Source organism: Providencia sp. PROV202, assembly GCF_028479565.1.
In the GTDB taxonomy this organism is placed as follows: domain Bacteria; phylum Pseudomonadota; class Gammaproteobacteria; order Enterobacterales; family Enterobacteriaceae; genus Providencia; species Providencia zhijiangensis.
The window spans coordinates 1-57,671 of sequence record NZ_JAMPNV010000019.1 but is presented as its reverse complement, the minus strand read 5'-3'; the positions used below and the strand labels follow the sequence as shown (position 1 = coordinate 57,671).

At 44.3% G+C, this 57,671-nt stretch carries 55 protein-coding genes, 2 tRNA genes and 1 pseudogene; 36 read left to right on the top strand and 22 right to left on the bottom strand.

The window, feature by feature from the left end; genetic code table 11:
• Window positions 1-73: 73 nt before the first annotated feature.
• Complete coding sequence (msrA, locus tag PR799_RS14470) at window positions 74-703, bottom strand: peptide-methionine (S)-S-oxide reductase MsrA (protein WP_154628837.1); 630 nt, start codon at window positions 701-703, stop codon at window positions 74-76.
• A 133-nt stretch (window positions 704-836) separates the two neighbouring features.
• On the opposite strand from msrA, the gene tamA reads away from it, so the two are divergent.
• From tamA to PR799_RS14455, 3 genes are read left to right on the top strand one after another with little or no spacing between them, the layout of a single operon-like run.
• Window positions 837-2,579, top strand: coding sequence for an autotransporter assembly complex protein TamA (gene tamA / locus PR799_RS14465; RefSeq protein ID WP_272522530.1), 1,743 nt, complete (start codon window positions 837-839; stop codon window positions 2,577-2,579).
• Window positions 2,576-6,346 (top strand): autotransporter assembly complex protein TamB, encoded by a 3,771-nt coding sequence (gene tamB, locus PR799_RS14460; protein WP_272522529.1) that lies wholly within the window; start codon window positions 2,576-2,578, stop codon window positions 6,344-6,346. Before tamA ends, tamB begins: the two co-directional genes overlap by 4 nt.
• Window positions 6,347-6,349: 3 nt before the next feature.
• Window positions 6,350-6,697, top strand: coding sequence for a gamma-glutamylcyclotransferase family protein (locus tag PR799_RS14455; protein WP_154603036.1), 348 nt, complete (start codon window positions 6,350-6,352; stop codon window positions 6,695-6,697).
• Between the two features lie 642 nt (window positions 6,698-7,339).
• On the opposite strand, the gene ppa is transcribed toward PR799_RS14455, so the two are convergent.
• Window positions 7,340-7,870 (bottom strand): inorganic diphosphatase, encoded by a 531-nt coding sequence (gene ppa / locus PR799_RS14450; protein WP_006658000.1) that lies wholly within the window; start codon window positions 7,868-7,870, stop codon window positions 7,340-7,342.
• Window positions 7,871-8,008: 138 nt separating this feature from the next.
• Window positions 8,009-9,016 carry a class 1 fructose-bisphosphatase gene (fbp, locus tag PR799_RS14445; RefSeq protein ID WP_036949007.1) on the bottom strand — a complete coding sequence of 336 codons (1,008 nt, stop codon included), beginning with the start codon at window positions 9,014-9,016 and terminating at the stop codon, window positions 8,009-8,011.
• Between the two features lie 163 nt (window positions 9,017-9,179).
• Between fbp and mpl the strand changes: the two genes are divergently transcribed.
• Window positions 9,180-10,559: a UDP-N-acetylmuramate:L-alanyl-gamma-D-glutamyl-meso-diaminopimelate ligase gene (gene mpl / locus PR799_RS14440; RefSeq protein ID WP_272522528.1), complete on the top strand. Its 1,380-nt coding sequence runs from the start codon at window positions 9,180-9,182 to the stop codon at window positions 10,557-10,559.
• Between the two features lie 76 nt (window positions 10,560-10,635).
• On the opposite strand, the gene PR799_RS14435 is transcribed toward mpl, so the two are convergent.
• The gene (locus PR799_RS14435) at window positions 10,636-11,046 is read right to left on the bottom strand and encodes a DUF6122 family protein (RefSeq protein WP_181477670.1); all 411 of its coding nucleotides are present in this window, start codon (window positions 11,044-11,046) and stop codon (window positions 10,636-10,638) included.
• 107 nt (window positions 11,047-11,153) lie between these two features.
• On the bottom strand, window positions 11,154-11,624 hold the full coding sequence (argR, locus tag PR799_RS14430) for a transcriptional regulator ArgR (protein ID WP_036949013.1): 471 nt from the start codon (window positions 11,622-11,624) through the stop codon (window positions 11,154-11,156).
• A 472-nt stretch (window positions 11,625-12,096) separates the two neighbouring features.
• On the opposite strand from argR, the gene mdh reads away from it, so the two are divergent.
• Window positions 12,097-13,035: a malate dehydrogenase gene (gene mdh, locus PR799_RS14425; protein ID WP_272522527.1), complete on the top strand. Its 939-nt coding sequence runs from the start codon at window positions 12,097-12,099 to the stop codon at window positions 13,033-13,035.
• A gap of 263 nt (window positions 13,036-13,298) precedes the next feature.
• Here mdh and PR799_RS14420 read toward each other — a convergent pair.
• A pseudogene (locus PR799_RS14420) lies at window positions 13,299-13,553 on the bottom strand (helix-turn-helix domain-containing protein); the annotation flags it as partial.
• Window positions 13,554-14,109: 556 nt separating this feature from the next.
• Between PR799_RS14420 and PR799_RS14415 the strand changes: the two are divergent.
• Both PR799_RS14415 and PR799_RS14410 read left to right on the top strand, forming a co-directional pair.
• The gene (locus tag PR799_RS14415) at window positions 14,110-14,466 is read left to right on the top strand and encodes a DNA-binding protein (RefSeq protein WP_154628833.1); all 357 of its coding nucleotides are present in this window, start codon (window positions 14,110-14,112) and stop codon (window positions 14,464-14,466) included.
• Between the two features lie 100 nt (window positions 14,467-14,566).
• Window positions 14,567-14,926: a DNA-binding protein gene (locus PR799_RS14410; protein ID WP_154603030.1), complete on the top strand. Its 360-nt coding sequence runs from the start codon at window positions 14,567-14,569 to the stop codon at window positions 14,924-14,926.
• Window positions 14,927-14,988: 62 nt separating this feature from the next.
• Here PR799_RS14410 and ispB read toward each other — a convergent pair whose 3' ends face one another.
• Window positions 14,989-15,960 carry an octaprenyl diphosphate synthase gene (gene ispB, locus PR799_RS14405; protein WP_154628832.1) on the bottom strand — a complete coding sequence of 324 codons (972 nt, stop codon included), beginning with the start codon at window positions 15,958-15,960 and terminating at the stop codon, window positions 14,989-14,991.
• Window positions 15,961-16,294: 334 nt separating this feature from the next.
• Here ispB and rplU point away from each other — a divergent pair, with 334 nt between their 5' ends.
• From rplU to cgtA, 3 genes are all read left to right on the top strand, one after another.
• A complete protein-coding gene (rplU, locus tag PR799_RS14400; RefSeq protein WP_006658010.1) occupies window positions 16,295-16,603 on the top strand; it encodes a 50S ribosomal protein L21 in 309 nt (102 codons plus the stop codon).
• Window positions 16,604-16,622: 19 nt separating this feature from the next.
• A complete protein-coding gene (gene rpmA, locus PR799_RS14395) occupies window positions 16,623-16,880 on the top strand; it encodes a 50S ribosomal protein L27 (RefSeq protein WP_004905922.1) in 258 nt (85 codons plus the stop codon).
• Between the two features lie 132 nt (window positions 16,881-17,012).
• The gene (cgtA, locus tag PR799_RS14390) at window positions 17,013-18,188 is read left to right on the top strand and encodes an Obg family GTPase CgtA (protein WP_272522526.1); all 1,176 of its coding nucleotides are present in this window, start codon (window positions 17,013-17,015) and stop codon (window positions 18,186-18,188) included.
• Window positions 18,189-18,273: 85 nt separating this feature from the next.
• Here the strand turns inward: cgtA and dacB are convergent, their stop codons facing one another.
• Entirely contained in the window at window positions 18,274-19,722 is a 1,449-nt protein-coding gene (gene dacB / locus PR799_RS14385; protein WP_272522525.1) for a serine-type D-Ala-D-Ala carboxypeptidase, read from the bottom strand.
• A gap of 255 nt (window positions 19,723-19,977) precedes the next feature.
• On the opposite strand from dacB, the gene greA reads away from it, so the two are divergent.
• Window positions 19,978-20,454, top strand: coding sequence for a transcription elongation factor GreA (greA, locus tag PR799_RS14380; RefSeq protein WP_154628829.1), 477 nt, complete (start codon window positions 19,978-19,980; stop codon window positions 20,452-20,454).
• A gap of 118 nt (window positions 20,455-20,572) precedes the next feature.
• Here greA and yhbY read toward each other — a convergent pair whose 3' ends face one another.
• Window positions 20,573-20,866 carry a ribosome assembly RNA-binding protein YhbY gene (yhbY, locus tag PR799_RS14375; protein ID WP_154603026.1) on the bottom strand — a complete coding sequence of 98 codons (294 nt, stop codon included), beginning with the start codon at window positions 20,864-20,866 and terminating at the stop codon, window positions 20,573-20,575.
• Between the two features lie 259 nt (window positions 20,867-21,125).
• Here yhbY and rlmE point away from each other — a divergent pair, with 259 nt between their 5' ends.
• The 16 genes from rlmE to PR799_RS14295 all read left to right on the top strand — a co-directional run bounded on the left by rlmE (window position 21,126) and on the right by PR799_RS14295 (window position 39,281).
• A complete protein-coding gene (gene rlmE, locus PR799_RS14370; RefSeq protein WP_036949039.1) occupies window positions 21,126-21,755 on the top strand; it encodes a 23S rRNA (uridine(2552)-2'-O)-methyltransferase RlmE in 630 nt (209 codons plus the stop codon).
• Window positions 21,756-21,812: 57 nt separating this feature from the next.
• Window positions 21,813-23,780, top strand: coding sequence for an ATP-dependent zinc metalloprotease FtsH (gene ftsH / locus PR799_RS14365; RefSeq protein WP_154628828.1), 1,968 nt, complete (start codon window positions 21,813-21,815; stop codon window positions 23,778-23,780).
• A gap of 70 nt (window positions 23,781-23,850) precedes the next feature.
• Window positions 23,851-24,699: a dihydropteroate synthase gene (folP, locus tag PR799_RS14360; RefSeq protein WP_154628827.1), complete on the top strand. Its 849-nt coding sequence runs from the start codon at window positions 23,851-23,853 to the stop codon at window positions 24,697-24,699.
• Window positions 24,692-26,029: a phosphoglucosamine mutase gene (gene glmM / locus PR799_RS14355; protein WP_154628826.1), complete on the top strand. Its 1,338-nt coding sequence runs from the start codon at window positions 24,692-24,694 to the stop codon at window positions 26,027-26,029. Before folP ends, glmM begins: the two co-directional genes overlap by 8 nt.
• Window positions 26,030-26,275: 246 nt before the next feature.
• Window positions 26,276-26,620: a preprotein translocase subunit SecG gene (secG, locus tag PR799_RS14350; RefSeq protein ID WP_036949048.1), complete on the top strand. Its 345-nt coding sequence runs from the start codon at window positions 26,276-26,278 to the stop codon at window positions 26,618-26,620.
• A 106-nt stretch (window positions 26,621-26,726) separates the two neighbouring features.
• A tRNA-Leu gene (locus PR799_RS14345) sits at window positions 26,727-26,816 on the top strand.
• Between the two features lie 57 nt (window positions 26,817-26,873).
• Window positions 26,874-26,950: transfer RNA gene (locus PR799_RS14340), tRNA-Met, on the top strand.
• Between the two features lie 213 nt (window positions 26,951-27,163).
• On the top strand, window positions 27,164-27,616 hold the full coding sequence (gene rimP / locus PR799_RS14335; RefSeq protein ID WP_006662411.1) for a ribosome maturation factor RimP: 453 nt from the start codon (window positions 27,164-27,166) through the stop codon (window positions 27,614-27,616).
• Between the two features lie 23 nt (window positions 27,617-27,639).
• Window positions 27,640-29,148: a transcription termination factor NusA gene (gene nusA / locus PR799_RS14330; RefSeq protein WP_006662412.1), complete on the top strand. Its 1,509-nt coding sequence runs from the start codon at window positions 27,640-27,642 to the stop codon at window positions 29,146-29,148.
• Window positions 29,149-29,171: 23 nt separating this feature from the next.
• Entirely contained in the window at window positions 29,172-31,910 is a 2,739-nt protein-coding gene (infB, locus tag PR799_RS14325; protein WP_132496363.1) for a translation initiation factor IF-2, read from the top strand.
• A gap of 85 nt (window positions 31,911-31,995) precedes the next feature.
• Window positions 31,996-32,406: a 30S ribosome-binding factor RbfA gene (gene rbfA, locus PR799_RS14320; protein WP_036949056.1), complete on the top strand. Its 411-nt coding sequence runs from the start codon at window positions 31,996-31,998 to the stop codon at window positions 32,404-32,406.
• Window positions 32,406-33,359: a tRNA pseudouridine(55) synthase TruB gene (gene truB, locus PR799_RS14315; protein ID WP_154628825.1), complete on the top strand. Its 954-nt coding sequence runs from the start codon at window positions 32,406-32,408 to the stop codon at window positions 33,357-33,359. Before rbfA ends, truB begins: the two co-directional genes overlap by 1 nt.
• A 114-nt stretch (window positions 33,360-33,473) precedes the next feature.
• Complete coding sequence (rpsO, locus tag PR799_RS14310) at window positions 33,474-33,743, top strand: 30S ribosomal protein S15 (RefSeq protein ID WP_006814502.1); 270 nt, start codon at window positions 33,474-33,476, stop codon at window positions 33,741-33,743.
• A gap of 280 nt (window positions 33,744-34,023) precedes the next feature.
• Window positions 34,024-36,144 carry a polyribonucleotide nucleotidyltransferase gene (gene pnp / locus PR799_RS14305; RefSeq protein WP_154628824.1) on the top strand — a complete coding sequence of 707 codons (2,121 nt, stop codon included), beginning with the start codon at window positions 34,024-34,026 and terminating at the stop codon, window positions 36,142-36,144.
• 82 nt (window positions 36,145-36,226) lie between these two features.
• Window positions 36,227-37,144: a lipoprotein NlpI gene (nlpI, locus tag PR799_RS14300; RefSeq protein ID WP_154599704.1), complete on the top strand. Its 918-nt coding sequence runs from the start codon at window positions 36,227-36,229 to the stop codon at window positions 37,142-37,144.
• A 169-nt stretch (window positions 37,145-37,313) separates the two neighbouring features.
• A complete protein-coding gene (locus PR799_RS14295) occupies window positions 37,314-39,281 on the top strand; it encodes a DEAD/DEAH family ATP-dependent RNA helicase (protein WP_272522519.1) in 1,968 nt (655 codons plus the stop codon).
• 71 nt (window positions 39,282-39,352) lie between these two features.
• Here the strand turns inward: PR799_RS14295 and PR799_RS14290 are convergent, their stop codons facing one another.
• The 3 genes from PR799_RS14290 to PR799_RS14280 are packed head-to-tail and all read right to left on the bottom strand — an operon-like array spanning window position 39,353 to window position 42,179.
• Window positions 39,353-39,724: a YjaA family stress response protein gene (locus PR799_RS14290; RefSeq protein ID WP_272522517.1), complete on the bottom strand. Its 372-nt coding sequence runs from the start codon at window positions 39,722-39,724 to the stop codon at window positions 39,353-39,355.
• 23 nt (window positions 39,725-39,747) lie between these two features.
• Window positions 39,748-40,464, bottom strand: coding sequence for a two-component system response regulator BtsR (gene btsR / locus PR799_RS14285; RefSeq protein ID WP_154628821.1), 717 nt, complete (start codon window positions 40,462-40,464; stop codon window positions 39,748-39,750).
• 32 nt (window positions 40,465-40,496) lie between these two features.
• Window positions 40,497-42,179: a sensor histidine kinase gene (locus tag PR799_RS14280; protein ID WP_154603114.1), complete on the bottom strand. Its 1,683-nt coding sequence runs from the start codon at window positions 42,177-42,179 to the stop codon at window positions 40,497-40,499.
• A gap of 480 nt (window positions 42,180-42,659) precedes the next feature.
• Here PR799_RS14280 and PR799_RS14275 point away from each other — a divergent pair, with 480 nt between their 5' ends.
• The 3 genes from PR799_RS14275 to PR799_RS14265 are packed head-to-tail and all read left to right on the top strand — an operon-like array spanning window position 42,660 to window position 45,945.
• Complete coding sequence (locus PR799_RS14275; RefSeq protein ID WP_272522515.1) at window positions 42,660-43,631, top strand: HlyD family secretion protein; 972 nt, start codon at window positions 42,660-42,662, stop codon at window positions 43,629-43,631.
• An 11-nt stretch (window positions 43,632-43,642) separates the two neighbouring features.
• Window positions 43,643-44,788 (top strand): ABC transporter permease, encoded by a 1,146-nt coding sequence (locus PR799_RS14270; protein WP_272522513.1) that lies wholly within the window; start codon window positions 43,643-43,645, stop codon window positions 44,786-44,788.
• Entirely contained in the window at window positions 44,788-45,945 is a 1,158-nt protein-coding gene (locus PR799_RS14265; protein ID WP_154628892.1) for an ABC transporter permease, read from the top strand. The genes PR799_RS14270 and PR799_RS14265 overlap by 1 nt, the downstream gene beginning before the upstream one ends.
• Window positions 45,946-46,186: 241 nt before the next feature.
• Here the strand turns inward: PR799_RS14265 and PR799_RS14260 are convergent, their stop codons facing one another.
• Window positions 46,187-46,666: a hypothetical protein gene (locus PR799_RS14260; protein ID WP_272522511.1), complete on the bottom strand. Its 480-nt coding sequence runs from the start codon at window positions 46,664-46,666 to the stop codon at window positions 46,187-46,189.
• A gap of 205 nt (window positions 46,667-46,871) precedes the next feature.
• On the opposite strand from PR799_RS14260, the gene PR799_RS14255 reads away from it, so the two are divergent.
• Complete coding sequence (locus PR799_RS14255; RefSeq protein ID WP_154603017.1) at window positions 46,872-47,162, top strand: type II toxin-antitoxin system RelB/DinJ family antitoxin; 291 nt, start codon at window positions 46,872-46,874, stop codon at window positions 47,160-47,162.
• A gap of 55 nt (window positions 47,163-47,217) precedes the next feature.
• Window positions 47,218-47,364, top strand: coding sequence for a type II toxin-antitoxin system mRNA interferase toxin, RelE/StbE family (locus PR799_RS17640; RefSeq protein WP_336298636.1), 147 nt, complete (start codon window positions 47,218-47,220; stop codon window positions 47,362-47,364).
• A 48-nt stretch (window positions 47,365-47,412) separates the two neighbouring features.
• On the opposite strand, the gene PR799_RS14245 is transcribed toward PR799_RS17640, so the two are convergent.
• Window positions 47,413-48,288, bottom strand: coding sequence for a U32 family peptidase (locus PR799_RS14245; protein ID WP_272522508.1), 876 nt, complete (start codon window positions 48,286-48,288; stop codon window positions 47,413-47,415).
• Window positions 48,289-48,330: 42 nt separating this feature from the next.
• Window positions 48,331-49,326, bottom strand: coding sequence for a ubiquinone anaerobic biosynthesis protein UbiU (gene ubiU, locus PR799_RS14240; RefSeq protein ID WP_272522507.1), 996 nt, complete (start codon window positions 49,324-49,326; stop codon window positions 48,331-48,333).
• Between the two features lie 380 nt (window positions 49,327-49,706).
• Between ubiU and ubiT the strand changes: the two genes are divergently transcribed.
• A complete protein-coding gene (gene ubiT / locus PR799_RS14235) occupies window positions 49,707-50,231 on the top strand; it encodes a ubiquinone anaerobic biosynthesis accessory factor UbiT (RefSeq protein ID WP_036949089.1) in 525 nt (174 codons plus the stop codon).
• The gene (locus tag PR799_RS14230) at window positions 50,225-50,728 is read left to right on the top strand and encodes a GNAT family N-acetyltransferase (protein WP_036949091.1); all 504 of its coding nucleotides are present in this window, start codon (window positions 50,225-50,227) and stop codon (window positions 50,726-50,728) included. The genes ubiT and PR799_RS14230 overlap by 7 nt, the downstream gene beginning before the upstream one ends.
• Here the strand turns inward: PR799_RS14230 and PR799_RS14225 are convergent.
• Entirely contained in the window at window positions 50,701-51,009 is a 309-nt protein-coding gene (locus PR799_RS14225) for a GIY-YIG nuclease family protein (RefSeq protein WP_272522505.1), read from the bottom strand. The genes PR799_RS14230 and PR799_RS14225 overlap by 28 nt on opposite strands.
• 299 nt (window positions 51,010-51,308) lie before the next feature.
• Between PR799_RS14225 and bhsA the strand changes: the two genes are divergently transcribed.
• Both bhsA and PR799_RS14215 read left to right on the top strand, forming a co-directional pair.
• Window positions 51,309-51,560 (top strand): multiple stress resistance protein BhsA, encoded by a 252-nt coding sequence (gene bhsA / locus PR799_RS14220; RefSeq protein ID WP_154603012.1) that lies wholly within the window; start codon window positions 51,309-51,311, stop codon window positions 51,558-51,560.
• 358 nt (window positions 51,561-51,918) lie between these two features.
• The gene (locus PR799_RS14215) at window positions 51,919-52,356 is read left to right on the top strand and encodes a YhbP family protein (protein WP_272522503.1); all 438 of its coding nucleotides are present in this window, start codon (window positions 51,919-51,921) and stop codon (window positions 52,354-52,356) included.
• On the opposite strand, the gene nrdG is transcribed toward PR799_RS14215, so the two are convergent.
• The 6 genes from nrdG to PR799_RS14185 form a co-directional block, all read right to left on the bottom strand.
• Window positions 52,353-52,817, bottom strand: coding sequence for an anaerobic ribonucleoside-triphosphate reductase-activating protein (gene nrdG / locus PR799_RS14210; RefSeq protein WP_154628807.1), 465 nt, complete (start codon window positions 52,815-52,817; stop codon window positions 52,353-52,355). The two genes, PR799_RS14215 and nrdG, sit on opposite strands and share 4 nt — an antisense overlap.
• Window positions 52,818-52,848: 31 nt before the next feature.
• Window positions 52,849-54,987, bottom strand: a complete 2,139-nt coding sequence (gene nrdD, locus PR799_RS14205) for an anaerobic ribonucleoside-triphosphate reductase (RefSeq protein WP_272522501.1) — start codon at window positions 54,985-54,987, stop codon at window positions 52,849-52,851.
• 444 nt (window positions 54,988-55,431) lie between these two features.
• Complete coding sequence (gene ridA, locus PR799_RS14200) at window positions 55,432-55,818, bottom strand: 2-iminobutanoate/2-iminopropanoate deaminase (RefSeq protein WP_006662427.1); 387 nt, start codon at window positions 55,816-55,818, stop codon at window positions 55,432-55,434.
• A gap of 92 nt (window positions 55,819-55,910) precedes the next feature.
• Entirely contained in the window at window positions 55,911-56,375 is a 465-nt protein-coding gene (pyrI, locus tag PR799_RS14195) for an aspartate carbamoyltransferase regulatory subunit (protein ID WP_036949112.1), read from the bottom strand.
• A gap of 10 nt (window positions 56,376-56,385) precedes the next feature.
• Window positions 56,386-57,321, bottom strand: a complete 936-nt coding sequence (gene pyrB, locus PR799_RS14190; RefSeq protein WP_154603006.1) for an aspartate carbamoyltransferase — start codon at window positions 57,319-57,321, stop codon at window positions 56,386-56,388.
• A 15-nt stretch (window positions 57,322-57,336) separates the two neighbouring features.
• Window positions 57,337-57,486 (bottom strand): hypothetical protein, encoded by a 150-nt coding sequence (locus tag PR799_RS14185; protein WP_165906943.1) that lies wholly within the window; start codon window positions 57,484-57,486, stop codon window positions 57,337-57,339.
• Window positions 57,487-57,671: the final 185 nt, after the last annotated feature.

The following is a 57,671-nucleotide window of genomic DNA, read 5'->3' as shown; positions in this document are numbered from 1 at the left end:
CGCGGTGGGGTATCGCGCTAAGTATAGCACTAGCCTATTTTATCTGGCTATATATTCGTCATTATAAAATCATTCAAGAAGGAAGGCAGACCCCAATGCCACCAAGCCCACAATAGCCGTTGGGGTTTTTATACAGATATTGCTGGTGATAATCCTCTGCAAAATAGAAGGTTTCGAGTGGTCGAATTTCGGTGGTGATCGGGCGGTTATCTTGTTTTTCAGCCATCGCCAGTTGGTAAGCTTCGCGGGTTTGCATCGCCAGTTGATATTGTTCATCTGACACGGTGTAAATTGCTGAGCGATATTGGGTACCAATATCATTACCTTGGCGCATACCTTGGGCTGGGTCGTGGTTTTCCCAAAATAGTGTTAACAGCTGAGCAAATGAAATGATTTCAGGGTCAAAAACCACGCGAACGACTTCAGTATGTCCGGTTAATCCGGTACACACTTCTTCATAGGTTGGGTTAGGCGTGAGTCCACCGCTGTAACCTGCGGATGTCGTATAAATTCCTGTTTGTTGCCAAAATAATCGTTCCACACCCCAGAAGCAACCCATTGCAAAATAAGCAATTTCCATATTCTTAGGAATAATCTCAATCGAATGATGGGTCACTGCATGATAAGGTGACAACGCCATTGATGTGTGGCGGCCCGGAAGTGCTTGAAATTCATTATCGGACTGAAATTGATTAAAAGTCATAACGATTCCTAAATACAATCAGTATAGAAATAAAGTAAAAATTGGGATAAAAACTTGTGTCAGTGGTCTATTTTACTCAAAATAAGTCGTTGTTGAATAATAAGTCAAATTGTCTATCACCCTAGGAGCAGGCGTGTCGAAATATCTTACCCTTTGTGTAGTATGCCTAACAACGGCGGTACCAGCGGTATTTGCTGCGAATCTACGCCTTAATATTGAAGGGCTTGAAGGGCAACTCAACCAGAATGTCCGTATTCAGCTTTCTAATATTTCACAAGATGAAGTCGTTGCAAATGGACGTTTTCGTGCTCGAGTAGAAAAAGCGATTCGTGAAGGGTTAAAACCACTGGGATATTATGAGCCTACGGTAGAATTTAGCTATGAAGAGAAAACCCCTCCTGCCCGTTCCATTTTGACGGCCAAAGTTTCTCCGGGGGAGCCTATTCTTCTACAAGGTGTCAATGTGGTGTTAGAAGGGGGAGCGAAAACAGACCCTGATTACGCCAAGATGCTGAAAACGAGCACGCCGAAATATGGCACCATCCAAAATGATGGTGACTATGAAGACTTCAAAGGTAAATTTAGCAGCCTAGCTATCCGTAAAGGGTATTTCGATGCCATGATGGAAAAAAGCCAGCTAGGCATTTCTGTTGATCATCATGCTGCCTATTGGGATTTTGATTTTAACAGTGGTGAGCGCTACCGCTTTGGTAAATTAACCTTTGAAGGCTCACAAATTCGTAAGGACTACCTCGAAAACCTCTCTCCTTTTAAAGAAGGGGAATATTACACGTCAGAACAGCTCGCAGAATATAACCAACGTTTGGCATCAACAGGGTGGTTCAACTCTGCGCTAGTCACGCCGAATATTCAAAAAGCCCGTGAAGAGCATACAGATTTATTACCCATGGAAGGGGTTATGATCCCTAGAGCGCAAAACTTCCTTGAGCTGGGTGGTGGTTACGCGACCGATGTGGGGCCCCGCGTAAAAGCGATATGGAATAAGCCGTGGATTAACTCACGGGGACAAAGTTTAACCTCCAGCATTAGCCTCTCTCAGCCGGAACAGCTGATTGATGCCAGCTATAAAATTCCACTCAAAGCGAACCCTCTAGAGCAATATTATGCGATTCAAGGTGGGTTTAAACGTACGGATTTGAACGATACTCAATCGAATACCACCACGCTAAACGTGTCTCGTAATTGGGACTATTCAAGCGGTTGGCAGTATGGCGTGAATATGCGCTGGATGTTGAGTAACTTTACCCAGGCGGATGTGACCAACACGACGATGTTGCTGTATCCGGGGGCAAACGTTAGCCGAATTCGCCAAAAAGGTGGCGTAATGCCAACCTGGGGTGATAGCCAGCGTTATTCTATCGATTACTCGAATAAAATATGGGGCTCGGATATCGATTTCTTAGTATTGCAAGCCAAGAATGTGTGGATCCGCACGCCATGGGAAGGGCACCGGTTTGTTGTGCGTGGAAACCTTGGTTGGATTGAAACCAATAATTTTGACAAAGTCCCGCCAGACTTACGTTTCTTTGCTGGGGGTGACGGTAGCGTTCGTGGTTACGGTTATCAAAAAATTTCCCCAGAAGATAGTAGCGGTAAGCTCACTGGGGCATCCAAGCTGGCGGTTGGATCCGTCGAATATCAATATAATTTCACGGGTAACTGGTGGGGTGCCACTTTTATTGATAGTGGTGAAGCGGTAGACGATTTCAAAAATAGTGATTTTAAAACGGGTGCTGGTGTGGGGATCCGCTGGGTTTCTCCGGTTGGACCGATTAAATTTGATTTAGCCAAACCTATTGGTGACCCAGATAATAACAAAATTCAGTTTTACATCGGATTGGGGACAGAACTATGAAATGGATGAAATGGCTAAAGTGGATTGCAATCACCATTTTACTATTGTTAGTTCTGGTCGTTGGTGCGCTGTATTGGGTGTTAGGTACCAAATCGGGTCTGCATTTTGCGTTGAACTCGGCCACACGTTTTGTACCTGAACTGACCATTGCCTCCATTGATGGTGACATTAATGATTTGACGCTCTCTGGCGTGAAGTACCAAATGCCGGGTGTGGATGTGGATGCGAAGAAAATCCACCTTGCGTTACGTTTAAAGTGCCTGACCAGCCGTGAAGTCTGTATTGATGATTTATCAACAGAAAGCGTGATGGTGAATGTGGATACTAGCCAATTCCCACCGTCTGAAGAGACACCGCCTTCTGAGCCGCTAACAGAACTTAATGCCCCGCTAACCATTCGTTTAGCTCAATTAGCATTAGTCGATACTCACGTTAATGTTGATGGCACCGTGATTGATCTCGACAAGTTTGCTACGGGGATCACATGGCAAAAAAGAGCTATCGAAATCACGCCAACTGATATTATTAACCTTGCCATAAACTTACCGCCTAGCGAGCCGACTGAGGCGCCAAAATCGGTTGAACCCGCCGTACCTGAAGGTGAGCAACCTTCCCTTGGTGAACAGCTTAAAACGTTATTTTCTAAGCCGCTATTAGCGGATCTTCCTGAAATTATTCTACCGGTTGACCTGAATATTGAGGGGATCAATGCCTCTAATTTCCAATTAAAAGGCGACACGGAAATGACGATTAATAGCCTGAATTTGAAGTTAGAAAATGCAGGGCAGGATGTTTTATTGAAGCAGCTAAAAGTCGATGCACCTCAAGGAAATGTTGCGGTTTCTGGATCGATTTCCCTGCAAGAAAAATGGCCAGTCGCACTATCCGTTATTGGTGAAAGCCGCCTTGAAGATTTAAATGGGCAGAAAGTCGATTTAACACTTAAGGGTGGGTTAATGGATGAGCTGATGCTGGCATTGAATCTGAATGGCCCAATTACGGCGACATTAGAAGCTCAGACTGATTTAGCGCAGGCAGATTTTCCGATTGAGTTGACTTTAGAAAGCAAAAAATTAACTTGGCCGCTGGTGGGTGAAAGCCAATATAAGCTTGATGACACTCGCTTACGCTTAAATGGCCGTCCTTCTAGCTATGACCTTTCATTGCGTTCGGCCATCACGGGGCAAGACCTACCGCCATCTAAGTTATTATTAGATGCAAAAGGGAACGAGGAAAAAATTGATTTAACCCGTTTACGCTTATCTGCATTACAAGGTAATGCAGACCTATCAGGGGTGGCGGATTGGAGTAAAGCCATTAGCTGGAATATGGTGCTGACGTTATCGGGTATTAATACGGCGAAGCAATACCCAGAATGGCCCGCGAAAGTTGAAGGGAAAATTGCCACGCGAGGTAGCCTATATGGTGGAAGCTGGCAGTTAGAAATCCCTGAAATCACCTTAGATGGTAATGTTAAACAGCACATATTAAAGGCGCGTGGACAAGCCAAAGGGAATGCCGCAGGGCAATGGAATATCCCAGATTTTAACCTCTTGCTGGGTAAAAACAGCGTGAATGTGAAGGGCTCTTTAGCGGATAAATGGAACCTTGATGCCAAAATTAATGCCCCAGCGTTGAATGGGTTAGTGCCTGGACTAGGCGGCGTGATCATCGGGGATTTAAAACTTCGCGGTGATTTACAAGCCCCACAAGCACTGGCGGATTTAACGGCGCGTGGCGTGAGATGGCAAGATTTGACGGTTGAGACCACCACCGTTAAAGGTAACGTGGCAACAGGTGACCAAATCAAAGGTGACTTATCTGTGGTGGTGCGTGGACTGCGCCAAGCGGATTTAGCCATTAGTAACCTAACGCTAGATGCCAAAGGGACTGAAAAACAGCATACGTTAAAACTGAATGTGACAGGGAAACCCGTTTCAGGACAGCTCGCGCTGGCAGGGGGCTTTGATCGCCAGACGGAAGTGTGGAAAGGGAATTTAAGCAATACCTTATTTGATACTGAGGTTGGAGAATGGCGCCTGAATCAAGCCATGTCCTTGAACTACAATAACACCACGCAAGAAGTGGTCATTGGTCGCCATTGCTGGGTAAACCCGAATGCTCGCGTGTGTGTGCCGAAGCCAGTTAAAGCGGGTAAAAGTGGTAGCGCTGATATTGTATTAGAACGTTTTGATCTTGCGATGATCAAACCATTTATGCCAAGTGATACTCGCGTAAATGGGGTGTTTACAGGGCGTGCAAATGCCATCTGGAAAGCGGATGGTAGCCTGCCACAAGTGAAAGTGGATTTGAGCGGTGATGGGGTCAAGGTCGTGCAGTTTGTTGATGGTGCGCGTTTGCCTATCGCGTTTGATACGTTGACATTAAATGCGGGTATTAAGAACGGTCGCGCGGATCTGAATTGGTTGTTGAAGATTGCAGACAATGGTCAATTTAAAGGTAATGTGCAAATTTCTGACCTCGAAAGAAAGCGTTTACTCTCCGGCAATATTGAAATTAACGCCATTACATTAGGTTTAATTAAACCGTTACTTGGCGAAAAAGACATTGCGAATGGAAACCTGAATGCAAATCTACGTGTCGGTGGCTCGGCGCATAACCCGCTAATGAATGGTAATGTCACGTTATCTGGGCTAGAAGTGAAGTCGGGGCTGATTCCGTTTGATATTCAAAATAGCCAATTAGCGATTAACTTCAATGGTACCAGTTCAGTCATGACTGGGCAGATCAAAACCCCAGAGGGTTACCTAAATATTGATGGTGATGCGGATTGGCGCAACATTGATGCATGGCGAGCGAAAGTGCTGGCGAGAGGGAGTAACTTACGAGTTTCTCTGCCGCCAATGATCAAAATTGATGTGCAGCCTGATTTGATTCTGGAAGCGTCACCGAAATTGCTGACCTTAAATGGTAGCGTCACTATTCCATGGGCGCGTATTACGGTGCAAGAATTACCTGAGTCTGCGGTGAGTGCGTCTTCGGATGTGGTCATGCTGGATGCACAGCTTAAACCGATCAGTCCGAAACAGCCGTCGATTCCAATTCAAACCAATTTGAATATTAATATTGGTAATGATGTGCGTCTGGATGCGTTTGGATTAAAAGCGCGACTCACTGGTTTATTGAAAGTCGCTCAAAATAAACAAGGGTTAAGCTTAAATGGTCAGGTGGATATTCCATCAGGACGTTTCCGCGCTTATGGGCAAGATTTGATTGTGCGTAAAGGGCTGATTCAATTCTCGGGGCCTGCTGATCAGCCGTTCTTAAACTTAGAAGCGATTCGTAACCCTGAAAACACGGCCGACGATGTGATTGCCGGTGTGAAGGTAACAGGACTTGCCGATAAACCAAAGGTTGAGATATTCTCTGAGCCCGCAAAAACCCAGCAAGAGGCACTTTCCTATCTGTTAAGAGGGGAAGGGCTCGATAGCGGGGACGCGAATGGGTCACAAATGACCTCGATGTTGATCGGGTTGGGGGTTGCTCAAAGTGGTCAATTGGTAGGTAAAATTGGTGAAACATTTGGAGTGTCAGATTTAGCCGTCGATACGCAGGGTGTGGGTGACAGTTCGAAAGTGGTTGTGAGTGGGAAAATTACGAACGACTTGCAAGTTAAGTATGGAGTTGGCATATTTGATTCTTTAGCGACGCTCACTTTACGCTATAGGGTCATGCCGAAACTGTTTTTAGAAGCCGTTTCTGGCGTTAATCAGGCTTTGGACCTGCTTTATCAATTCGAGTTTTAATATATGCGTATCATTGTTTATGGCAGTTTAAGGCGCAAGCAAGGGAATCATCACTGGATGACTTATGCTCAGCTGCTAGGTGAGCATAAGCTAGAAGGTTATGAACTGTATGACCTTGGATATTATCCAGCGGTTATCAGAGGGAATGGCACGATTGAATGCGAAGTTTATCGTATCAATCCGTCTATTCTGACTGAGTTAGACGAACTAAAGAAAAATTCACAAGATTATGAGCGTGAGTTAATTCCAACACCTTATGGTAATGCGTGGATTTATCTCTATAAACACTCAGTTGAAGGCCTGCCTCACATTAAAAGTGGTGATTGGCTGAAGCGCCATGAAGAAGAGTAATCAGTAGTTTATCTGTAATGAGTCATCAAGAAAAACGCCGAGCATTGAAAATTCAGTGGTCGGCGTTTTTTATAGATGTTAAGCGCGGCTCATTGCTTTGAGCATTTTCACAAACTCATCAATATGATGGCGTTCTATTGTTGGGTTCATAAAGACCACTTTTTCTCCTGATGTACACAAAACGGTTATGTTCGGCATAAGTTGAGCAGGCGATGGAATCAGCATATTGAAGTTGTTTGAATTTTTCGATGGTGTGGCGTAATCCAAGCTGTGTAGCTTCGTTGATAGCGAGCGGGTTGGTATTAACATCATAATTAATGAAGAAATTAAAAGTTACTCTGGCTTTTTTTTACTAAGGAAATATATTCCTATATTGATAGGCTAATCACAGATTTATAATCTAATAGATATTTATTTTTAATTGTTATTATTTCGTTTTTTTTATTAAAAGCGGATTAATTAATTCAACTAAATTTAAATATTCCGGCGTTTAATTCTGGTTGTTGTTTTGGGTTGTATGGCTGTCGATATATATCACTGAATAATATGAAATTGTGAAAAAAATTAATATTGTGAGGGGAAGATATAGGTAAAAAAAGCACTGGCAAAAACCAGCGCTTTTCTATCTACAGAAGGGATTAATTATTTTTTTGCAGCGCGTTCGAAAGAAGCGATGATTTCAGCTTTAGCTGCTTCTGCATTCTCCCAACCGTCAACTTTAACCCACTTGCCTTTTTCTAAATCTTTGTAATGCTCAAAGAAGTGAGTGATTTGCGCACGCAGCAGTTCAGGAATGTCGTTCACATCTTTGATGTGATCGTATTCTTTGCTCAGTTTAGTGTGCGGTACTGCAACTAATTTCGCATCTTCACCAGATTCGTCAGTCATTTTCAGTACGCCAACTGGACGGCAACGGATAACTGAACCTGGTTGTAATGGGTATGGAGTTGGTACTAAAACGTCAACTGGGTCACCATCTAAAGATAGGGTGTTGTTGATGTAACCGTAGTTGCACGGATAGAACATCGCAGTAGACATGAAACGGTCTACAAACAGTGCGCCAGATTCTTTATCAACTTCATATTTGATTGGATCAGCGTTAGCTGGGATTTCGATGATTACGTAGATATCTTCAGGCAGTTCTTTACCTGCCGGTACATTGTTCAGGCCCATTAAAATGTATCCTTATGAGTGCTTAAAATAACGTGGGGGACATTATAGCCGTAAAGAGAGGTAAAACTCACTAGTTGGAGAGAAATTCAGTCAAAAAAGGCGAGAGAGTCTCGCCTTCAGGTCAAACGGAATGTTTGATTATTCTGCGTCAGGGTACTCACGCATAAAGGATTCCGCCTTCTCCACCATGGCTTTCGTTCCCACAAAGAACGGCACACGTTGATGCAGCTTGGTTGGGATGATGTCTAACACGCGGTTAGTACCATCACTTGCTTTACCGCCCGCTTGTTCTGCTAAGAATGAAATTGGGTTGCATTCGTACAGAAGGCGCAGTTTACCTGTTGGGTGGCTAGCTGTGCTTGGGTAAATGTAAATACCGCCTTTGAGTAAGTTACGGTGGAAGTCTGCTACTAAAGAGCCGATATAACGCGTGGTATATGGGCGGTTTGTTGCTTTGTCTTCTTCCTGACAGTATTTAATATATTTCTTAACGCCCATAGGGAACTTGATGTAGTTACCTTCGTTAATGGAATACATTTTACCTTCTGCTGGGAACATGACTTTTTCATGAGACAGACAGAATACACCTAATGATGGGTCGTAGGTGAAGGCATGAACGCCGAAACCAGTGGTGTATACCAGCATGGTTGATGAACCGTAAACCACATAGCCCGCAGCAACTTGGCGGTTACCTGGTTGTAAGAAGTCAGCTTCTGTAACCGGTTGACCAATTGGAGTAATACGGTGGTAGATAGAGAAGATTGTTCCAACGGAAACGTTTACATCGATATTCGAAGAACCATCCAGAGGGTCCATTAAAACGACATATTTCGCGTTTTCTGCACGGTCACCTTCGAAAATGACGATTTCATCTTCTTCTTCTGAGGCGATACCGGCGACTTCTCCGCGCGCTTTCAAAGCCGCTTTCAGTTTTTCGTTTGCATACAGGTCAAGCTTCATCTGAACTTCACCTTGAACATTCGAAACACCGCTTGTGCCGAGAATGTCAACGAGTCCAGCTTTGTTAATATCACGATGGATAATTTTAGCGCCCAGTTTGATTGCTGACAGTAATGCAGTCAGCTCACCTGTTGCATGAGGAAAATCTTGTTGCTTTTCGACGATGAATTCGCCTAATGTTTTCATGACGAAGGTCCTGAATAAAATTGACAGAAATTTGCGGGTCTTTATTGTACCCTCGGGCGGAGAGTTTATCTAAATAAAGAAAAGATTAATAGGCTAATACATTTATAAACCTGTGATTGATGAGTAGAATAGTGACAAACCTCATGCTATTGGATGGAAAAGAATGCACATACATATTTTAGGCATATGCGGAACCTTCATGGGCAGCTTAGCTATTTTAGCTCGTTCGTTAGGGCACAAAGTGACTGGGTCCGACGCAAACGTCTACCCACCGATGAGTACGTTGCTTGAAAAGCAAGGCATTGAACTCATTCAAGGATTCGACCCTGCGCAGTTAGATCCAACCCCTGATATGGTGGTGATTGGGAATGCGATGACCCGTGGAAATCCATGTGTTGAAGCCGTATTAGAGCGTGGTTTACCTTATACCTCTGGTCCACAGTGGCTTCATGATCATGTTCTTCCTGAGCGCTGGGTATTGGCAGTTGCAGGGACTCACGGTAAAACAACAACTGCGGGAATGCTGGCGTGGATCCTGCAAGATTGTGGCTATGAGCCTGGTTTTCTGATTGGCGGTGTGCCAGGAAACTTTGATGTTTCGTCTCAGATTGGTAAAAGTCCTTTCTTTGTTATTGAAGCGGATGAGTATGATTGCGCATTCTTTGATAAGCGATCCAAATTCGTACATTACAGCCCTAAAACGCTGATTTTGAATAACCTCGAATTCGATCACGCGGATATTTTTGAAAATCTCGAAGCGATTCAAAAGCAATTCCATCACTTGGTGCGTATTGTGCCAAGTAGCGGCAAAATCTTTATGCCGAGTAACGACAATAACCTCAAGCAAGTGATGAATATGGGGTGTTGGAGCGAACAAGAGTTGGTGGGAGAAAACGGTGAGTGGCATGCCGTAAAACTTAATCATGATGGCAGCCAGTTTGAGGTGTATTACCAACAAGAAAAAGTGGGCGAAGTGAATTGGTCCCAAGTCGGTAATCACAATATCCAAAATGGCTTGATGGCGATTGCTGCTGCACACCATGTTGGTGTACCTGCGAAAGAAGCTTGTTTAGCATTGGATAAATTTATTAATGCCCGTCGCCGTCTTGAGTTACGTGGTGTTGAAAATGAGGTCAGTGTTTATGATGACTTCGCTCATCATCCAACGGCAATTTTAGCGACGTTAGAAGCATTACGTAGCAAAGTTGGCGGTACTTCTCGTATTATTGCTGTACTGGAACCTCGTTCAAATACCATGAAAATGGGGATCAGTAAAAATGATATCGCACCCGCTTTAGGTCGTGCGGATGAAGTCTTCTTATTCCAACCTAGCAATATTCCGTGGATGGTCACAGAAATTGCAGAGCATTGTGTACAGCCTGCGCGCTGGCACGCAGATATTGATACTCTCGCTAATATGGTGGTGGAGACGGCTCAGCCCGGTGACCATATTCTGGTGATGAGTAATGGCGGTTTTGGTGGTATTCATGAAAAACTGCTGGCAGGGCTAAAGCATAAAGCTGAAGCAAAATCTGACGAGTAATATGACGAATAGTATATAAGCACTATCGTGAATCAGAGCCCTAATCTAAGCCCTAACCTAAGTTAGGGCTTTTTCGTCATAGCTGCTGAGGAAGTTCGATGTTTGCGCGTTCTGGCAATCCGGAGCAGCTTAACACAGTGCCTTGCATCTCTTTTTTAACGCTTCCAAGATAACAATCCACTGAGTCTGTAAATAAGTGGAACAGGCAGCCGACGGCGATGGCTTTGAATTTCCATGAAGGGAAGAAAAATAAGACGACATAAGCGATGGCAGCCCAAATGGTGTGCATAGGATGGAAACCTACGCCGCAACGATCAGGATCGAAAATAGGATCGGCGAGAAGGTGATCGAGGTCGATAACCATGGTGGAAACCATTAAGAGCCCGGCTAGCTTCCAGTTTTTTCGCCAAAATAAATAGCCAAATAAAAAGGGCACTAAAAAATGGAAACCGTAGTGAACGATGTTCCGTAAGATCTCAAATAACACGGGCTTATCTCGATATGAATCAGTGGAAGACGCGTCACTATAGAGCTAAAAATACAAAGAGGGAACTGGGTTCCCTCTTTTTCGATATCTAAAATTTTTCGAAAGGACTAAAGTTCTTGTTCGAAAAGCACCAAAATGGCTTCGTACAGCTCACGCGTTGTGAAATCGTTGGTTGGCGTTGAGAAAATTGTATCATCGCCAGCAATGCTGCCTAAGATGCCTTCAGCTTTGCCTAAGGAGTCTAGCAGGCGAGCAATTAACTGTGCAGCTCCTGGGCTGGTACGGATCACAACAACAGAGTGGTTGTAGTCAACATCCAGAACTAAGTTCTTCAGTGGGCTGGTGGCAGTAGGGACACCAGGCTCAGTTGGTAAGCAATACACCATTTCCATTTTTGCGTTGCGGGTACGTACAGCACCAAACTTCGTCAACATTCTGGAAATTTTAGATTGATTAATGTTTTCGAAGCCTTGTTCTTGAAGAGCGATCACAATTTCGGCTTGTGAACTGAATTTTTCTTCTTTAAGGAGTGCCTTAAAGGCTTTTACCAAGTCTTCTTGTTTCGACATAGTGCGCATAATTAACCCATCTTTTGGTATTAAACTGAGTTGTATTATGTTGAAAAGTGCATTTTTATGCAAGAAAATTGATTTTTAGAGTATTTAATGAGCGATTTAAGATAAGGTTTTTCTGGTAGTAATAAGGGGTTTATCTTAAATTATTGGTTCGAAATTTAACTTAAAAATGAATTGATTTAACAATAAGTTACTGTAAAAAATTTGTTAAATAATCAGGCGGTGCTGAATTAAATCGTCAAATAAAATTAGGTTTAATGTTAAATGCAATAGCAATAAAAACTATTTGTTAAAAAAGTGTCCGTTATCTCATTAACAGATAAGGAATTTGTTTAGAATAGAGCTATTGTGTTGGTGATTTATCTCGCGTTAACACTTCTCTCTAACTGTTAAAGAATTGTTTTTTATAAGTAATGTGTTTAGTGCGTAGTCAGATGAATTCATATATTTTAAAGTACAATTAAGGAGTTTTAGAATGAAAGTTGCAGTCCTAGGTGCAGCAGGTGGTATCGGTCAGGCTCTCGCCCTTCTTCTCAAAAACCAGCTCCCAGCAGGTTCAGAACTCTCCCTCTACGACATCGCGCCAGTAACTCCAGGTGTTGCCGCTGACTTAAGCCACATCCCTACCGACGTTAAAGTGGTTGGTTTCGCGGGTGAAGATGCAACCCCAGCACTGAAAGGTGCGGATGTAGTATTAATTTCTGCCGGTGTCGCACGTAAGCCAGGTATGGATCGCTCTGACCTGTTCAATGTGAACGCAGGCATTGTACGTAACCTTGTTCAGCAAATCTCGGTTACCTGCCCGAAAGCACTGATCGGTATTATCACTAACCCAGTGAACACCACCGTTGCTATCGCGGCCGAAGTACTGAAGAAAGCTGGCGTGTATGATAAAAACCGTCTGTTCGGTGTAACGACACTGGATATCATCCGTTCAAATACTTTCGTTGCTGAATTAAAAGGCAAGAAAACTCACGAAGTTGAAGTGCCAGTTATTGGTGGTCACTCAGGTGTGACAATCCTGCCATTACTGTCTCAAATTCCTGGTGTTAGCTTCACTGATGAAGAAATCGCAGCACTGACTAAGCGTATTCAAAACGCAGGTACTGAAGTGGTTGAAGCTAAAGCGGGTGGCGGATCAGCAACACTGTCTATGGGCCAAGCGGCAGCGCGTCTGGGCTTATCTTTGATCCGTGGTCTGCAAGGCGAAAGCAATGTGGTTGAGTGTGTATACACTGAAGGTGAAGGCGAACACGCTCGCTTCTTCGCTCAACCTGTTGTATTAGGCAAAAACGGTATCGAAAAACATTTACCAATTGGTAAATTAAGTGCATTTGAAGAGAAAGCACTGAAAGATATGTTAAGCGTACTGAAAGCAGATATCGAATTAGGTGAAAAATTCATTAATGGCTAATGCCAATTAAGATTTAGCGCTTAAATAAGGGCGGAATTGCTGTCATGCGATTCCGCCCTTTATTTTTTATACTTGGTAAGTTTTCACTTATCAAAATAAGGGGAAGCCCCTTGAAGGTACAATGAATGAATCTTGCCATTTTTCAAGAAAATGGTTAGGCGTCTTATCTTTCAGTTCTGATCAAAAATAGCGACTGATTTTAGATTTTTTTCCTCTTCTAGTTCCTTGTTTTCTAATTCACCTGTCTCCTGGATTTTCTTTGGCTTTTCACGAACTTTTCTTTCTAATAAATCACCCGTCATTGGATCATAATAGCGACTAGGCCAGATTTCTGATGGATGTATGCCTAAAAAGTTTGCGATGATCCATTCACCTTTAGGCCAAGGTCTCGATAGCGCGTTCGCGAGTGTTGATGAGCTCAGCCCTGCTTCGCGAGAAATCGCCGCTAGGGTTGTTCCACGTTTGCGTAAAGCCGCAATGATATCTGCTGGGTGCCAGTTTGATTTCCGTAACATCATTTTTTAATCCTTTTTTCACTCAGAATCATGTAGAGTTAGTGGTACATCTAACAGAGTATTGTGATACATTCAGTGCAATCGTTCTGTTATTGGAAATAAAATAACAGAATTTCCCAATAATAATTTCTGATTTTTTCTAAAAGTTTATTTTTATGAAACTATCGTTGTTTTTATGAAAATAACGGAAAGGTTCAGATGATTATTGTGAATTTAGCTAACACTTTGAAAATAAAAATAACTCATTTTAGTTAGCTCTCTGTTTTTTATATTTTCTTATATTTATTCTGTTTATCGCGAAGATTTATATTTCTTAATAATGTATTGAATTATTTGAAAAGAATGGATTTCTGAATCAGCACGATAAATCCATCAATATAAAATAGTTGATACAAAGTTATTGGTATAACTAGTGGATATACAAAAGAAAGTATCTATATCGATATAATTTATTAACTATTATATTTAAATATTAAAAATGGATATTGAAACGATTAAGAAAATAAAGAAAGTTTATAGTGAATCGAAGTTGTCATCATAATGACAAGGAGCGTCGATAATGAACAAGGAATGGTTAACAGCAAAAGAGCTCGTTGGACGCCAAGGGCTTCCGACAAGTACCCAAGGCATCAATGCCATGGCGAGGCGAGAAAAGTGGTTGAGTCGAAAGCGAAGAGGTATTCAAGGAAAAGCATTGGAATACCATATTAGCTCGGTTCCCATTGATTTCGAAGAGTTCACTGTGATGTATGAAACTTCGGTAGGTTATCAAATGAAGCGTGATGAACATGCGCATATTTGGCAAGAAGCTTATAACCAGCTTTCCCATGATGAACGTATGAAGATCTTATCGTTTATTATGCGTAAAGGTGCTTTAGCTTTAATTCACCTTATTAATCAAAATAGCCATACATAGATTACATACAGTATTGAATCGAATATATTTTTAGAAAAATAACTTTGGTATAGCGACAAAAGCAGGTTGCAAAATATAAGCTAAGCGTAAAAGTGATATTATGAAAAAATTGTGGTTCACTGCGAAAGAATTAGCAGGATTAGAAGGCCTTCCATCTTCACCTCAGGGAATTAACTTAATGGCGAGAAGGGAAGGCTGGAAAAATCGTCGTAAAAGAGGTGTTCAGGGGAAGGCCGTTGAATACTATATGGAAAGCTTGCCGAATGAGATCCAAGGTCAGCTGTCACTTCATGAGCCATCAACACCGTATCAAGTGCAACGTATTGATGCACTGCAAATTTGGTCTGAGGCTTATTACCAACTGACGGAAGATGAGCGCAAAATGTTTGTGAAATACATTCTGCGTCACGGCTTATCATCGCTATTGGCAAAAATTGAGCCTGAACCAGAAGATGAATAACCATGAAAAAAGGGTGAAATTGGTTTCACCCTTTTTAATATTGGTTTCGAGCGCTATCGTAATTATGAATGGCGCTGAATAGCAACGTGCGCTAAACCAATTAACGCTTCTTTATACACAGAGTCTTCCAGAGCATTTAAAGCATCAATGGCTTTTTGAGCTTCTTCCTGCGCGCGTTGGTAAGTGTATTCTAATGAACCGCAGCGTTTCATTGTGCCAAGGACGGTATCTAAGAGATGGCGACCATTTCCTTGCTCAATCGCTTGCCTAATTAATGCAGACTCTTCCGCATTCCCATGCTGCATTGCGTGCAACAGTGGCAGTGTTGGTTTCCCTTCATCAAGATCATCGCCAGTATTTTTACCTAACTGGGTATTATCTGCATCATAATCTAGAAGATCGTCAACTAACTGGAATGCGGTCCCAATATAGCGACCATAATCTTGCAGCGCTTTCTCTTGCTCAGGCGTGGCATTGGCTAAGATAGCGGATGCATGAGAAGCCGCTTCAAACAGGCGGGCGGTTTTACTGTAGATCACTTGCATGTAGCTCTCTTCAGTAATGTTAGGATCGTTGCAGTTCATTAATTGTAAAACTTCACCTTCAGCGATCACGTTCGTGGCTTCAGACATCAGTTTTAAAACACGCATCGAATCCAGATCCGTCATCATTTGGAAGGATCGAGTATAAATAAAGTCGCCGACTAATACGCTTGCCGCGTTACCAAATACGGCGTTAGCTGTCTGTTTTCCACGACGCATATCAGATTCATCGACCACATCATCGTGTAATAAAGTGGCGGTATGGATGAATTCGATTAATGCAGCAACTTGAATATGTTTGTGTTCAGAATAGCCAAGGGATCGTCCTGCGAGGATCGCGATCATTGGACGGATCCTTTTTCCGCCCCCGCTAACGATGTAATAACCTAATTGATTAATTAATGCTACGTCTGAGTTTAATTGGCTGAGGATCGCTTCATTTACTGCTGACATATCCTCGGCTGTCAGTTCAACGATAGATTCTAAATTCATTGTAATATATTCATATTATTAGTTTTTGGGGTATTCCCTAAGTCAAAAATGGGAAAACCGATATCACAGTAATGGCGTAAGCATAACACTATTAATAATAAGATTATCGGGTGAAATGCAAAAAATGTTTAAATAAGTAACAATTCAAGATATTCCTAAGAAATCAGCCGGAAAAAGATAGGGCCGATAAAAAAGTCGTATTTTTTGTAATCTAACTGCATTATAGGCTTGTGTTCTGCTGCTTTTTTGCGTAGAATTCGCGCCCTATTGTGAATATTTTATAGCGTACTCTGGAATTGAAATATTTAGCGGGTACGCGGAAAGCGGAGTTAATATGTACGCGGTTTTCCAAAGTGGTGGTAAACAACACCGAGTTAGCGAAGGTCAAACTGTTCGCTTAGAAAAGCTGGACATCGCAACAGGTGAAACTGTTGAATTTGATCACGTTCTGATGGTTGCTAATGGCGATGAGATCCAAATCGGTGCTCCTATCGTTGAAGGCGTTAAAGTGAAAGCGGAAGTGGTTGCACACGGTCGTGGCGATAAAGTTAAAATCGTTAAGTTCCGTCGTCGTAAACACAGCCGTAAGCAGCAAGGTCACCGTCAGTGGTTCACTGATGTTAAGATCACTGTCATCGCTTAAGATTTAGGAGAGCAGATTAATGGCACATAAAAAGGCTGGTGGTTCGACTCGTAACGGTCGTGACTCAGAAGCAAAACGTTTAGGTGTTAAACGTTTTGGTGGTGAAGCTGTATTAGCAGGTAGCATCATCGTTCGTCAACGTGGTACTAAGTTCCACGCAGGTAACAACGTTGGTTGTGGCCGTGACCACACTCTGTTCGCATTAGCGGACGGTAAAGTTAAATTTGAAGTTAAAGGTCCTAACAATCGTAAATTTATCAGCATCGAAGCTGAATAAGTTTTCTGACTTTTAATTTTTGAATTAAAGCCCTGCAAAAACCTTTTGCGGGGCTTTTTATATTCAGAATATGCCATCTCTGGGTAATACCGCCATCAGGCACTATAATGGCCAGCAGACGGAGAAAGAATTATGAAATTTGTAGATGAAGCCAAAATTTTGGTCGTGGCAGGAGATGGTGGCAATGGTTGTGTCAGCTTCCGCCGTGAAAAATATATCCCGAAAGGTGGACCTGACGGTGGTGACGGTGGTGATGGTGGTGATGTCTATTTACAGGCAGACGAAAACCTCAACACACTGATTGACTATCGTTTTGAAAAATCATTTCGTGCAGAACGTGGTCAAAATGGTCAAAGCCGTGAGTGTACAGGTAAGCGTGGTGAAGACATCACGGTTAAAGTCCCTGTAGGAACGCGTGTACGCGATCTTGGCACCAATGAAGTACTCTGTGACATGACTCGTCACGATCAACGCCATATGGTCGCTAAAGGCGGTTTCCATGGGCTTGGTAATACTCGTTTTAAATCTTCCGTTAACCGTGCACCGCGTCAGCGTACCATGGGAACGAAAGGTGAAACGCGTGAAATCTTATTAGAGCTGATGTTATTGGCTGATGTGGGAATGCTAGGTATGCCGAATACTGGTAAATCTACATTTATTCGTTCAGTATCAGCAGCGAAGCCAAAAGTTGCCGACTATCCATTTACAACCTTGGTTCCAAGCCTCGGCGTGGTACGTATGGATAACGAGCAGAGCTTTGTGGTTGCAGATATTCCTGGATTGATCGAAGGTGCTGCGGAAGGTGCAGGCCTTGGGATCCAATTCCTGAAGCACTTAGAGCGTTGTCGCGTATTGCTGCACCTTATCGACATTTGCCCAATCGATGAATCCGATCCGGTGGAAAACGCCAAGATCATCGTCGGTGAGTTAGAGAAATACAGCGAAAAACTGGCTCAGAAGCCACGCTGGTTAGTCTTCAACAAAGTGGATATCTTAGGCGAAGAAGAGTCTGCAAAACGTGCAGCTGAAATTGCTAAAGGTATGGGCTGGGAAGATAAGTATTATATGATTTCTGCCGTGAACCACGAAGGTGTAAAAGCACTGTGTTGGGATATCATGGAGTTCATGAATACTCAGCCGCGTGATATGGCTGTTGAAGATGAAAACAGCCAACCAGAAAAAGTTGAATTTATGTGGGATGATTACCATAAAGAGCAGCTATCTGGTGCAGAAGATCTTGATGACGATTGGGATGATGATTGGGATGAAGATGACGATGAAGGCGTCGAATTCATCTACCAAAAATAATTATCTTTGAGTCATATAAAAAGGCACAACTTGCGAAGGTTGTGCCTTTTTTATTATAAAGATCTTAAAAGGATCTTTAGGGGGATCAGTTCTTTTGGTAAAGATCGCGATAGAGGCGGCTTTCAAAGCGAACTAATGGTACACGGCGGCTATTATATTGGCTCTGTGGAACGGCATAAGCGGAAATAAACTGGACGAATGCCACTTTTTCACCGCTTGCGGTAGTAATAAAGCCCGCAAGGTTATAAACCCCTTGTAATGCACCCGTTTTCGCTGACACCTTGCCATTGACTCCTGCCTCATCTAAACCACCACGGTAACGAAGTGTCCCATCGTGCCCTGCGAGTGGTAGCATCGAAATGTAATCGAGCTGTTGGTCATTTTTAGCGATAAATTGCAAAACTTGCATCATGGTCGCTGGAGTTATCAAGTTATGGCGAGATAAGCCAGAGCCATCCACCATCACGGTGTTGCCTAAATCAATACCGGCTTTTTGCTTGAGGACCTGCCTTACTGCATCAGAGCCTGATCGCCAGGTACCTGGAACGCCGTAATAATCACGACCAATCGTTCTAAATACCGTATCTGCTATCATGTTATCTGACTTTTTCAGCATGATTTTTAAGAGGTCATGCAGCGGCTTGGACTCAGTTTTGACGAGTACTTGAGATTGTGGCGTTTGTTGGGTGCGTTTTTTAACTGAGCCGGATAATTCAATACCTGCGATCTGCAACTCATTTTTGACGATAGCGCCGGAGTAGCTTGCCCCATTTTGTACTGCAAATGCGAGCGGTAATGGCTCACTACGCTGGGTTAAGCAGCCTGTTAATGTGTAGCGGTTCAATTCACCGGGAACAACATCCAGCTCGCAGTAACGAGCTTCTGGCGAGCCTTTAGCGAGAGTTTTGACTTCACTAAACATATTTACAGGGTAGAAGCTGGCTGTTTTGATATACGCCATTTCTCCCGCTTTATCTGACGGATAAAGGGAAACTGAGAAACAGTTTCTATCAATGATGGCAGCAGCCGGTGGAGCACTGAAGCACTGGGTCATATCGTTCCATACCCAGCCCGGCGCTTTGTCATGGCTTGCAAAAGCAGAAATATCGACAATAAGATCACCATCGACTTTATGAATGCCAATCTGCTTTAACGCATTGACCATATTGCGAATTTGCTGACGTGTTAACGTAGGGTCGCCACTAAAGCGGATCACCAAGTCGCCGGATAACGTGTTGTTATTGAGCTTTCCGTTTGTCTCGAAGTTAGTGACGAAACGGTAGTCCGGACCTAGCTGTAGTAATGCCGCGAGGGCGGTTACTACTTTCTGCGTACTGGCAGGCAGAGCCATTTGCTGAGCGTTATAATCAATAAGAGGGGTATTACTTCCTACTTTCTGCGCAACCAGAGCAAGGTTAGTGCCGTCAGGGAGATACTGTTTATAATCATCGATAGGGATTGCAGCTGCTTGCGAAGTAATGAATGCAAGTCCTAAAGTGAAGATTAATTTTCTGGTTGATGTTAGTAGCGACATATATTTCACGCATTAGGGTAGACATACTGCACATACTAAAGTGTAATGCCCAATAAAGTAAACGATGATCAGCTATTAACTCTCAGTTAAAATAGCGAACAGTATGATAAGATAAGTCACAAGTTGGTCTGATTGAGTTATTGACACCTTAAGTTTTTGAACACCCCCTACGTACTATAGTGTTCGGTGTACTGTTGTTACAAAATCAGGAAGATACTTATTTTTAGATAGGATTGAATTAGAGGTATTTATCAAATGAAACAGATTCCAATGACGGTATTTGGTGCTAACAAGCTAAGAGAAGAGCTCGAGTATCTGAAATCTGTCCGTCGTCCTGAAATTATTGCTTCTATTGCAGAAGCTCGTGAACATGGCGATTTAAAAGAAAACGCTGAATATCATGCTGCGCGTGAGCAGCAAGGCTTTTGTGAAGGTCGTATTCAAGAAATTGAATCTAAACTTTCTCACTCTCAAGTGATTGACGTTACCAAAATGGCAAATAATGGCCGAGTGATCTTTGGTGCGACGGTTTCCGTATTGAATTTGGATACCGATGAAGAGTTAACCTACCGTATCGTAGGTGATGATGAAGCTGATATTAAAGTGAACTTAATTTCAGTGAATTCACCGATTGCGCGCGGATTAGTGGGTAAAGAAGTTGATGATGTCGTAATGATTAAGACGCCGGGCGGAGATGTTGAGTTCGAAATTCTTAAAGTTGAGTATATCTGATTCCTATTTCCCTGAATTGGTTATATTATTTTACTGATTTAGAGAGAAAGGCCGCAGGCGGCCTTTTTCGTCATATAAAACATGCTTTCAATGGCATTTTTATATAAATGAGCAGTTATTATTTAGGTAAACTAATTTTGCGTTCAGCCGTTGGACGGTAGAGAACAAGAATTTTACCGATAACTTGAACATTTGCTGCACCTGTTTCGCGAACAATCGCTTCAGCGATCAAATTTTTAGTTTCACGATCTTCGCCAGCGATTTTGACTTTGATAAGCTCATGATGTGTTAATGAGACTTCGATTTCAGCCAAAACACCCTCAGTTAAACCATTGTTGCCAATCATAACAACTGGGTTTAAGTGATGAGCGAGACTTTTTAGGTGTTGAATTTGTTTTTTGTTAAGATTCATCGATTTTTTGCTTGGTTAGTATTGAAAATGGCATATTCTACCGCCATCTGTTAACTATCACCATCTATTAATCTTACTCGATGGTAAAGAAGCAGCTAATGATTACCCGAAAGTAATCCAGTGACCAGTAGGCAGCGCGTTAACTCTTTCCCGATAAACAGCTCGATTTATGTGACTTGGGTAGAAAAAATGAAGCTAACTCTCTGTAACTTGAAGAATGTCGGGAAATGTATTTCTATTAGTATAGTTGGAAAGTGCAATGGCCAATAAAAAACGTTCGGCAAGCTCCAGTCGTTGGTTGCAAGAACATTTTAGTGATAAATATGTTCAGCAAGCACAAAAGAAAGGGCTCCGCTCGCGTGCATGGTTTAAACTGGATGAAATCCAGCAAAGTGATAAGATTTTTAAACCAGGTATGACCGTTGTTGATTTAGGGGCTGCTCCTGGTGGGTGGTCGCAATATGTTGTCGGCCAAATCGGTCACAATGGTCGTATTATTGCTTGTGACCTATTACCAATGGACCCAATCGTCGGCGTGGATTTCCTCCAAGGGGATTTTCGTGATGAAGCTGTACTGGCTGCTTTGTTAGAGCGAGTTGGCGATAAAAAAGTACAAGTGGTTATGTCTGACATGGCCCCAAATATGAGCGGAACACCAGCAGTGGATATTCCCCGCTCTATGTATCTGGTTGAATTAGCATTGGATATGTGCCGTGCGGTATTGGCTCCCGGGGGAAGTTTTATCGTTAAAGTGTTTCAGGGAGAAGGCTTTGACGAATACCTTAGGGATATCCGCTCCCTGTTTACGAAGGTAAAAGTTCGTAAACCCGAATCTTCGCGGGCACGATCGCGTGAAGTATACATTGTAGCGACAGGACTAAAACTATAGTACCCTGAGCGTTATTTGTTAACACAGTTGTAAGGTGAGGTTAATCCCTTGAGTGACATGGCGAAAAACCTAATTCTCTGGTTAGTCATCGCAGTTGTTCTGATGTCCTTGTTCCAGAGTTTTGGCCCAAGCGATTCGAATAGTCGCAGAGTTGATTATTCAACGTTTATCAATGAGTTAGCCCAGGATCAGGTACGTGAAGTTCGTATCACAGGTCGTGAATTGAACGTCAGAAAAGCGGATAATAGCCGCTATACAACTTATCTTCCTATGCAGGATGAGAAGTTGTTAGACACCTTGTTAAACAAGAATGTTACTGTCGTCGGTGAACCACCAGAAGAACCTAGCTTACTGACATCTATTTTCATTTCCTGGTTCCCAATGCTGCTGTTGATTGGTGTCTGGATCTTCTTTATGCGCCAAATGCAAGGTGGTGGCGGTAAAGGGGCGATGTCATTCGGTAAAAGCAAAGCCCGTATGCTGACAGAAGATCAGATCAAAACAACATTTGCTGATGTTGCGGGTTGCGATGAAGCGAAAGAGGAAGTGGGGGAGATCGTAGACTTCCTACGTGAACCTGCTCGTTTCCAAAAACTCGGTGGTAAAATCCCTAAAGGTGTCCTGATGGTAGGACCTCCGGGTACAGGTAAAACATTACTGGCTAAAGCTATTGCTGGTGAAGCGAAAGTACCATTCTTTACCATTTCCGGTTCAGACTTCGTGGAAATGTTTGTGGGTGTGGGTGCTTCACGTGTTCGTGATATGTTCGAGCAAGCAAAAAAAGCGGCGCCGTGTATTATCTTTATCGATGAAATCGATGCTGTTGGTCGTCAACGTGGTGCCGGTTTAGGTGGTGGTCACGATGAACGTGAGCAGACACTGAACCAGATGCTGGTTGAGATGGATGGTTTCGAAGGTAACGAAGGTATTATCGTGATCGCGGCAACTAACCGTGCTGACGTTCTGGACCCAGCATTATTGCGTCCGGGTCGTTTTGACCGTCAAGTTGTGGTTGGCTTACCTGATGTTCGTGGTCGTGAGCAAATCTTAAAAGTTCATATGCGTCGTGTGCCTATCGACCCTGCGGTTGATACAACTATCTTGGCTCGTGCAACACCTGGTTTCTCCGGTGCGGAATTGGCTAACTTAGTGAACGAAGCAGCACTGTTTGCAGCGCGCGAAAATAAACGCGTTGTAACGATGGCGGAATTCGAAAGAGCGCGTGACAAAGTGTGGCTGGGTGCAGAGCACCGCTCACTGATGATGACTGAAGAGCAGAAAGAATCTACTGCTTATCATGAAGCTGGACACGCAATCGTCGGTTACTTGATGCCAGAGCATGATCCTGTTCATAAAGTGACTATTATTCCTCGCGGTCGTGCATTAGGTGTGACTTTCTACTTACCTGAAGGCGACCAAATCAGTGCAAGCCGTCAGAAGTTAGAAGGTAATATCGCAAGCACATACGGCGGTCGTATTGCGGAAGAACTGATCTACGGTTATGACAAAATCTCAACCGGCGCATCAGGTGATATCCAGCAAGCAACTAGCACAGCGAGAAAAATGGTGACTCAGTGGGGCTTCTCTGACAAGTTAGGTCCAGTGTTATATTCTGAAGAAGAAGGTCCTGCATTCTTAGGTCGTTCAGGACATAGCTCGACTTACTCAGATGAAACTGCACGCATCATTGATGAAGAAATTAAAGCAATTATCGACCGTGGTTATGAGGTTGCACATAAAACCTTAACTGACAATATGGATATTCTGCATGCGATGAAAGATGCATTATTGAAATATGAAACTATCGATATGCCAATGATTGACGACCTGATGAACCGCCGTCCAGTGCGTGCGCCAGCAGGCTGGGATGAGGATAAAAAAGTGAACAATGTGACAGGTTCATTTGGTGCTGCAACTAGCGCATCAAAACCTGAAGCAAAGTCAGCTGAAACTCAACCAGAAGAGCCAACTGAAAAATCTGATGAAAATAATTCATCCGATAATAATGATAGCAAGCCACAGTAAGCTATCGTGACAAGTTGAATAATTAAAAACCCCAGGTCACTGGGGTTTTTTACGTTAAGGAAAAATAATCATGCATATTAAAGCCCGAGGTCGCCTCCTTGACTTATCCACTCCTCAAGTGATGGGGATTTTGAATGTTACTCCTGATTCATTCTCAGATGGTGGCACTCATAATCGTTATCATGATGCTCTAGATCATGTCGCTAAAATGGTACAAGAAGGAGCTACGATTATTGATATTGGCGGCGAGTCAACCCGACCGGGCGCGGCTGAGGTTTCTATCAGTGAAGAACTTGACCGTGTTGTACCTGTTGTGGAAGCGATTGCAAAGCGTTTTGATGTTTGGATCTCTGTAGACACGTCAAAAGCCCAAGTAATGGATGAGGCAGCTAAGGCTGGGATGCATATCATCAATGATATCCGCTCCTTACATGAAGATGGTTCCCTTGAAGTAGCTGCAAAACTAGGATTGCCCGTCTGCATTATGCACATGCAAGGTCAGCCGAGAACCATGCAAGATGCCCCCGATTATGTAGATGTAGTAAAAGAAGTTAAAGAATATCTTGCCCGTGAAATTGAGCGCTGCATGAAGGCGGGAATTGATAAACAGCAAATAATCCTCGATCCAGGCTTTGGTTTTGGTAAGAACCTGTCGCATAATTACCAGTTACTAGCGCATTTAGATCAATTTCATGATTTCGGACTACCGCTCTTGGCAGGGATGTCACGAAAATCTATGATTGGACAATTATTAAATGTTCCACCTCAAGAACGTCTAGCGGGTAGCTTAGCATGTGCCACGATTGCGGCAATGCAAGGAGCGCAGATTATCCGAGTTCATGATGTGAAAGAGACAGTACAAGCAATGCAAGTCGTTCAGATGACTCTGTCAGAAAAGGAAAAATTAGCGTATGAGTAACCGTAAATATTTTGGTACTGATGGTATCCGTGGCAAAGTGGGCGATAGCCCAATTACGCCTGATTTTGTTTTAAAATTAGGCTGGGCTGCGGGTAAAGTACTGGCTCGTCACGGCTCACGTAAAATTATCATTGGTAAAGATACGCGTATTTCTGGCTACATGCTGGAATCTTCATTAGAAGCTGGCTTAGCTGCTGCAGGGTTATCTGCTTCCTTCACAGGCCCAATGCCAACGCCAGCAGTGGCTTATTTGACTCGCACTTTCCGCGCAGAAGCTGGGATCGTCATTTCAGCTTCCCACAACCCTTACTATGATAATGGGATCAAATTCTTCTCCATCGACGGGACTAAACTGCCTGACGAAGTTGAAGAAGCCATTGAAGCGGAAATGGAAAAACCAATCACGTGCGTTGAATCTGCGGAGCTGGGTCGTGCGAACCGTATCGTCGATGCCGCCGGACGTTACATTGAATTCTGCAAAGGGACTTTCCCGAACGAGCAAAGCTTAAATAGCCTCAAAGTTGTTTTAGACTGTGCTAACGGTGCAACTTACCACATCGCACCTAACGTCTTTAGTGAATTAGGCGCTCAAGTCATCACTATGGGTTGCGATCCTAATGGGATCAACATCAACGAAGAGTGTGGTGCAACCGACGTTCGTAAGCTGCAAGAGCGTGTTTTGGCTGAAAAAGCGGATGTAGGTTTAGCATTTGATGGTGACGGCGACCGCATTATCATGGTTGACCATCAAGGTAACAAAGTCGATGGTGACCAAATTCTGTATATCATCGCTCGTGAAGCGCTTCGCCAAGGCCAGTTAAAAGGTGGTGTTGTCGGTACACTGATGAGCAATATGGGGTTAGAAATTGCGCTGAAACAGCTGGGTATTCCATTTGAACGAGCAAAAGTGGGCGACCGCTATGTTCTGGAAAAACTCCAAGAAAAAGGCTGGCGCATGGGGGCTGAAAACTCAGGTCATGTGATTTTATTAGATAAAACCACAACAGGCGACGGTATTGTTGCGGGTCTGCAAGTATTGAGCGCCATGGTGCGTAACCATATGAGCCTGCACGATTTATGCAGCGGAATGAAGCTTCTACCTCAAATTCTGGTCAACGTACGCTTTAAAGGCAAACACGATCCTCTGCAAAGTGATGCTGTTATTGCGGCAAATGAGCAAGTGGAAAAAGAGTTAGCCGGTAAAGGTCGTGTATTGCTGAGAAAATCAGGTACTGAACCGCTGATTCGTGTCATGGTTGAAGGTGAGCACGAAGAAACTGTCACCGAAATGGCAAACCGTATTGCTGATGCAGTTAAAGCCGCGGGTTAATGTCTTACATGCTCCCTTTAGTGGATAAAAATCCGCTGGAGGGAGGTGAATAACGGAGTTGAGCATTATTTCGATAGTTTGCTGTTTTTTTCTTCAAATAGTTAAATGAAATCAAAATAGACTTGCTTGTCGGCTCAGCTTTGGTTAGTATTCGCACCTGCTCAATTCTGTAATAATGTTTTGAGTAGGTGTGCAGTATAAGGGTCATAGCATAGGCTATGCGCCGTAACTGAATAGGTAACTCAAATGTATATAGCTCTTTTAGTTGTTTTCTTGCTCGCGGCTATCGGCCTAATTGGTCTGGTCATGTTACAGCAAGGTAAAGGTGCTGACATGGGGGCATCATTCGGTGCGGGCGCTTCTGCAACACTGTTTGGTTCATCGGGCTCAGGTAACTTCATGACCCGTATGACTGGAATCTTGGCTGCTGTGTTTTTCATCATCAGTTTAATTCTTGGCAACATGACTGCCAATAAATATGGAACTGGTGCAGGTAGTAAGTGGGAAAACATTAGCGAACCGGCAAAAGTCGAGCAACCAACAGACGTTCCGGCAGCACCAGCAACACCAACGAGCGATATTCCTCGTTAAGTGTGACAGATTCCGAATGACGACTTTATGTCTTCATTAGTTGTAAAGCAGTAAGAAGTTAAAAATTTGAGGTTATTGATTGTTAAATTAGTAACCTCGCCTCAGTGCCGAGGTGGTGAAATTGGTATACACGCTACCTTGAGGTGGTAGTGCCTACAAAACGGGCGTACGGGTTCAAGTCCCGTCCTCGGCACCATTATTTTAGACGACTTGTGAACTCACAATAGTCAGTGTAAAATAGTCACGTTTCGAACGCGGGATGGAGCAGCATGGTAGCTCGTCGGGCTCATAACCCGAAGGTCGTTGGTTCAAATCCAGCTCCCGCAACCATTTCTCTTAGTCATACATATCTTGTCGCAACAATATCAGATATCGTTATCGTAATTTCTCATCGATTTATCTAGATTTTCAAGGTATACTAAGAGCACGGTAAACCCATGTACTATGGGTCCAGTTACAAAAGCCCCGAATTTCGGGGTTTTTTGTTATTTGACAATCGAATTAACTGGGCTTTATGCCCTTTTTTTATGTCTGGGGGTGGGCTTGTCCACATTAGAGCAAAAATTAACAGAGATGGTTTCTGCACCAGTGGAAGCACTAGGCTTTGAATTTGTAGGCTTAGAATTTGTTCGCGGGCGCACGTCGACACTGCGTATTTTCATTGATAGTGAAGAAGGCATCACTGTTGATGACTGTGCTGATGTCAGCCATCAAGTAAGTGCAGTATTGGATGTCGAAGATCCAATTTCTGTGATTTATAACCTTGAAATATCGTCACCGGGTATGGAACGTCCACTGTTCACCATCGCTCATTATGAGCGTTTCATGGGTGAAGAGGTGGCTCTGTCACTGCGTATCGCGATGCAGAACCGTCGTAGATGGCAAGGTATTATCAAAGCCGTTGATGGTGAAATGATTACGGTTACTGTAGATGGTAAGGATGAGGTGTTCGCCCTCGGCAACATCCAGAAAGCTAACTTGGTACCACACTTTTAATTAAGTTCAATGAGGCAACTAGGATGAACAAAGAAATTCTGGCTGTTGTTGAAGCGGTTTCTAACGAAAAATCCCTCCCTCGTGAAAAAATCTTCGAGGCTCTGGAAACTGCGCTGGCGACAGCAACTAAAAAGAAATATGAGCAAGAGATTGATGTTCGCGTAGAAATCGACCGTAAATCGGGTGATTTCGATACGTTTCGTCGTTGGGTAATTGTCGACGAAGTCACAATGCCAACGCGTGAAATTACACTGGAAGCTGCGCAATTTGAAGATCCTGCATTGCAGCTAGGTGAATACGTCGAAGACCAAATCGAATCTGTTGTATTTGACCGTATTACCACGCAAACCGCGAAGCAAGTTATCGTACAAAAAGTACGTGAAGCTGAGCGTGCGATGGTGGTTGACCAATTCCGTGAGCAACAAGGTGAAATCATCACTGCTCAGGTTAAAAAAGTTAACCGTGAAAACATTACCTTAGATTTAGGTAATAACGCAGAAGCTGTGATCCTGCGCGAAGATATGCTACCACGCGAAAACTTCCGTCCAGGTGACCGTATTCGCGGCGTACTGTATGATGTTCGTCCTGAAGCACGCGGTGCACAGCTTTTTGTTACTCGTTCTCGTCCAGAGATGCTGGTTGAATTATTCCGCATCGAAGTACCAGAAATTGGCGAAGAGATCATTGAGATCAAAGCAGCAGCTCGCGATCCAGGTTCTCGTGCAAAAATCGCAGTAAAAACTAACGACAAACGTATCGACCCAGTTGGTGCTTGTGTTGGTATGCGCGGTGCTCGTGTTCAAGCTGTCTCTAGTGAGTTAGGTGGCGAGAGAATCGACATTGTGTTATGGGATGATAACCCAGCGCAATTCGTTATTAATGCTATGGCTCCGGCTGATGTGGCATCTATTGTGGTTGATGAAGACAACTGTACGATGGATGTTGCCGTTGAAAGCAGCAACTTAGCACAAGCAATTGGACGTAATGGACAAAACGTTCGCTTAGCAGCTCAGTTACTGAAAATCCATCGTGGTGATGACAAGTGGGAACTGAATGTCATGACTGCGGAAGAGCTGAATGCAAAACATCAGGCAGAAGCACACGCTTCTATTGAAACATTCACTAAGCATCTAGATATTGATGAAGAGTTTGCTACAACACTTGTTGAAGAAGGCTTCTCTACATTAGAAGAACTGGCTTACGTGCCTATTAAAGAACTTCTGGAAATTGACGGTCTTGATGAAGAAACCGTTGAAGTTCTACGTGAAAGAGCAAAAGCTGCCCTCACCACAATTGAACTAGCTCAAAAAGAGAGCTTGGGTGATAATCAGCCAGCAGAAGATTTGTTGAATCTTGATGGTATGGATCGTACTCTGGCCTATAATTTGGCTACTCACGGTATCTGTACACTGGAAGATCTTGCTGAGCAGGGCATCGACGACCTGATTGATATCGAAGGTCTGAATAATGAGAAAGCAGGCGAACTCATTATGGCAGCACGTAATATTTGCTGGTTCGGAAACGATGCGTAAACACTGTAGCAGGAAGGAACGGCATGACAGAAACTGTAAAATCACTGGCAACGGAAATTCAAACCACAGTTGAGCGCCTGGTACAGCAATTTGCTGAAGCAGGGATCACGAAAGGTGCGAATGACTCTGTTAGCCAGACTGAGAAAGAAACTTTACTGAACCACTTAAACCGCGAACAAGGCGGAGCAGCGGGGCAGCCAAGTAAGTTAACATTGCAGCGTAAAACTCGTAGTACGCTGAGTGTTCCAGTCACCGGTGGCAAAAGCAAATCGGTAAATGTTGAAGTCCGCAAAAAACGCACTTATGTGAACCGCGACGCTGAAGAAGCGCAAGCGGAAGAGCAGGCGCAGCGTGAAGCGGAAGAGCAAGCACAGCGCGAAGCTGAGGAACTGGCAAAACGTGAAGCAGAAGCGAAACGTGCAGCAGAAGATGCTGCAAAACGTGACGCAGAAGCTAACGCAAAACGTGAAGCCGAAGAGAAAGCAAAACGTGAAGCAGCTGATAAAGCTACGCGCGAAGTAGCGGAAAGAGAAAAAGTGAAACAAAGCGAAAATCAAAAACCAAGCAAAGCGGCAACTGAAAGTAACGCTGACAAACAGCGCCTTGAAGCCGAAGCTGCTGAACTGAAACGCAAAGCGGAAGAAGAAACTCAACGTAAAGTTGAAGCTGATGCGCGCCGTGTTGCTGAAGAAGCCCGTAAAATGGCTGAAGAAAAAGGCGAAGACTGGAACTCAGATAGCAAATCTGAAGATGATAGCGACTATCACACAACAACATCTACCCACGCTCGTGCGGCGGAAGATGAAAGTGATGAGAAAGAAGAAGGTCGTCGTTCACGTAACCGTTCTGCTAAAGCACCTCGCCAGAAGAAAGGAAACAAACTTTCTGAAAAAGCGGATCGCGAAGAAGAACGCGCTGCAGGTCGTTCAGGCCGCACTAAAGGTAAGCAACGTAAAGGCAGTTCTTTACAACAAAGCTTCACCAAACCAGTTGCAGCGGTAAACCGTGACGTCGTTATCGGCGAAACTATCACTGTTGGCGAATTAGCTAATAAGATGGCAGTTAAAGGCTCCCAAGTCATCAAAACGATGATGAAAATGGGTGCAATGGCAACCATCAACCAAGTGATTGACCAAGAAACTGCACAATTAGTGGCAGAAGAAATGGGTCACAAAGTTATTCTGCGTCGTGAGAATGAGTTAGAAGAATCGGTAATGAACGACCGTGACACTGGCTCAGCAGTTAAAGAAGCTCGCGCGCCAGTTGTTACCATCATGGGTCACGTTGACCACGGTAAAACCTCTTTACTGGACTACATTCGTTCAACGAAAGTAGCATCAGGCGAAGCAGGTGGTATTACTCAGCACATCGGTGCATACCACGTTCAAACTGACAAAGGTATGATCACCTTCTTAGACACCCCAGGTCACGCCGCGTTTACATCAATGCGTGCTCGTGGTGCTCAGGCAACGGATATCGTTGTTCTGGTTGTTGCTGCGGATGATGGTGTTATGCCACAAACAATCGAAGCTATCCAGCATGCGAAAGCAGCAGGTGTGCCAATCGTTGTTGCGGTCAACAAAATGGATAAACCAGAAGCTGACCCAGATCGCGTCAGAAATGAGTTGTCTCAGTACGGCGTTATTTCTGAAGAGTGGGGCGGTGACACTCAGTTTATCGGTGTATCTGCGAAAGTGGGTACCGGCATCGATGAGCTGTTAGATGCTATCTTGCTGCAAGCTGAAGTTTTAGAACTGAAAGCGGTATATGCAGGCATGGCAAGCGGTGTGGTTGTTGAATCTTACCTAGACAAAGGTCGTGGCCCAGTGGCAACTATCTTAGTTCAAGAAGGTACATTGAACAAAGGCGACATCGTACTGTGTGGATTTGAATACGGCCGTATTCGTGCAATGCGCAACGAATTAGGTAAAGAAGTTCTGTCTGCCGGCCCTTCAATGCCAGTTGAGATCCTGGGTCTGTCCAGTGTTCCTTCAGCAGGTGATGAAGCGACAGTTGTTCGTGATGAGAAAAAAGCGCGTGAAGTTGCCCTGTATCGTCAAGGTAAATTCCGCGATGTGAAATTAGCTCGCCAGCAGAAATCTAAACTGGAAAACATGTTTGCTAACATGGAAGAAGGTAAAGTTTCTGAACTGAATATCGTACTGAAAACTGACGTTCAAGGTACCTGTGAAGCTATCACTGACTCTCTGATGAAACTGTCAACTGATGAAGTTAAAATCAAAATCATCGGTTCTGGCGTGGGTGGTATCACTGAAACTGATGCAACTCTGGCTGCAGCTTCTAATGCGATCATTCTTGGCTTTAACGTCCGTGCCGATGCATCTGCTCGTCGCGTCGTTGAAAGCGAAAGTGTTGATTTACGTTACTACTCCGTCATCTATAGCCTGATTGATGAAATCAAACAAGCGATGAGCGGTATGCTGGCACCTGAATACAAACAGCAAATCATGGGTCTTGCAGAAGTCCGTGATGTGTTCAAATCACCGAAGTTCGGTGCAGTTGCTGGTTGTATGGTTACTGAAGGTACCATCAAGCGTAATAACCCAATCCGCGTTCTGCGTGATAACGTGGTTATCTACGAAGGTGAGCTGGAATCACTGCGTCGCTTTAAAGATGACGTTAGCGAAGTTCGTAACGGTATGGAATGTGGTATCGGTGTTAAGAACTACAACGATGTCCGTGTCGGCGATATGATCGAAGTCTTTGAAGTTATCGAAGTTAAACGTTCAATCGACGGTTAATTTTGTGAGTACCCACGAAGTATCGTGGTGACAAAATAGTATTAATGAGGGGGCTATTGCCCCCTTTATTGTCAGGAGATTAACGATGGCAAAAGAATTCAGTCGTTCTCAGCGCGTAGCTCAAGAAATGCAAAAAGAAATTGCGATTATCTTGCAGCGCGAAATCAAAGATCCCCGTATTGGCATGGCAACCGTTTCTGGCGTAGAGCTGTCACGGGATCTGGCATACGGTAAAGTCTTCGTCACTTTCTTCAACTTTGCGAATGAAAAAAGTGAAGAAGAGATGGTTGCAGACGGCATTAAAGCATTAAATGAAGCGTCAGGTTTCATTCGTTCATTACTGGGGAAAGCAATGCGTTTACGTATTATTCCTGAGTTAACGTTTGAATATGACAACTCACTAGTTGATGGTATGCGTATGTCTAACTTAGTATCGAACGTGATTCGTAATGACGAAGAGCGTCGTGCAGGTACAGATAGTAAAGAGGAAAAATAATGGGGCGTCGTCGTAGCGGGCGCAATATTGACGGCGTTGTGCTGTTAGATAAGCCCACCGATATTTCCTCAAACGATGCGCTGCAAAAAGTGCGGCGCTTTTTCAATGCGAATAAAGCTGGGCACACGGGGGCACTTGACCCATTAGCGACAGGCATGCTGCCAGTCTGCCTTGGCGAAGCGACGAAATTTTCACAGTTTTTACTCGATTCAGATAAGCGCTATCGGGTGATTGCTCGCCTTGGTCAACGGACAGATACTTCCGACTCCCATGGTGAAATCATCAGCGAACGCGATATCACTTTTACGGCACAGCAACTTGAAGAAGCCCTCGAACATTTTCGTGGGGATACCCTGCAAGTGCCTTCCATGTATTCAGCGCTGAAACACCAAGGGCGCCCATTGTATGAATACGCACGTAAAGGTATCACGGTAGAGCGTGAAGCCCGCCCGATTACAGTGTATGAACTTCAGTTTCTTCGTTGGGATAACAACGAATTAGAACTGGAAATTCACTGTTCTAAAGGCACCTATATTCGGACTATTATTGACGATTTAGGTGAAATGTTAGGATGCGGTGCGCACGTAACTTATCTGCGTCGTGTACAAGTGGCAAATTATCCTTACGATCGCATGGTCACGTTGGAACAATTAGCTGCTTTGCGGGCAAAAGTGGATGCGGGAGAAGGTTCATTTGAATCCTTGCTCGATTCGCTATTATTGCCAATGGATACCGCAGTGGTTCATTTTCCTGCAGTGAATATTACTGAGGAAACAGCCGCGTATTTTAAACAGGGTCAACCTGTACGTGGTGATGTAAAAGACCTAGTGGAAGGCGACATGATCCGCGTCACTTGTGGTTCAGAGCAGCGGTTTATCGGTATTGCTTTGATTAGTGAAGATGGACGTATTGCACCGAAGCGTTTGGTCGTTGAAAATGAACCGTCCGCATAATGGCGCTTATTGCTTTGCTGCCCTAAGCAGCGTAGAATGACGGCGCTAAATCTTGAGATGCTAAATTAGAGATTGGCTCTCATCACTTAAATTTATATTATTTTGGAGTTTATTATGTCTCTAAGTACTGAAGCGAAAGCGAAAATCGTTGCTGAATTCGGCCGCGGTGAAAACGACACGGGTTCAAGCGAAGTTCAAATCGCTCTGTTAACTGCACAAATCAACCATCTGCAAGGTCACTTCTCCGAGCACAAAAAAGATCACCACAGCCGTCGTGGTCTGCTGCGTATGGTTGCTCAGCGTCGTCGTTTACAAGCTTACCTGAAAGGTAAAGATATCGCACGTTACACAGCGCTGATCGAGCGTCTGGGTCTGCGTCGTTAATCTTGTCAGTTTCAGAGGAAAGGGGCCAAATGGCCCCTTTTCTTCTAAAAATTAGTTGAAAGTTGAAGTAATACTCGAATTATACTTAACTAAAATGTTAAGCTATTATCGATAATTGACTGTTTTAATTAAAACCACTTAAAACTACATCCGTATTCGCGCGACTAATGAGAGAATTGATGATTGGAATATCAATCCTCTCATTAGTCGCGAGGCTGTAGTCAGAAAATAAACCATGCTACTTGAGAATCTCTCGTAGCCTTACAAAAAGGGTAATATTTTGTTAAATCCTATTGTTCGTAAGTTCCAGTATGGCCAGCATACCGTAACATTAGAAACAGGCATGATCGCACGCCAAGCAACGGCGGCGGTGATGGTAAACATGGATGACACTGCAGTATTCGTGACTGCTGTGGCACAGAAAAAAGTTAAAGAAGGGCAAGATTTCTTCCCTTTAACGGTTAACTACCAAGAGCGTACTTACGCTGCAGGTCGTATCCCAGGTAGCTTCTTCCGTCGTGAAGGCCGTCCTGGTGAAGGCGAAACTTTAGTTGCACGTCTGATTGACCGTCCATTACGTCCTCTGTTCCCAGAAGGCTTCCTGAACGAAATCCAAATCATCGCTACCGTTGTTTCTGTTAACCCACAAGTTAACCCAGATATCGTTGCGATGATCGGTGCATCTGCTGCACTGGCACTGTCTGGTGTTCCATTCAATGGTCCTATCGGTGCTGCACGTGTTGGTTTTATCAATGACCAATATGTTCTGAACCCAACTGCTGATGAATTAAAATCAAGCCGTCTGGATTTAGTCGTTGCAGGTACTGACAGCGCAGTATTAATGGTTGAGTCAGAAGCTGAACTGTTAAGCGAAGAGCAAATGCTGGGTGCAGTGGTGTTCGGTCACGATCAACAACAAGTTGTTATTCAGAATATTAATGAATTAGTCAAAGAAGCGGGCAAAGAGAAATGGGATTGGCAGCCAGAGCCAGTTAACCAAGCTCTGCACGATCGCGTTGCTGCACTGGCTGAAAGCCGTATGGGCGATGCTTACCGTATCACTGAGAAACAAGAGCGTTATGCTCAAGTTGACTTAATCAAAGACGAAGTGATTGCAACTCTGGTTGCTGAAGATGAAAACGTCGATGTTTCTGAAGTGTCAGACATTCTTGCTCACTTAGAAAAACAAGTTGTTCGTAGCCGCGTTATCCGTGGTGAGCCACGTATCGATGGTCGTGAGAAAGACATGGTTCGTGCGCTGGACGTTCGTACTGGTGTTCTGCCACGTACTCACGGTTCTGCACTGTTCACCCGTGGTGAAACTCAGGCGCTGGTTACTGCAACATTAGGTACTGAGCGTGATGCACAGGTTATCGACCAATTAATGGGCGAATACACTGACCGCTTCTTATTCCACTACAACTTCCCTCCATACTCTGTTGGTGAGACTGGTATGGTTGGTTCACCTAAACGTCGCGAAATTGGTCACGGTCGCTTAGCGAAACGTGGTGTGCTGGCAGTTATGCCTTCACAAGCAGAATTCCCGTACACAGTACGTGTGGTTTCTGAAATCACGGAATCTAACGGTTCTTCTTCAATGGCATCTGTATGTGGTGCGTCTCTGGCTCTGATGGATGCTGGTGTACCAATTAAAGCTGCTGTTGCGGGTATCGCGATGGGTCTGGTGAAAGAAGGCGACGATTTCGTTGTCCTGTCTGACATCTTAGGTGACGAAGACCACTTAGGTGATATGGACTTTAAAGTAGCGGGTAGCCGTGACGGTATCAGCGCACTGCAAATGGATATCAAAATCGAAGGTATCACTCGCGAAATCATGCAAGTGGCTCTGAACCAAGCTAAAGGTGCGCGTCTGCATATCCTTGGCACAATGGAACAAGCTATCAATGGTCCACGTGAAGAGATCTCCGAGTTCGCTCCACGCATTTACACCATTCGTATCAACCCAGACAAGATCAAAGATGTCATCGGTAAAGGTGGTTCTGTTATCCGCGCATTAACGGAAGAAACAGGTACAACTATCGAAATCGAAGATGACGGTACTGTGAAGATCGCAGCAACTGATGGCCTGAAAGCGAAAGAAGCAATTCGTCGCATCGAAGACATCACAGCAGAAGTTGAAGTGGGTCGTATTTACCAAGGTAAAGTGACTCGTATCGTTGACTTCGGTGCATTCGTTGCTATCGGTGGTGGTAAAGAAGGTCTGGTTCACATTTCTCAAATCGCAGACAAGCGTGTAGAGAAAGTGACTGACTACCTGCAAATGGGTCAAGAAGTTCCTGTTAAGGTGTTAGAAATCGACCGTCAAGGCCGTATTCGCCTGAGCATGAAAGAAGCGGTTGCTGGCGAAGAAGCTCCAGCACAGCAGGAATCAGCAGAATAAGCTGACACGAAAGTGTAGCGCCTGATAAACTTAGGCGCTATCAGCCTAAATTTGCTGACTAGTGGTAATGTAAGGGCGTAGTATGCAGAACTGTATTAACTTTCGTTTTATCGATAGCCGCACCTTAGTTCGTGTGCTATCCGCGTTCATCTTTTTTATTATTATTGGATGTAGTAATAAAGATTGGCGTAAAAACGAGGTTTTTGCAGTTCCATTACAGCCTTCATTACAACAAGAAGTGATTTTGGCTCGTATGGAACAAATCCTTGCGAGCCGATCTTTAACCGATGATGAGTACGCGCAGCTTTTATATGAGCGCGGAGTACTGTATGATAGTCTCGGTTTAAGGGCGCTGGCACGTAATGATTTTTCAACTGCGTTGTCAATCCGTCCGGATATTCCTGAAATCTTTAACTTTTTAGGAATATATTTTACGCAGGCTGGCAACTATGATGCCGCCTATGAAGCGTTTGATTCTGTTTTAGAGCTTGATCCAACTTACAATTTCGCGCGAATGAATCGTGGCATCGCATTATATTACGGTGGACGATACAAATTAGCGCAGGATGATCTGCTGGCGTATTATCAGATAGATCCAAATGATCCTTTTCGTACTCTGTGGCTTTATCTCGTAGAGAAAGACATAGACCCGCGTATGGCACAAGACAATCTTGCTGCCCGCTACAACCAAGCGGAGAAAGGGCAATGGGGCTGGAATATCGTAGAATTCTATCTTGGCAATATCAATGAAACGACATTGATGGAGCGTTTGAAAGAGACATCTACGGATAACACTTCGCTCGCTGAGCATCTCAGTGAAACTAACTTCTATTTAGGTAAGCATTACCTAAGTCTGGGGGATAAGGATAGCGCAACTGCGTTATTCAAACTGACGGTAGCTAACAACGCACACAGCTTTGTTGAGCACCGCTACGCATTGTTGGAATTGGCGCTGTTAGGCCAAGAACAAGACGACCTATTAGAATCGGGCCAGCAATAGCTGACGAACATTTCTCTATTCATTTTTAAGCCATCATCCACCCGGGTGAGGGTTTATTTGTTCGTTTAATAACACAATTTGAGCCAGTTCACATTTTAAATGATAATGACCGAAATGATTTTCGCTCCGTTATGTAAACTGGCCGCCACTAAGTATGAGGCACCTTTACATGACGACTGAGACCGATATGTCTTTTGCTGATCTAGGTTTATCAGCATCTATTTTGAACGCACTAAGCGACCTGGGATACGAAAAACCATCTCCAATCCAGCAACAATGTATTCCATTGTTATTGGATGGTAATGATGTATTAGGTATGGCACAAACAGGTAGTGGTAAAACCGCTGCATTTGGTTTGCCATTACTGCATAACATCGACCCTGATTTAAAAGCGCCACAAATTTTAGTACTGGCACCGACACGTGAGTTAGCGGTGCAAGTTGCTGAAGCACTGAGCGATTTCTCTAAACACATGAACCGTGTCAACGTGGTTGCCTTATATGGCGGTCAACGTTATGACGTTCAACTTCGTGCATTACGCCAAGGACCACAAGTGGTTGTTGGTACTCCAGGTCGTCTGTTAGACCACCTGAAGCGCGGTACTTTAGATCTTTCTAAATTGAAAGGCTTAGTATTAGACGAAGCTGATGAAATGCTGCGTATGGGCTTCATCGATGATGTTGAAAACATCATGGGCCAGATTCCAGCAGAACACCAAACTGCGCTGTTCTCGGCAACAATGCCAGAACCAATCCGTCGTATTACTCGTCGCTTTATGAAAGATCCTAAAGAGATCCGCATTCAGTCGAGCATTACTACACGTCCAGATATCGCTCAAAGCTACTGGACTGTTTACGGCATGCGTAAAAATGAAGCGCTGGTACGTTTCTTAGAAGCTGAAGATTTCGATGCGGCGATTATTTTCGTTCGTACCAAAAACGCAACCTTAGAAGTTGCAGAAGCGCTTGAGCGTAATGGCTACAACAGTGCGGCACTGAATGGTGACATGAACCAAGCACTGCGTGAGCAAACATTAGAGCGCTTAAAAGATGGTCGTTTAGATATCCTGATCGCAACTGACGTTGCAGCACGTGGTCTGGATGTTGAGCGTATCAGCTTAGTTGTTAACTACGACATCCCAATGGATGCGGAATCTTACGTTCACCGTATCGGTCGTACCGGTCGTGCGGGTCGTGCGGGTCGTGCATTACTGTTCGTTGAGAACCGTGAGCGTCGTTTACTGCGCAACGTTGAACGTACAATGAAACTGACTATTCCTGAAGTGGAATTGCCAGATGCTGACGTATTAAGCCAACGTCGTCAGGCGAAATTTGCTGAGCAAATTCAACAGCAATTAGAAAGCAGCGACTTAGATCAGTACCGTTCACTGTTAGCGAAAATGTCTCCATCTGAAGATGTAGATATGGAAACTTTAGCAGCGGCATTACTGAAAATGGCTCAAGGCGAACGCGCTCTGATCCTACCACCAGATGCACCGCGTCGTCCGCGTCGTGAATTCAACGACCGTGATGATCGTCGTGGTGACCGTCGTGACCGCAACAGCAACGGCAACGGTTTTGACCGTGCAGAGCGCGGCGACCGTGGTGCTCGTCGTGAGCGTCGTGATGTTGGCGATATGGAAATGTACCGTATCGAAGTGGGGCGTGATGACGGTGTTGAAGTTCGTCATATCGTTGGTGCGATTGCGAACGAAGCAGACATCAGCAGCCGCTACATTGGTAACATCAAACTGTTTGGTACTCACTCAACTATCGAGTTACCAAAAGGTATGCCAAGCGAAGTGTTAACTCACTTAAGCCGTGCGCGTGTACTGAACAAACCAATGCAAATGCAACTGATTGGTGATGCTCAACCATTTGAGCGTCGTGGCGGTGGCGAACGTCGTGGTGGCCCACGTCGTGAAGGCGGCAGCGAAGGTGGTTTCGGTGCAGGTCGTCGTAATGACCGTAGTGGCGATCGTGATGGTCGTCGTAGCGGTGGTGATCGCGAAGGCTTCAGCGGCAACCGTCGTGGTGGAAATCGCGATGGTGGCAACCGTGACCGTGGTAACTCTGCACCGCGCCAAGATGGCAACAATGCAGCGCCACGTCGTCGTAGCAGCAGCCACAACGCATAATAGCGCTATCCAGCCACGTTAATGTGGCTGAGATAAATACAAAAAACCCGCATTTTAAAATGCGGGTTTTTTTATGCAGTTAATAAGGCTTTCGCTTCTCGCTGAGGCATAGGCAGTGGTGATCGGCTCACCACCACTTTTTTTACTCGCTGATTAAATGCCCCGTAAACAATTTCGCTAAATAGGCGCTCTTCCACCATATTCACGCCCCCTTCAATAATTTCGAGGGCTTGAACCAAAACACGATGTTTCGACGCAAAAGGGCGACGGACTTTTAGACCCATATCGCAGACCAACTGATACAGCACAAACTCGGCTTTAAAAAAATTCCCGATAACCATCCTTTGGACTGAAAACTCACCCGTTGCACTGCGTTCTTCATGGGTGTCGAGATTTTTCAATGTCATCGAATTAGTCCGAATTTGCAGGTAAAAATCAGCCATAACCTTTTCTCCTGAGTCACTCGTTAAATTAGCCCTAGCGCTTCTTTCAATGGTTTTAAATAGCGGCGGCTAACGGGAATATGCCCACCTGAGCATAGCACCAATTCGGCTTGTCCATTATCCCCAAATAAAATCTCTCTGAGCTGGGCCATATTCACTAAATATTGACGATGGCAACGCACTAACGACGTACGCATTTCTAATGTGCGCAAGGTTAATTCGGTAAAGCCTTCTTGTCCTTGGGTACTCATCACATACACGCCGCTCATACGTGAAGTGACATATTGGACATCATCTAATTTCATCAAATAAATGCGGCTGTGTCCGGTACAAGGAATAAATTTGAGCGGTTCGTTGTTATCGAGAAGCTCGAGATTCTGTTTCTGTTTATTTTGACGTAAACGAGCTAAAGTCTTTGCCAATCTTTCTGGTTCAAGGGGTTTAAGTAGATAGTCGAAAGCATGCTCTTCGAAAGCTTGGATAGCAAACTCATTAAATGCCGTCAGAAAAACAATATGTGGGCGCTCTTCAGGATCGAGCATACGCACCATTTCTAATCCCGTAACTCGGGGCATTTGAATATCTAAAAACACCACATCAGGCTTTTTTTTGTGGATCAAACCGATGGCTTCAATGGCATTGGCGCACTCGCCAATAATTTCGATATCGTCATGCTCCTCAAGTAAGCAGCGCACGTTTTCACGTGCTAGGGGTTCGTCATCAACGATCAATACATTCATAGCGTTATTATCATTTATTATGTGCAATGTGATTAAGTGGACATGTAGGGCAAGCGAATTTTCACGCGGGTGAATTTTTCAGGTTCATACTCCACGCCTATTCCATATTTTTCACCGTATTTCAGGCGCAAGCGTTTATCGACTAAGCCCATCCCTAAGCCGTCAGACTGTCCACTTGGCTGGTATAAACCGGCATTATCTTCGATTTCAATATAGACATGTTCACAGCGAATATAGCTACGTATTGTAATGTATCCGGTATTTAATAACTGTGAAGTGCCATGTTTTATTGCGTTTTCGACAATCGGTTGCAGTGTGAACGCGGGTAATTCCACCTGTTTAACTTCATCGGGGATATCTAAATGGATCTGCAAACTCTCTTGGAATCGCGCCTTTTCAATTTGTAGGTATGAATTGATGTGCTCAATTTCTTCCCCTAGTGTCGCATTCTGCTCTGGACGTTTTAAGTTATTACGAAAGAAGGTGGAGATATACTGCACAAGTTGTCCCGCTTGCTGGCTATCTTTGCGGATCACAGCCTGTAATGTGTTGAGCACATTAAAGAGAAAATGCGGGTTCACTTGTGCGTGAAGCAGTTTGACTTCCGATTGCAGTAAGGATTGTTTATTACGCTCATATTGCCCTGCCAAAATTTGGGCAGAAAACAGGCTGGCAATTCCTTCCCCTAGCGTACGGTTGATGGAGCTAAAGAGGCTATTTTTGGCTTGGTATAATTTGATGGTTCCAATGACTCGCTGGTTTTCACCTCTAAGTGGGATCACAAGGGTTGAGCCCAGTTTGCATGAAGAGCTTAATGAGCATTTATAGGGAGTTTCGTTACCATCGGCATAGACCACTTCATTATTATCAATGGCCTGCCTGGATTGAATGGATGAGATAGGTGTCCCCGGAATGTGGTGATCGGAGCCTAGTCCGATAAAGGCGAGAATTTTTTCTCGATCCGTAATGGCCACCGCACCAATATCTAACTCTTGATAAATAATTTTCGCCACTTTCATGCTGTTATCCGCATTGAAGCCTTTACGCAAAATACCTTCAGTACATAGGGCGATTTTCAAGGCTTGAGCGGAGAATGCCGTGGTGTATTTCTCGACGATGGCGCGCCTATCCAGCAATATACGGATAAACATGGCTGCCCCGATGGTATTGGCAATGATCATCGGTGCGGCAATATTTTTCACTAATTCATAGGCTTCATCGAATGGACGAGCGATGAGTAAAATAATCAGCATCTGGATGATTTCAGCGAAAAAGGTCACGCAGCTGGCGGTAACAGGGTTAAAAATTTTATTAATTTCCCCGCGCTTCATATAGTAGCGATGGACCAGACCACCAATTAAGCCTTCGACAATGGTCGAGATCATACAAGCGAAAGCGCTCATTCCACCCAAAGAGTATCGGTGGATCCCACCCGTAAACCCAACAGCAAAACCCACCGCAGGGCCGCCTAATAATCCGCCAAGTACAGCGCCAATAGCACGAGTGTTAGCTATGGAATCATTGATATGTAAACCAAAATAAGTACCGATGATGCAAAATACTGAGAAAATCAGGTAGCACATCACTTTATGAGGTAAGCGGATAGTAACCTTAAGAAGTGGGGTGACCAATGGAGTGCGGCTGAGTGCCCAAGCGATAACAAGGTAAACGCACATTTGCTGTAGTAGCAATAAAATTAAGTCAAATTCGTACATGCTCGTCATATTTCACATTATGGGGGTGTTGGCTGCGCTCAGCTATTTAAGTCACATACTTTTGTACATGCTCGTCATATTTCACATTATGGGGGAGTTGGCTACGTTCAGCTCCTCTAGTCACATACTTTTGTATGTTCACTAAGATATCTTCTCTTGTCGCCGACCCACAATTATCTTACCCACAAGGTGAACTATTTAGAGCATGGCTCACTATATTTTGCACTATGGGGGTGTTGACTACGTTCAGTGGGTTTAGCCATATACTTTTGGGGGATATTGTATCTTATTGGGCTGGTTAAGTAATCGTCATTTAATAATTAGCAAAACATCATTATTTGACATAAGCGCCAAAGCCCCTCAGACTAAAAAAGACCACTAAAGCGTGATTTTGCGCACAAATTTCTTAACGTTAGTGTTAATTTGTTGTCATAATGAAAAAGTAGTTTCCTCCGTTATTATTCAAGGCCCACATACATAATGAAAAAAAGAACCATCATACTGATCTTGCTTATGCTGATCTTAATTGCTGCTGCGGCGCTTTTTCATTCCCATAACCAATTTTTATTATTGCAAGGGGAAGTGGACGCACCGGAAGTCATCGTGACTTCAAAAGCCAAAGGCAGAGTCATTGAACGCCATGTAGAACGCGGGGATGATGTGAAAAAAGGGCAGTTACTGATTACCTTAGAAAGCCCTGAGTTACAAGCCCAATATGCGGCATTAAAAGCGGCTAAGGACCAAGCTCAAGCCCAACTCGACCAATCCTTAAATGGGACTCGTGAAGAGACGCTGCGTGATCTGCAAGCTGCGGTAGCTCAAGCAAATTCTCAATACCAAAATGCTTCTCGTGAATTTACCCGTTTAAATAATCTTTCAGTCAAAGGGTATGTCTCCGCGAATGAGTTAGATACCGCCCGTAAAGCAAAAGATGTTGCGTTCCAACAAGTCCAAAGTGCTAAGGCGCGTTTGGAAGAAGGGAAAAACGGCGATCGTATCGAGCAGCGTCAACAATATGAAGCCGCAGTGAAGCAAGCAGAGCAAAAACTGGCTGAACTCCAAGTTCAACTGGATGACTTGCAAGTGAAAGCCCCTGTGGATGGTGAAGTCGGTCCAATCCCAGCGGAAATTGGTGAATTGTTCAATGCTGGTAGTCCTTTAATCTCATTGATCAGTCTTCCTCAAGCCTATTTTGTGTATAACCTACGTGAAGATATTTTAGTGGGGGTGAAAAAAGGGGACAAAATTGAGCTGACGGTGCCAGCCTTAGGGGATAAAACCGTGGAAGCCGAAGTTCGCTATATTGCACCGAAAGGGGATTACGCGACTAAACGAGCCACCCGTGCGACAGGGGATTTCGACCTGAAAACCTTTGAAGTTCGCTTGTATCCACAACAGCCGATTGAAGGATTACGACCGGGGATGAGCGTTTTGTGGCACTGGGATAAATAACAGGTGACGCCATGAAACTCAAATTCGCTTGGCGTGGTTTTGAACATGCCTTTAGCCGCGAAACCCAAATGGCTATCCGCAGCCCAGTCTTTCACTGGCTGAGTTGGCTATTCCCTTTGATGCTGTTTACGTTAGTCAGTGCTAACTTCTCAGAGGGAACGCTGATGGATGTGCCAGTTTCGGTGGTAGATAACAACAATAGCCCCATTTCAAGGCAAATTATTCGCGATCTTGACGCGGGTCCTCATGCGGAAGTGAAAGCGATTGATGGCAACTTAGTGACATCCATCAAGCAGCTGGGCAGCGCCAAAGATTATGCCTTGCTGTATATCCCCCAAAATTTTGAAGAGGATATATTGCGAGGACGCCAGCCTGAATTACGCATGTACTACAATGCGCTATTTTACGCATCCGGCAGTTATGCCATTCAAGATTTTAGTGGCTTAGTCGCGGAACTTAACGCCAAATACCGTCAAGAAATGGCAAAATCGATGGGGCAATCTCTACCGGCATTGGCGCAAGTTACGCTCTCTTACGATAGCCTCTTTAACCCAAGTGGCAGCTATATTTATTACCAACAATTTGCGGCGACCATCCATATGCTGCAACTGTTTGTGGTCACTGCCACTATTTACACCATGTCTCGCGGCACCATTCTTCAAAGCGTGAAGCCATTTTCAATGGCACTGCTAGGCAAAATGGCGCCATATACGTTATTTTTCACGACGTTACTGATTGTGGAACTGGCGGCCCTAGTCACTATCTTCGATGCAAAAGTGGTAGGGAACCCGCTGTATATGATGCTGGTGGGCTTCTTCTATGTGATAGCGGCGCAAAGTATCGGGTTACTGCTGTTTAGCTTCACGTCCAGCGCGATTATGGCTTACAGCTTAATCGGGATGCTGGTGAGTATTGCCTTGGCGTTTTCTGGTATGGCAGTACCGGAACTCTCGATGATTTTGCCCGCACGGATTATTTCGAACGCGGAGCCGCTTACTCACACCTTAAATGCCATGTTTGATATTTTCTTACGGGAAATCTCGTTTGAGCGCATTGTGCAAGTGTGCCTATTCTTGCTGATTTATCCGTTACTGACGGCATTTTTGATCCGTAAGCGCTTAGTGAAACGGCTAGAAACCCAAGGAAGTATCGTATGATGACGGTCTATTTTGCGACGTTTAAAAAGGTACTGCTGGGCATGCTGGAGAAACCGATGTGGCTGCTGCTGCTCGTTTCTCTCTGTATTATGAGTTTGGTCTATGCGCGCCCGGTATTGTGGGATCTACCTGTGGCGGTTATCGATATGGATCATTCAGGCGCAAGTCGTGAATTGATCCGCGATTTAGACGCCACGCCCAAAGTTCAGCTACACAGTTACGATAATTTAGCCCAAGCGCGGCAGGATATGATTGCGAGGCAGCTATTCGCTATCGTGATCATTCCAACAGATTTTGAAAAGCATCTGCTTAGTGGCAAAAATATCACAGTACCGGTTTATGGGGATGCCACAAACCGTTTAGCCAGTGGGCAAATCCAGCAAGAGTTATCAAAAGCGTATCAAACGCTATTGAGCGCCTATAACACCCAGTTACTGGAAAAAGCAGGCTTTAGCCCTGAACAAGCGAAAGTGATTATTGCCCCTGTTCGCAGTGAGACAGAGCCACTGTATAACCCCGGTATTAGCTTTGCGGCCATTATTTTTCCTGGCCTGCTGGTGATGTTATTGCAGCACTCCTTATTAATTGCGTGCGTGCGGGTCAGTATTGCCATTCGCTCTACACCAAAAGGCAAACCCCCATTAGCGGTTTACCTTGGTGCGTTGTCGGCACTGGTGCCTATTTGGTTATTTCTTTCGACCGTGTTTTTTGCCTTATGGCCATGGATTTTGGGCTATCGGCAAGAAGCGCCGCTGTACCAGATTTGGATGTTGACGTTCCCATTCTTACTCGCCGTTATTGGGTTAGGGAAGCTGGTCACGGAATGTTTGCGTAGTGTGGAAATGATCTACCTGACATTGGCGTTTATCACCACGCCGGTGTTCTATATGTCCGGTACGATTTGGCCATTGCAAGCCATGCCGGACTGGGTGCGGATGATTGCCTCTGCGTTGCCATCCACATGGGCGACTAACGCCATGGCGGGGATCAACCAAATGGGGCTGCCATTTAGGGATATCTTGATGGATATTGTGATGATGCTGGTGCTTGGGGTGATTTACTCATTTATCGGTGTGTTTATTGGCATGCTGCGAGATGGGGAGTTACGCCAAATTAGCCATGCGCTGCATCGCTGGCGCAAGCATTTTCATAAATAACCATAAATAATCGTCAGAGAGGTTGGTTTCCAACCTCTGAGGTTGATGACAAAGCAGGATAAAAGCGTCGTTTTTCCTGCTTTGTGTTATCAGCCGAAAATCAATAAATTGATTTTCCTTGTTAATTTTACAACTCAAAAGAGCCATTTCCAAACCTGATGGGTTTGTCAATGGTCTGAGAGGTTGGTTTCCAACCTCTCATTTTGAACAATTACACCACAATCTTTTATTCCACTGCATTTTACTCTACAACGCTGAGGCTTAAGTTGCACTCTTCGGACGTTGAAACTGAGAATGTACGTCCGTTAGCATTGGTTTTGCCCGAATAAGCTTCCCCATTACAGTCATTGATAATGATGTAATTGACTGATGAAAGTGGTAAATCATTTTCATCGGTTAATAGGAAATTCAAATTATAATCGTGACCACCCACTTGGGAGCTAATGTTGCCATTGCTTTTGGCTGCAAGGCCTGCAATCACAAACTCACCTGTTTTGCCATCTTGGTTAAGTTTTCCAACCGCATTATCTTCAGTGCCTGCCACAATATGGGCATTTTCAGGTACTGAAAGAATTTTTTTCCCTTTAAATACCACGCGATAGTACCCAGAATCGGAGTAACTCACTTCTTGGTTTTTTTCGAGATCCGCTTTGGTGTACTCAAGGGATGTTGAGCATCCCGCTAAAAAAAGTGTCATGACGAGCAGGGGACGTTTTATCACGGGTATTTCCTTATTAGTCTGTGAGTTTGTTTATCTAATCTACAGCACGTCAACTGAATTCAAAGGGAGTAACTGCGTATCTGTTTGGGGGATATTCTGGGTATAGACAGGTTATTGATGAAGAATTGCACAGGTTGCCACGCAATGGTATATTTAAACATAAAGGTGGCTACAATGTAGCTACATTATGACGGTGAGGTATTTTATGACTGCTTTATTAAAAACGACGGATGTTCGTAGTCGCATTGATGAGCAACTAAAAGCTGAGGCAACCAGTGTGTTGCAAGATTGTGGACTGACCATTAGTGCCGCGATCCGTTTGTTTCTTGAGCAGGTTGTTCAGGAACAGGGGGTTCCTTTTGAAATTAAACGCAAACAGCCTTCTGCGAAAACTGCTCAGGCTTTAAAAGAAGCCGCGCTTATTGAGCAACAGTATTCTTCATTGGATGAGATGATGTTGGAGCTAACGAAGAGTGAGTCAAAAAACAAGCCATAAACGCGCCCAAGGCAGGTAGCTTATACATTAACCTTTAAAAAATCATGGGAACGTTATAATCGGGCTGGTAGAAGGAAATGAGTGGGGTGGTGCAAGGGAATTACATATTGGAGGTGATTTTCTGCTCGTATATCGACTTTCGGATGATGGACGCTTAGTGGCTTTCATTGATATAGGTTCACACAGTGAACTATTTGGCTAATTGAATAAAAAGGCCCTATAAAGAGCCTCTTATAAATAGAAAAAACCATCACGCCTCTAGAGTCAATCCCGCAATATTACGCCAATAGCCATTACAGCTTTGGTCGGGAATAGTCAGGGGGGACTGCCCATGCTGGTTGGCTTTAAATTGCTTAATCACATCGAGGGACTCAAGGTTTTCAGGGGAAACCCGTACAATATCCACCAAACCCTGCATGGATGAAATATCGTTGCCTAAGTTATAGCAATAGCCGCTCAAGGTTTGGATGCCATTAAGCGTGAAAACTTGTTGTTGCTCCTGTGACATCACTTTACGCCCTTGCGGGTAATTAATGCAGCAGGTTTCACACTCATCTTTTTGACGGTTTTCCGAGCGCGCCGTAAAGCAGCGAGCGGAGTATGCTAAAGGTAGATGACCGTAGCTGAAAACCTCCACTTCAAACTGATCGCGAATGCCTAACTCTTCACATTGAGTGAGTAAATTCACCAGCCAGTCACGGGAAAGCTCAACGGGCATACACCAGCGCATCATGCCTTGGCGTAGCAAAATATTCAGTGAGGGGGCGTTATAACAGTTAAGCCCATGGCCTGCCACAAAAGGCAATTTGCGCTCTGCCAGCATGTTGACGACACCAAAATCGTGCGCTTCAATCAAAAACTCGCCATTATCGACTAACTTACTGATTTCTTTTTGCTCAGAGGGCGCTTGTAACAGCGCAAGGGTGCTGAGAATAATTTGTTTACCGCTTCCTGCTAGCTGTTTCGCGAGATCAATCCAGTCATTGGGTTTCATATCGCGGCGTTTGCTACATACTGTTTCTCCGAGATAAATAATATCCGCGTCGCTGTCTGCTGCCTGCTGATAAAAATCCTGTAAAGTTGATGTTGGCCAGTAGTACAGTACTGAGCCTAATGCATATTTCATTATGTTACCCATTAATCCATGCTGATGAATGATGTGCGCCAGTTATTGCCACTTACGGTGATAAGCACCAAGGGTGGTTTGGCTACCTTCAGAAAGGTCACCAAGGACTTTGAGCCACCTAGGATCTGTCACAAAACCGTCTGGATTGGATTTATAGCGATTGATGGCCTGACGCCAAATCTTGGTCACTTGGGTGACATAGGCAGGGCTGCGTTGACGACCTTCAATTTTTACTGAAGCGATATTGGCACTCATCAGCTCAGGCAGCAGCTCAATGGTATTGAGACTGGTAGGCTCTTCAAGCACATGATATTTCTGCTCATCCACCACATAGCGCCCTTTACACAGGGTTGGATAACCGGCATTTTCATTTTTTTGGTAGCTGTCGATCAGCACATCATTGAGGCGGGATTCCATGCCATTTTCAGTCTGTTGCCAGCGAACAAAACGCGCAGGAGAACAAGCGCCGACGGTATTCGGGGATTCTCCCGTTAAGTAGGAAGAAAGATAGCAGCGGCCTTCAGCCATAATGCACAAGCTACCAAACGCAAATACTTCCAGCGGTACAGGACTGGTTTTGGCGAGCTGTTTCACTTGGTGAATCGATAACACGCGAGGGAGCACAACGCGATGCACCTGAAAGTTACGCTGATAGAAACGAATGGCTTCCGTGTTGGTCGCGGAAGCTTGCACAGAAACATGGCGTTCAATATGCGGGTATTTATTGGCTGCGTACTCTAACATAGCAATGTCGGCGAGGATCAGAGCATCGGCTCCTAAGTCAGCCGCCAAATCAACAGAGTTTTGCCAGCGTTGATAACCATCAGGGTGAGCGAAGGTATTTATCGCAATATGCAATTTACGTTTACGCTGGTGGATATAACGCTCTGCTTCATGCAGATTTTTTTCCGTAAAATTCAAACCTGCAAAATGACGCGCGTTAGTATCATTTTTGAGTCCGATGTACACCGCATCGGCACCATTATCAACAGCAGCTTTTAAGGCAGGTAAATTCCCCGCAGGGCAGAGTAATTCCATTAGCTTTTTCTCTGTATAAAAATTTAGCAATTGATCATTCTAGACAAGGGGTCTAGTAGAGGTTTTGATTTAGCGCAGAGAAGCTTGGAATGTTGTAGGCGAGATAGTTATTTCGTGACTATTATAAAAGTGTAGAGATTATTGAAAATAAATATTGGCGAGATGGATAAAGATTGATATAGGATCGGTATCATCAGGTTATTTTTTGGCAAAATATGTCCTTATATCGGATAAATAACGATATATCTCTGACTATCTTTACATCTACACATCAATGTTATCTATAATCTTAGTCATTATAGGTATTAAAATTGTCCAAGCGGCTACTTTAACCGGTAGTTCTGCGTGGTGGACAGATAATTGATACGGGAGTTAGTACTGTGTTTGGTAAAATTCGTTCTCAACTGATCACTCAAGGCCCTTCATTTTTGAAGTTTCCATTGAAAGTGACCCCATTTGTCGTACAGCGTCAAATACTCGAACAACTATTAAGTTGGCAGTTTCGTGAATCTGTTAAAGAAGGCGAACTCGATTTTCTGGAAGGGAAATGGCTGAAAGTTGAGATCCGAGATTTAGAGCTTGTTTGGTTTATCAGCTTACAAGAGGGTCAGCTGGTGGTACAAAAGCAGGCTGAACCGGATGTCAGTGTCAGCGGCAATGCCAATGATCTGGTATTGATCGCAGCCCGCAAAGAAGATCCCGATACGCTCTTTTTCCAACGTCGTTTGGTGATTGAAGGGGATACTGAATTAGGTTTGTATGTTAAAAACTTGATGGATGCCTTCGAAATTGAAAATATGCCCGCGCCTTTACGTTTTGGTCTATTACAGCTCGCTGATGTGATTAAAACGGTACAAGACAGTGAGGACGCAGAGCATAAAACGCCTGTGTTAACCTCATGCTGATACGTGTAGAAATCCCGGTTGATGCCATGGGTATCGACACGCTATTACGTGAAACCTTCCCAACTGAGGGTGAGGCAGATCTTGTTCAGCACCTGCGTGAAGATGGGTTACTGACCCTCGGTGTAGTGGCGACCAACGATGACGGCGAAGTTATTGGCTATGTCGGGTTTACTCCGGTTGATGTGAATGGTGAAGATGTTCAATGGGTAGGACTCGCCCCATTAGCCGTTAAAAAAGCCTATCAAGGTCAAGGTATCGCGGAAAAATTGGTTTATGAAGGGTTAGATAGCTTAAATGAATTTGGTTATGGGGCTGTCGTCGTTCTCGGTGATGAGGGTTACTACGGGCGTTTTGGTTTCGAACCCGCTTCCAACCATGAATTACGTTGCCAATGGCCAAGTTTACAAAAACATTTTCTTGTCTACGGACTCGAAAATGGCGCAATTGACCAGCATAAAGGCGAAGTCACTTACTCATCGCATTTTGACAATGTGTAAGCCGCTAAATAATGATGTAAATCATCAGGCTGGTCAGTGACCAGCCTTTCTTTTGCCTGCTTACTCAATTGCTTAACTCGATACTCTAATTGAGATGCTTCAGAACGATCCCCTGCAGTACAATGAAAAACGAGGGTCAAAGGCGCTTTACCTTTTAGTGCCTTGGCACCTGTTCCCGCTTCATGCTGTTGAAAACGCCGCTGAACATCGGTGGTGATCCCACAATATAGCGCGTTATTTTTCTGCCGAATTAAGTAAAGAGACCAATTTTGCTGTGTCATTTTGTTTTTCTTGTTATTTAATTTAGCATTCTGTGCTGATTTATAAGGAGAATTTAGTTGGCTTGCAGCGAATTTTCTCGCGGATCATAAAGTTTATAACATACTAAATTATAAATAAAAAATGATATAAACCCGTCACAAATTTGTAACCTCAACATAGGTTATCGTTCAATTAATTTGAATAACTATAGCAAAATTAGCTAATTTTCATCTCAGAATAAAGCGCATAGTATGATCCATATCACAGGGGAACACGAAAAAACCCTGTAAATATCAAACATACAATGAGGAAGTTTACCATGAAAAAATCAACATTATTTGCTGCTGCTTTAGCTTTAGGTGCTGTATCATTTGGTTCAATGGCGGCTGAAGAAGTTAGACAAGCTAGTGAGCCAGCAGTTGGTTATGTGTCTGTAAGTGGTGCTGCAAGTGTAAATGACCTGACTGCACAATTAGCCAAAAAAGCTGATGAAGCTGGCGCAAAATCTTTCCGTGTGATTTCTGCAAGCGGTGAGAATGAGATGAATGGTACAGCAGCAATCTACAAATAATTCTACTCGTCAGATTTACTCGTCATACTTCGAGCCGCAGCATTGTTGGCTGCGTTCACTCCCACTAGTCACATACTAGTGTATGCTCCTAGCGACTCGTTCGCTTGCCGCCTAGCTGCAACTCGAATTATTTAGAGTAAAAGCGAGGAGGAGAGGGGGGAACTAGAAGGGAAGTATGGTCGATTTTGAGCAGTAGCTTCGAGTGCTAGCATTGCTGATATAAAACCTTATGTTAGGTGCAACTCGAATGAGTAAGTTATAGTAGTGCGAACTAAGTACAGATAACGTTCAGAACAGCTTAAGCACGCCCTGCCATTTTTATGGGCGTGTTCTGAACGGTCTAACATGGACATTCGCAATGACACCCGAAAACACCTTACAACATATCCAGCGCTATATTGCTCGCCAACACGTTTTTTCTCTGTTTACCTCTCACCAAGATGATATTTGGGCTGCCAGTTGCTACTACACCTTTGACCGCCAAAATATGTGTTTAATTTTCATAACATCCCCCGATTCGCAGCACGGCCAATTAATGCAGGAAAATCCTCGAGTGGCTGGAACAATCTCTGCACAAACTAAGCAAGTGGGTAAAATTCAAGGTATTCAATTTGTGGGAGAAATTCGCCAATTTGCTGGTGAAGAGGTGGATGTGCAGAAAGCATTTTATTGCCAGCGATTCCCTGTCGCTCTAGAGGCGAAGCTGCCGATTTGGCAGCTCCAATTACAGACGGTGAAAATGGTGGATAACACGCTGGGCTTTGGCACCAAGTTACATTGGTTACGTGAAGCTTAACGTAGCCGATGAATAATTTGGTTACTGCTACCGCGCCATAGCAGCGCGGGATCATACCGTTCTTGCTCGAACTTTCCATCAATCAACGTATTGATCAAACTCACCACTTTTTGCTGTTCTAGTGTTAACTCATCAAGTTTATAGCCCGTCCACACCCAAATATCCTTATCTGGGCAGACGGCTTTCACTCGCTTCACTAGCGCTAAAATGGCGGGCAAGTTGGCAGGATGCAAAGGATCTCCCCCTGAGAGGGAAAGCCCTTGGCGGCGAATACGCGTATCCTGCAAATCTTGGATAATTTGGTCTTCCATCTCTTGGGTAAAGGGAATACCGGAATCCACGCGCCATGTGCTTTGGTTATAACAGCCTCGGCACTGATGAACGCAGCCCGAGACGAACAATGTGCAGCGGGTACCGGGTCCATTTACCACATCCACAGGATAATATTGGTGATAATTCATGGTATTTATACGCCGTTAACTTATCGATTTATTAACCAAGCTGCCCATTTCCCAAGTGCTTGATGCGGCGCTTCACTTCCTCTTGCTTACCCGCATTAAACGGTCGGGCATCTGGGCTGCCTAAATAGCCACAGACACGGCGGATCACTGAAACGCGATTAGTATCGTGGTTGCCGCAAGCTGGGCAGGTAAAGCCTTTGCTGGTACAGGAAAATTCACCCGAAAAACCGCAGTCATAGCATTCGTCGATTGGCGTATTAGTGCCGTAGTAAGGCACATGCTGATAGCTGTAATCCCAGACATCTTCGAGGGCTTTGAGGTTGTGCTGTAAGTTCGGGTATTCGCCGTAGCAGATAAAACCGCCATTGGCGAGCGCTGGATACGGCTGTTCAAAATCGATTTTATCGTAAGGATTAACCTGTTTTTCCACATCTAAGTGGAAGCTATTGGTGTAGTAGCCTTTGTCGGTTACACCCTCAATAACGCCAAATTCAGCGGTATCTAAGCGACAGAAACGGTCGCACAGATTTTCGCTCGGCGTGCTGTATAAGCTGAAACCGTAGCCTGTTTGGGATTTCCATTCGTCAGTGGCTTGGCGCAGACGATTGACGATAGCGACCGCTTTTTCGCGTAATTGCTCGCTGTCATACACATGAGTCTGCGTGCCAAATAGGGCATTGATGGTTTCGTGTAACCCAATGTAACCCAATGAAATGGAAGCGCGTCCATGTTTGAAGATTTCAGCTACGCTGTCATTGGCTTTTAAGCGAACGCCGCAGGCACCTTCCATATATAAGATAGGGGCGACACGAGCTTTGACATTTTCTAAGCGTGCAATGCGGGTCATTAATGCTTTTTTGGCGATGGCTAAACGCTCGTCGAGAAGCGCCCAAAATGCCTCTTCGCTACCTTGAGCTTCCAGCGCAATACGCGGTAAATTCAGGCTTATCACGCCGAGGTTATTTCGCCCATCGTGAATTTGTTTGCCATCTTCTTCATAGACGCCCAAGAAACTGCGGCAGCCCATCGGTGTTTTAAAGGAGCCAGTGACATCAACCACGCGATCGTAATTGAGGATGTCTGGATACATACGTTTGCTGGCACATTCTAAGGCTAACTGTTTGATATCGTAGTTAGGATCGCCATATTTGTGGTTCAGCCCATCTTTGATGGCAAACACGAGTTTTGGGAAAACGGCGGTTTTGCGGTTTTTGCCCAGTCCCGCAATGCGGTTTTTGAGAATAGATTGCTGGATAAGTCGCGCTTCTTGGGATGTGCCTAACCCAAAGCCAAAGGTGACGAAGGGGGTTTGCCCGTTCGCGGTATGCAGTGTATTCACTTCGTACTCTAAGGACTGGAAAGCATCATAACACTCTTTTTCAGTGCGACTTTGGGCATAAGCTTCGGCGTTAGTAATACCCCATTCTTTGGCCACTTTTAAATGTTTTTCATGGCTGATAGCCACATAAGGCGCCAAAATTTCATCAATGCGGTTAATAGTGGTTCCGCCATAAATATGGCTAGCCACTTGGGCAATAATTTGTGCAGTAACGGCAGTCGCAGTCGAAATGGATTTTGGTGGCTCGATTTCTGCATTTCCCATCTTAAAGCCGTTGGTTAACATGCCATCAAGGTCGATAAGCATACAGTTAAACATCGGGAAGAAAGGGGCATAATCGAGGTCATGATAGTGAATTTCACCCTTTTCATGAGCAAGTACCACATCGCGTGGCAAAATATGCTGTTTGGCATAATGCTTAGCGACGATCCCGGCTAATAAATCACGCTGGGTTGGGATCACTTTACTGTCTTTATTCGCATTTTCATTGAGTAAAGATAGGTTACTTTGCTCAATTAGGCCGCGGATTTCGTGAGTCAGTTGGCTGCGCTTTTCGCGTTCGCTATCTCTATCATGGCGATACTCAATATAGGCACGTGCCAAATCTTTATAAGGTCCAGACATCAGCTGGTTTTCGACAGCATCTTGGATTTCGGCGATATCCACTTTTTCTCGATGACACAGTTGTTCAGAAACAACCGTAGCCACTTGCAGACAATAATCATCATCTTTGACATCTACCGCCGCGGCTGCACGTCGCACCGCTTCTTGAATGCGCGGGAGATCAAAATTGACCTGACAACCATCTCGTTTTATAACCACCGTTTTCACTGTCATACTCCTTATTAAATCCCTCACAGGACTGGCGATAGCGTCCATTATCTTTTATCAGTATGGGGCATCCCTGTGAAAGAAATGTGAATTTTTACTATATGTAGTGTCTATTGAATTAATTAAAGCACAATATGTAGGATATTGCCTTTTTTTAGCTGACGGTAATTTGATTTAAAACAAGGAAAAAAATAATTTGTATGAATATCAAAAGTGCAGGCAGTAATTAAATTGTGCGTTCGATAATTTAGTGAGCCATAAGGTTAGGTGGCGGATATATCCAAGGGGCTATCGTGGCAAAACGTGACGAAGAGAAGAAAATCGCCTTGAGATACAGTGAATAACCTGAAAGTTGATAAGTATATTTAGAATGAAGCTAATAAAAAAAGCCTGCTGACAATGTGTTAGCAGGCTATCAGACTGACAATCTGAAACTGAATAAAACTATTTACGCACCGCGATAGCTTCGATTTCGATTTTCACATCTTTTGGCAGACGAGCAACTTCAACACAAGAACGCGCTGGGAATGGCGCATTATGTTGTTTGAAAAATTCTTCATAAGTGGCATTAACGGTAGCGAAGTCATTTAAATCTTTCACAAAAACGGTCGTTTTTACGATGTTGGCAACGCCCAGACCTGCTTTTTCTAAAATCGCTTTTACGTTCGCCAGTGATTGACGAGTTTGTGCAGCGATATCTTCAGGGACATTACCGGTTTTTGGATCAACAGGAATTTGACCTGAAGTCATAACCATACTGCCTAAATCGACGCCTTGAACGTAAGGACCAATAGCGGCTGGTGCATTTTCGGTGCTGATTTCGTATGACATAATTTCTCCGTTTATCACGTAAAAAAGGGTTTGGACGCTATTATAGACATGGAACGGCATCCACACAAAGACGCAGTCTACGCCTAAATACCTTACTGATTATTGATCACGGCGTCTCTATCGAACTCTTTTTCACAGAATTTGCAGGTTAATGCCACATGTTTAGCGCGTTTTTTAATGCGGAAACTGCTAGAAACTGGTTCATTATGGCTAATACAGTTACTGTTTGGACACACCAATACGCTGTCGATTTGTTCCGGTAATTTCAGGTCTAATTTCTCGACTACTTGATAATCTTCAATACGATTAACGGTGGCTTCCGGCGCATACATCGCTAATTGGTTGGCTTGCTCTGGGGTTAAAAAGGTATTTTCGATTTTGATAATGTCTTTTTTGCCCATATTGCTGGAGGGTAAATTCAGCCCAATAGTGATGCGCTCATCGGTTTTGGTGAGCTTAAACAGCTTCAGTAATTTGAACCCAATTTGAGCAGGGATATGGTCGATGACAGTGCCGCAACGGATGGCTTCAACTTGTAATTTATGGTCGTGTGTCATGGTCTTCTCCTCAGATTGCCAGTTCTTTATTTAATACCAGAGACAGCAGCGCTTGGCGCGCATAAATCCCATTCCCTGCTTGCTGGAAGTAGTAGGCATATGGGGTGCTGTCCACATCCACGGTAATTTCATCGATACGCGGAAGCGGGTGCAGCACTTTTAAATTATCTTTGGCGCTGTGCAGGTCTTGAGCGCGCAGAATAAATTGCGCTTTAACGTTGGCATATTCTGATGGGTCTAAACGCTCTTTTTGAACGCGAGTCATATACAGAATATCCACTTCAGGGATCACTTCATCGACATTGTTATGCAGGCTGTAAGTCGCCCCTTTTTCATCCAGAATATTCAGGATATGAGCCGGCATCGATAACACTTCTGGGGAAATAAAGTAGAAGTGATTACCTTCAAACTTCGAGAGCGCTTGAGTCAGTGAATGCACCGTTCTGCCATATTTCAGGTCACCGACCATAGCGATTTTCAGGTTATCTAGGCGACCTTGAGTTTCTTGGATAGTAAACAGGTCTAACAGGGTTTGGGTAGGATGCTGGTTAGAGCCATCGCCTGCGTTGATAATTGGGACAGAACCTGAGAACTGGCTAGCTAAACGCGCGGCACCTTCTTGTGGGTGGCGCATCACAATCGCATCAACATACTGGCTGATAACGGAAATGGTGTCTGCAAGAGTCTCGCCTTTCTTACCTAATGAGGTATTGGCGCTATCGGAGAAGCCGACGACAGATGCCCCTAAACGATGAATGGCGGTTTCGAATGACAGACGGGTACGCGTCGATGCTTCGAAGAAACAGCTGGCGATAACTTTATGCTTCAGAAACTCGGGTTGAGGTTGCTGCTTTAATGAAGCGGCCACTTTAAGAACTAATTCAAGGTCGGTTTTATCTAAATCGTTAATTGAGATTATGTCGCGGTGATATAACGGATTCGGCATCGTGATTCTCCTGTATCAGCAAGACTTGCTATCTAGTAGGCCAAAAAAAAGCCCCTCAATGAGGGGCTTTTTTATCAATACGGCGGGGAAAAACAGGCTGTCCTGACCGCGTGATGGCAGTGCGGTGTCGGTGTTCTCTTTCAAAAATAGAGCAGCAGCGTTCATGGTTTCTCCCGGCAAATTGTGGCGCATTATACGCGTGTGACACAATGACGCAAGCGTTTGCTAACAGAAAAATGAAAAAATTTTTGGTTTAGTCTATTTTATGCTTTTCCAATTTAAGCTTAATGCGCTGGTTCGCTGATTGCTGTTTATCATAACGGGCTTGATAGATATCCAGTGGCTCATTT

Coding starts and splice junctions, on each gene's coding strand:
- PR799_RS14265 (WP_154628892.1), top strand. CDS start 44,788: ATGACGGTCTATTTTGCGACGTTTAAAAAGGTACTGCTGGGCATGCTG.
- rpsO (WP_006814502.1), top strand. CDS start 33,474: ATGTCTCTAAGTACTGAAGCGAAAGCGAAAATCGTTGCTGAATTCGGC.
- mdh (WP_272522527.1), top strand. CDS start 12,097: ATGAAAGTTGCAGTCCTAGGTGCAGCAGGTGGTATCGGTCAGGCTCTC.
- mpl (WP_272522528.1), top strand. CDS start 9,180: ATGCACATACATATTTTAGGCATATGCGGAACCTTCATGGGCAGCTTA.
- rlmE (WP_036949039.1), top strand. CDS start 21,126: ATGGCCAATAAAAAACGTTCGGCAAGCTCCAGTCGTTGGTTGCAAGAA.
- rplU (WP_006658010.1), top strand. CDS start 16,295: ATGTACGCGGTTTTCCAAAGTGGTGGTAAACAACACCGAGTTAGCGAA.
- rbfA (WP_036949056.1), top strand. CDS start 31,996: ATGGCAAAAGAATTCAGTCGTTCTCAGCGCGTAGCTCAAGAAATGCAA.
- PR799_RS14410 (WP_154603030.1), top strand. CDS start 14,567: ATGAAAAAATTGTGGTTCACTGCGAAAGAATTAGCAGGATTAGAAGGC.
- yhbY (WP_154603026.1), bottom strand. CDS start 20,866: ATGAATCTTAACAAAAAACAAATTCAACACCTAAAAAGTCTCGCTCAT.
- fbp (WP_036949007.1), bottom strand. CDS start 9,016: ATGAAAACATTAGGCGAATTCATCGTCGAAAAGCAACAAGATTTTCCT.
- PR799_RS14185 (WP_165906943.1), bottom strand. CDS start 57,486: ATGAACGCTGCTGCTCTATTTTTGAAAGAGAACACCGACACCGCACTG.
- btsR (WP_154628821.1), bottom strand. CDS start 40,464: ATGAATGTATTGATCGTTGATGACGAACCCCTAGCACGTGAAAACGTG.
- truB (WP_154628825.1), top strand. CDS start 32,406: ATGGGGCGTCGTCGTAGCGGGCGCAATATTGACGGCGTTGTGCTGTTA.
- pyrI (WP_036949112.1), bottom strand. CDS start 56,375: ATGACACACGACCATAAATTACAAGTTGAAGCCATCCGTTGCGGCACT.
- PR799_RS14215 (WP_272522503.1), top strand. CDS start 51,919: ATGACACCCGAAAACACCTTACAACATATCCAGCGCTATATTGCTCGC.
- PR799_RS14280 (WP_154603114.1), bottom strand. CDS start 42,179: ATGTACGAATTTGACTTAATTTTATTGCTACTACAGCAAATGTGCGTT.
- pyrB (WP_154603006.1), bottom strand. CDS start 57,321: ATGCCGAATCCGTTATATCACCGCGACATAATCTCAATTAACGATTTA.
- nlpI (WP_154599704.1), top strand. CDS start 36,227: ATGCAGAACTGTATTAACTTTCGTTTTATCGATAGCCGCACCTTAGTT.
- PR799_RS14455 (WP_154603036.1), top strand. CDS start 6,350: ATGCGTATCATTGTTTATGGCAGTTTAAGGCGCAAGCAAGGGAATCAT.
- infB (WP_132496363.1), top strand. CDS start 29,172: ATGACAGAAACTGTAAAATCACTGGCAACGGAAATTCAAACCACAGTT.
- PR799_RS14270 (WP_272522513.1), top strand. CDS start 43,643: ATGAAACTCAAATTCGCTTGGCGTGGTTTTGAACATGCCTTTAGCCGC.
- ppa (WP_006658000.1), bottom strand. CDS start 7,870: ATGGGCCTGAACAATGTACCGGCAGGTAAAGAACTGCCTGAAGATATC.
- PR799_RS14230 (WP_036949091.1), top strand. CDS start 50,225: ATGCTGATACGTGTAGAAATCCCGGTTGATGCCATGGGTATCGACACG.
- ubiU (WP_272522507.1), bottom strand. CDS start 49,326: ATGGAATTACTCTGCCCTGCGGGGAATTTACCTGCCTTAAAAGCTGCT.
- PR799_RS14255 (WP_154603017.1), top strand. CDS start 46,872: ATGACTGCTTTATTAAAAACGACGGATGTTCGTAGTCGCATTGATGAG.
- folP (WP_154628827.1), top strand. CDS start 23,851: ATGCATATTAAAGCCCGAGGTCGCCTCCTTGACTTATCCACTCCTCAA.
- PR799_RS14415 (WP_154628833.1), top strand. CDS start 14,110: ATGAACAAGGAATGGTTAACAGCAAAAGAGCTCGTTGGACGCCAAGGG.
- ridA (WP_006662427.1), bottom strand. CDS start 55,818: ATGTCATACGAAATCAGCACCGAAAATGCACCAGCCGCTATTGGTCCT.
- PR799_RS14225 (WP_272522505.1), bottom strand. CDS start 51,009: ATGACACAGCAAAATTGGTCTCTTTACTTAATTCGGCAGAAAAATAAC.
- PR799_RS14245 (WP_272522508.1), bottom strand. CDS start 48,288: ATGAAATATGCATTAGGCTCAGTACTGTACTACTGGCCAACATCAACT.
- secG (WP_036949048.1), top strand. CDS start 26,276: ATGTATATAGCTCTTTTAGTTGTTTTCTTGCTCGCGGCTATCGGCCTA.
- glmM (WP_154628826.1), top strand. CDS start 24,692: ATGAGTAACCGTAAATATTTTGGTACTGATGGTATCCGTGGCAAAGTG.
- PR799_RS14275 (WP_272522515.1), top strand. CDS start 42,660: ATGAAAAAAAGAACCATCATACTGATCTTGCTTATGCTGATCTTAATT.
- rpmA (WP_004905922.1), top strand. CDS start 16,623: ATGGCACATAAAAAGGCTGGTGGTTCGACTCGTAACGGTCGTGACTCA.
- msrA (WP_154628837.1), bottom strand. CDS start 703: ATGACTTTTAATCAATTTCAGTCCGATAATGAATTTCAAGCACTTCCG.
- dacB (WP_272522525.1), bottom strand. CDS start 19,722: ATGTCGCTACTAACATCAACCAGAAAATTAATCTTCACTTTAGGACTT.
- bhsA (WP_154603012.1), top strand. CDS start 51,309: ATGAAAAAATCAACATTATTTGCTGCTGCTTTAGCTTTAGGTGCTGTA.
- argR (WP_036949013.1), bottom strand. CDS start 11,624: ATGCGCACTATGTCGAAACAAGAAGACTTGGTAAAAGCCTTTAAGGCA.
- tamB (WP_272522529.1), top strand. CDS start 2,576: ATGAAATGGATGAAATGGCTAAAGTGGATTGCAATCACCATTTTACTA.
- ftsH (WP_154628828.1), top strand. CDS start 21,813: ATGGCGAAAAACCTAATTCTCTGGTTAGTCATCGCAGTTGTTCTGATG.
- ispB (WP_154628832.1), bottom strand. CDS start 15,960: ATGAATTTAGAATCTATCGTTGAACTGACAGCCGAGGATATGTCAGCA.
- PR799_RS14290 (WP_272522517.1), bottom strand. CDS start 39,724: ATGGCTGATTTTTACCTGCAAATTCGGACTAATTCGATGACATTGAAA.
- nrdG (WP_154628807.1), bottom strand. CDS start 52,817: ATGAATTATCACCAATATTATCCTGTGGATGTGGTAAATGGACCCGGT.
- cgtA (WP_272522526.1), top strand. CDS start 17,013: ATGAAATTTGTAGATGAAGCCAAAATTTTGGTCGTGGCAGGAGATGGT.
- greA (WP_154628829.1), top strand. CDS start 19,978: ATGAAACAGATTCCAATGACGGTATTTGGTGCTAACAAGCTAAGAGAA.
- nusA (WP_006662412.1), top strand. CDS start 27,640: ATGAACAAAGAAATTCTGGCTGTTGTTGAAGCGGTTTCTAACGAAAAA.
- PR799_RS14295 (WP_272522519.1), top strand. CDS start 37,314: ATGACGACTGAGACCGATATGTCTTTTGCTGATCTAGGTTTATCAGCA.